This is a genomic window from Alphaproteobacteria bacterium (assembly GCA_024244705.1).
GTDB lineage: Bacteria > Pseudomonadota > Alphaproteobacteria > JAAEOK01 > JAAEOK01 > JAAEOK01.
The window spans coordinates 56,970-112,997 of record JAAEOK010000050.1 but is presented as its reverse complement, the minus strand read 5'-3'; the positions used below and the strand labels follow the sequence as shown (position 1 = coordinate 112,997).

60 protein-coding genes (2 of these 60 running past the window's edge) are annotated in these 56,028 nt (G+C 63.9%); 22 read left to right on the top strand and 38 right to left on the bottom strand.

Annotation, left to right across the window (positions count from 1 at the left end):
• The 7 genes from GY791_08365 to GY791_08335 all read right to left on the bottom strand — a co-directional run.
• Positions 1 to 330, bottom strand: partial view of a hypothetical protein gene (locus GY791_08365; protein MCP4328435.1) — the start only. 375 nt of this gene lie to the left of the window's left edge; only the first 330 of its 705 coding nucleotides appear in the window; the start codon lies at positions 328 to 330; the stop codon falls past the left edge of the window.
• A complete protein-coding gene (locus tag GY791_08360) occupies positions 323 to 1,588 on the bottom strand; it encodes a hypothetical protein (protein MCP4328434.1) in 1,266 nt (421 codons plus the stop codon). The genes GY791_08365 and GY791_08360 overlap by 8 nt, the downstream gene beginning before the upstream one ends.
• A gap of 69 nt (positions 1,589 to 1,657) precedes the next feature.
• On the bottom strand, positions 1,658 to 2,029 hold the full coding sequence (locus GY791_08355) for a hypothetical protein (GenBank protein ID MCP4328433.1): 372 nt from the start codon (positions 2,027 to 2,029) through the stop codon (positions 1,658 to 1,660).
• A 57-nt stretch (positions 2,030 to 2,086) separates the two neighbouring features.
• Positions 2,087 to 2,518, bottom strand: coding sequence for a hypothetical protein (locus GY791_08350; GenBank protein ID MCP4328432.1), 432 nt, complete (start codon positions 2,516 to 2,518; stop codon positions 2,087 to 2,089).
• Positions 2,515 to 4,572: a hypothetical protein gene (locus GY791_08345; GenBank protein MCP4328431.1), complete on the bottom strand. Its 2,058-nt coding sequence runs from the start codon at positions 4,570 to 4,572 to the stop codon at positions 2,515 to 2,517. Before GY791_08345 ends, GY791_08350 begins: the two co-directional genes overlap by 4 nt.
• Positions 4,572 to 5,138: a hypothetical protein gene (locus GY791_08340; GenBank protein MCP4328430.1), complete on the bottom strand. Its 567-nt coding sequence runs from the start codon at positions 5,136 to 5,138 to the stop codon at positions 4,572 to 4,574. The genes GY791_08345 and GY791_08340 overlap by 1 nt, the downstream gene beginning before the upstream one ends.
• A 3-nt stretch (positions 5,139 to 5,141) precedes the next feature.
• Positions 5,142 to 5,333, bottom strand: a complete 192-nt coding sequence (locus tag GY791_08335) for a hypothetical protein (GenBank protein MCP4328429.1) — start codon at positions 5,331 to 5,333, stop codon at positions 5,142 to 5,144.
• A 247-nt stretch (positions 5,334 to 5,580) separates the two neighbouring features.
• Between GY791_08335 and GY791_08330 the strand changes: the two genes are divergently transcribed.
• Positions 5,581 to 6,411: a methyltransferase domain-containing protein gene (locus GY791_08330; GenBank protein ID MCP4328428.1), complete on the top strand. Its 831-nt coding sequence runs from the start codon at positions 5,581 to 5,583 to the stop codon at positions 6,409 to 6,411.
• Positions 6,412 to 6,497: 86 nt separating this feature from the next.
• Here the strand turns inward: GY791_08330 and GY791_08325 are convergent, their stop codons facing one another.
• Complete coding sequence (locus GY791_08325) at positions 6,498 to 6,992, bottom strand: hypothetical protein (GenBank protein MCP4328427.1); 495 nt, start codon at positions 6,990 to 6,992, stop codon at positions 6,498 to 6,500.
• Between the two features lie 12 nt (positions 6,993 to 7,004).
• Entirely contained in the window at positions 7,005 to 7,889 is an 885-nt protein-coding gene (locus GY791_08320) for a hypothetical protein (protein ID MCP4328426.1), read from the bottom strand.
• Positions 7,890 to 8,276: 387 nt separating this feature from the next.
• Between GY791_08320 and GY791_08315 the strand changes: the two genes are divergently transcribed.
• The 4 genes from GY791_08315 (at position 8,277) to GY791_08300 (ending at position 12,433) form a co-directional block, all read left to right on the top strand.
• Complete coding sequence (locus GY791_08315) at positions 8,277 to 9,491, top strand: hypothetical protein (protein MCP4328425.1); 1,215 nt, start codon at positions 8,277 to 8,279, stop codon at positions 9,489 to 9,491.
• A gap of 15 nt (positions 9,492 to 9,506) precedes the next feature.
• Positions 9,507 to 10,424 carry a cation transporter gene (locus tag GY791_08310; GenBank protein ID MCP4328424.1) on the top strand — a complete coding sequence of 306 codons (918 nt, stop codon included), beginning with the start codon at positions 9,507 to 9,509 and terminating at the stop codon, positions 10,422 to 10,424.
• Positions 10,425 to 10,598: 174 nt separating this feature from the next.
• The gene (locus GY791_08305; protein MCP4328423.1) at positions 10,599 to 11,672 is read left to right on the top strand and encodes a hypothetical protein; all 1,074 of its coding nucleotides are present in this window, start codon (positions 10,599 to 10,601) and stop codon (positions 11,670 to 11,672) included.
• Between the two features lie 35 nt (positions 11,673 to 11,707).
• Positions 11,708 to 12,433 carry a hypothetical protein gene (locus GY791_08300; GenBank protein MCP4328422.1) on the top strand — a complete coding sequence of 242 codons (726 nt, stop codon included), beginning with the start codon at positions 11,708 to 11,710 and terminating at the stop codon, positions 12,431 to 12,433.
• Between the two features lie 56 nt (positions 12,434 to 12,489).
• Here the strand turns inward: GY791_08300 and GY791_08295 are convergent, their stop codons facing one another.
• The 14 genes from GY791_08295 to GY791_08230 all read right to left on the bottom strand — a co-directional run bounded on the left by GY791_08295 (position 12,490) and on the right by GY791_08230 (position 23,086).
• Positions 12,490 to 12,690, bottom strand: a complete 201-nt coding sequence (locus tag GY791_08295; protein MCP4328421.1) for a Flp family type IVb pilin — start codon at positions 12,688 to 12,690, stop codon at positions 12,490 to 12,492.
• Between the two features lie 120 nt (positions 12,691 to 12,810).
• On the bottom strand, positions 12,811 to 13,659 hold the full coding sequence (locus GY791_08290) for a hypothetical protein (GenBank protein MCP4328420.1): 849 nt from the start codon (positions 13,657 to 13,659) through the stop codon (positions 12,811 to 12,813).
• On the bottom strand, positions 13,656 to 13,934 hold the full coding sequence (locus GY791_08285) for a hypothetical protein (protein ID MCP4328419.1): 279 nt from the start codon (positions 13,932 to 13,934) through the stop codon (positions 13,656 to 13,658). Before GY791_08285 ends, GY791_08290 begins: the two co-directional genes overlap by 4 nt.
• On the bottom strand, positions 13,918 to 15,540 hold the full coding sequence (locus GY791_08280; GenBank protein MCP4328418.1) for a phage head-tail adapter protein: 1,623 nt from the start codon (positions 15,538 to 15,540) through the stop codon (positions 13,918 to 13,920). Before GY791_08280 ends, GY791_08285 begins: the two co-directional genes overlap by 17 nt.
• A gap of 65 nt (positions 15,541 to 15,605) precedes the next feature.
• Positions 15,606 to 16,925: a hypothetical protein gene (locus GY791_08275; GenBank protein ID MCP4328417.1), complete on the bottom strand. Its 1,320-nt coding sequence runs from the start codon at positions 16,923 to 16,925 to the stop codon at positions 15,606 to 15,608.
• A gap of 17 nt (positions 16,926 to 16,942) precedes the next feature.
• Entirely contained in the window at positions 16,943 to 17,746 is an 804-nt protein-coding gene (locus GY791_08270) for a DUF115 domain-containing protein (protein ID MCP4328416.1), read from the bottom strand.
• A 154-nt stretch (positions 17,747 to 17,900) separates the two neighbouring features.
• Positions 17,901 to 18,524, bottom strand: coding sequence for a hypothetical protein (locus tag GY791_08265; protein MCP4328415.1), 624 nt, complete (start codon positions 18,522 to 18,524; stop codon positions 17,901 to 17,903).
• A 219-nt stretch (positions 18,525 to 18,743) separates the two neighbouring features.
• On the bottom strand, positions 18,744 to 19,457 hold the full coding sequence (locus GY791_08260) for a sulfotransferase domain-containing protein (GenBank protein MCP4328414.1): 714 nt from the start codon (positions 19,455 to 19,457) through the stop codon (positions 18,744 to 18,746).
• 93 nt (positions 19,458 to 19,550) lie between these two features.
• The gene (locus GY791_08255; protein ID MCP4328413.1) at positions 19,551 to 20,333 is read right to left on the bottom strand and encodes a hypothetical protein; all 783 of its coding nucleotides are present in this window, start codon (positions 20,331 to 20,333) and stop codon (positions 19,551 to 19,553) included.
• On the bottom strand, positions 20,333 to 20,638 hold the full coding sequence (locus GY791_08250) for a hypothetical protein (GenBank protein MCP4328412.1): 306 nt from the start codon (positions 20,636 to 20,638) through the stop codon (positions 20,333 to 20,335). Before GY791_08250 ends, GY791_08255 begins: the two co-directional genes overlap by 1 nt.
• Before the next feature lies 1 nt (position 20,639).
• Complete coding sequence (locus tag GY791_08245; GenBank protein ID MCP4328411.1) at positions 20,640 to 20,825, bottom strand: hypothetical protein; 186 nt, start codon at positions 20,823 to 20,825, stop codon at positions 20,640 to 20,642.
• Between the two features lie 54 nt (positions 20,826 to 20,879).
• Positions 20,880 to 22,349, bottom strand: a complete 1,470-nt coding sequence (locus GY791_08240) for a terminase B (GenBank protein MCP4328410.1) — start codon at positions 22,347 to 22,349, stop codon at positions 20,880 to 20,882.
• Positions 22,350 to 22,368: 19 nt separating this feature from the next.
• Positions 22,369 to 22,638: a hypothetical protein gene (locus tag GY791_08235; protein ID MCP4328409.1), complete on the bottom strand. Its 270-nt coding sequence runs from the start codon at positions 22,636 to 22,638 to the stop codon at positions 22,369 to 22,371.
• Positions 22,639 to 22,696: 58 nt separating this feature from the next.
• A complete protein-coding gene (locus GY791_08230) occupies positions 22,697 to 23,086 on the bottom strand; it encodes a lysozyme inhibitor (protein MCP4328408.1) in 390 nt (129 codons plus the stop codon).
• 341 nt (positions 23,087 to 23,427) lie between these two features.
• On the opposite strand from GY791_08230, the gene GY791_08225 reads away from it, so the two are divergent.
• The 6 genes from GY791_08225 (at position 23,428) to GY791_08200 (ending at position 29,713) form a co-directional block, all read left to right on the top strand.
• A complete protein-coding gene (locus GY791_08225) occupies positions 23,428 to 23,865 on the top strand; it encodes an META domain-containing protein (GenBank protein ID MCP4328407.1) in 438 nt (145 codons plus the stop codon).
• Between the two features lie 98 nt (positions 23,866 to 23,963).
• Positions 23,964 to 24,893, top strand: a complete 930-nt coding sequence (locus GY791_08220; protein MCP4328406.1) for a J domain-containing protein — start codon at positions 23,964 to 23,966, stop codon at positions 24,891 to 24,893.
• A complete protein-coding gene (locus tag GY791_08215) occupies positions 24,890 to 25,225 on the top strand; it encodes a MerR family transcriptional regulator (GenBank protein MCP4328405.1) in 336 nt (111 codons plus the stop codon). Before GY791_08220 ends, GY791_08215 begins: the two co-directional genes overlap by 4 nt.
• Positions 25,226 to 25,241: 16 nt before the next feature.
• Positions 25,242 to 26,957, top strand: a complete 1,716-nt coding sequence (locus tag GY791_08210; GenBank protein ID MCP4328404.1) for a HEAT repeat domain-containing protein — start codon at positions 25,242 to 25,244, stop codon at positions 26,955 to 26,957.
• Positions 26,958 to 27,001: 44 nt separating this feature from the next.
• Positions 27,002 to 27,766 carry a DUF1194 domain-containing protein gene (locus GY791_08205; GenBank protein ID MCP4328403.1) on the top strand — a complete coding sequence of 255 codons (765 nt, stop codon included), beginning with the start codon at positions 27,002 to 27,004 and terminating at the stop codon, positions 27,764 to 27,766.
• 213 nt (positions 27,767 to 27,979) lie between these two features.
• The gene (locus GY791_08200) at positions 27,980 to 29,713 is read left to right on the top strand and encodes a type II and III secretion system protein (GenBank protein ID MCP4328402.1); all 1,734 of its coding nucleotides are present in this window, start codon (positions 27,980 to 27,982) and stop codon (positions 29,711 to 29,713) included.
• Between the two features lie 199 nt (positions 29,714 to 29,912).
• On the opposite strand, the gene GY791_08195 is transcribed toward GY791_08200, so the two are convergent.
• Positions 29,913 to 30,095, bottom strand: coding sequence for a hypothetical protein (locus GY791_08195; protein ID MCP4328401.1), 183 nt, complete (start codon positions 30,093 to 30,095; stop codon positions 29,913 to 29,915).
• A gap of 231 nt (positions 30,096 to 30,326) precedes the next feature.
• Between GY791_08195 and GY791_08190 the strand changes: the two genes are divergently transcribed.
• From GY791_08190 to GY791_08180, 3 genes are all read left to right on the top strand, one after another.
• The gene (locus tag GY791_08190) at positions 30,327 to 32,981 is read left to right on the top strand and encodes a molybdopterin-dependent oxidoreductase (protein ID MCP4328400.1); all 2,655 of its coding nucleotides are present in this window, start codon (positions 30,327 to 30,329) and stop codon (positions 32,979 to 32,981) included.
• 200 nt (positions 32,982 to 33,181) lie between these two features.
• Positions 33,182 to 34,087: an ABC transporter substrate-binding protein gene (locus GY791_08185; protein MCP4328399.1), complete on the top strand. Its 906-nt coding sequence runs from the start codon at positions 33,182 to 33,184 to the stop codon at positions 34,085 to 34,087.
• Between the two features lie 179 nt (positions 34,088 to 34,266).
• A complete protein-coding gene (locus GY791_08180) occupies positions 34,267 to 35,271 on the top strand; it encodes an NUDIX domain-containing protein (GenBank protein MCP4328398.1) in 1,005 nt (334 codons plus the stop codon).
• A 416-nt stretch (positions 35,272 to 35,687) separates the two neighbouring features.
• Here the strand turns inward: GY791_08180 and GY791_08175 are convergent, their stop codons facing one another.
• Entirely contained in the window at positions 35,688 to 36,389 is a 702-nt protein-coding gene (locus tag GY791_08175) for a class I SAM-dependent methyltransferase (protein ID MCP4328397.1), read from the bottom strand.
• Between the two features lie 286 nt (positions 36,390 to 36,675).
• Between GY791_08175 and GY791_08170 the strand changes: the two genes are divergently transcribed.
• From GY791_08170 to GY791_08160, 3 genes are all read left to right on the top strand, one after another.
• Entirely contained in the window at positions 36,676 to 37,314 is a 639-nt protein-coding gene (locus GY791_08170) for a glutathione S-transferase family protein (protein MCP4328396.1), read from the top strand.
• 255 nt (positions 37,315 to 37,569) lie between these two features.
• A complete protein-coding gene (locus tag GY791_08165; GenBank protein MCP4328395.1) occupies positions 37,570 to 38,016 on the top strand; it encodes an ATPase in 447 nt (148 codons plus the stop codon).
• A gap of 265 nt (positions 38,017 to 38,281) precedes the next feature.
• The gene (locus tag GY791_08160; GenBank protein ID MCP4328394.1) at positions 38,282 to 39,562 is read left to right on the top strand and encodes an aspartate aminotransferase family protein; all 1,281 of its coding nucleotides are present in this window, start codon (positions 38,282 to 38,284) and stop codon (positions 39,560 to 39,562) included.
• Positions 39,563 to 39,905: 343 nt separating this feature from the next.
• Here GY791_08160 and GY791_08155 read toward each other — a convergent pair whose 3' ends face one another.
• From GY791_08155 to GY791_08135, 5 genes are all read right to left on the bottom strand, one after another.
• Entirely contained in the window at positions 39,906 to 41,162 is a 1,257-nt protein-coding gene (locus GY791_08155) for an RNA polymerase sigma factor (protein MCP4328393.1), read from the bottom strand.
• Between the two features lie 56 nt (positions 41,163 to 41,218).
• On the bottom strand, positions 41,219 to 41,569 hold the full coding sequence (locus tag GY791_08150; protein MCP4328392.1) for a YciI family protein: 351 nt from the start codon (positions 41,567 to 41,569) through the stop codon (positions 41,219 to 41,221).
• A gap of 135 nt (positions 41,570 to 41,704) precedes the next feature.
• Positions 41,705 to 42,949 carry an RNA polymerase subunit sigma-70 gene (locus GY791_08145; protein MCP4328391.1) on the bottom strand — a complete coding sequence of 415 codons (1,245 nt, stop codon included), beginning with the start codon at positions 42,947 to 42,949 and terminating at the stop codon, positions 41,705 to 41,707.
• A gap of 46 nt (positions 42,950 to 42,995) precedes the next feature.
• Positions 42,996 to 43,349: a YciI family protein gene (locus GY791_08140; protein ID MCP4328390.1), complete on the bottom strand. Its 354-nt coding sequence runs from the start codon at positions 43,347 to 43,349 to the stop codon at positions 42,996 to 42,998.
• A gap of 118 nt (positions 43,350 to 43,467) precedes the next feature.
• Positions 43,468 to 44,430, bottom strand: coding sequence for a hypothetical protein (locus tag GY791_08135; protein MCP4328389.1), 963 nt, complete (start codon positions 44,428 to 44,430; stop codon positions 43,468 to 43,470).
• 223 nt (positions 44,431 to 44,653) lie between these two features.
• Between GY791_08135 and GY791_08130 the strand changes: the two genes are divergently transcribed.
• Complete coding sequence (locus GY791_08130) at positions 44,654 to 45,355, top strand: hypothetical protein (GenBank protein MCP4328388.1); 702 nt, start codon at positions 44,654 to 44,656, stop codon at positions 45,353 to 45,355.
• Between the two features lie 54 nt (positions 45,356 to 45,409).
• Here the strand turns inward: GY791_08130 and GY791_08125 are convergent, their stop codons facing one another.
• The 3 genes from GY791_08125 to GY791_08115 form a co-directional block, all read right to left on the bottom strand.
• Positions 45,410 to 45,805 carry a DUF1761 domain-containing protein gene (locus GY791_08125; GenBank protein MCP4328387.1) on the bottom strand — a complete coding sequence of 132 codons (396 nt, stop codon included), beginning with the start codon at positions 45,803 to 45,805 and terminating at the stop codon, positions 45,410 to 45,412.
• Positions 45,806 to 46,029: 224 nt separating this feature from the next.
• On the bottom strand, positions 46,030 to 46,428 hold the full coding sequence (locus tag GY791_08120; GenBank protein ID MCP4328386.1) for a hypothetical protein: 399 nt from the start codon (positions 46,426 to 46,428) through the stop codon (positions 46,030 to 46,032).
• Entirely contained in the window at positions 46,425 to 46,670 is a 246-nt protein-coding gene (locus tag GY791_08115; protein ID MCP4328385.1) for a hypothetical protein, read from the bottom strand. The genes GY791_08120 and GY791_08115 overlap by 4 nt, the downstream gene beginning before the upstream one ends.
• A 472-nt stretch (positions 46,671 to 47,142) precedes the next feature.
• Between GY791_08115 and GY791_08110 the strand changes: the two genes are divergently transcribed.
• Together GY791_08110 and GY791_08105 are read left to right on the top strand one after the other, a co-directional pair.
• Positions 47,143 to 47,742 (top strand): helix-turn-helix domain-containing protein, encoded by a 600-nt coding sequence (locus GY791_08110; protein ID MCP4328384.1) that lies wholly within the window; start codon positions 47,143 to 47,145, stop codon positions 47,740 to 47,742.
• 189 nt (positions 47,743 to 47,931) lie between these two features.
• Positions 47,932 to 48,345 carry a hypothetical protein gene (locus GY791_08105; protein ID MCP4328383.1) on the top strand — a complete coding sequence of 138 codons (414 nt, stop codon included), beginning with the start codon at positions 47,932 to 47,934 and terminating at the stop codon, positions 48,343 to 48,345.
• On the opposite strand, the gene GY791_08100 is transcribed toward GY791_08105, so the two are convergent.
• Positions 48,290 to 48,664 (bottom strand): glyoxalase, encoded by a 375-nt coding sequence (locus GY791_08100; protein MCP4328382.1) that lies wholly within the window; start codon positions 48,662 to 48,664, stop codon positions 48,290 to 48,292. The two genes, GY791_08105 and GY791_08100, sit on opposite strands and share 56 nt — an antisense overlap.
• Before the next feature lie 91 nt (positions 48,665 to 48,755).
• Positions 48,756 to 49,583, bottom strand: a complete 828-nt coding sequence (locus GY791_08095; protein ID MCP4328381.1) for a class II glutamine amidotransferase — start codon at positions 49,581 to 49,583, stop codon at positions 48,756 to 48,758.
• Positions 49,584 to 49,773: 190 nt separating this feature from the next.
• On the opposite strand from GY791_08095, the gene GY791_08090 reads away from it, so the two are divergent.
• Both GY791_08090 and GY791_08085 read left to right on the top strand, forming a co-directional pair.
• On the top strand, positions 49,774 to 50,556 hold the full coding sequence (locus GY791_08090; protein MCP4328380.1) for a cyclic nucleotide-binding domain-containing protein: 783 nt from the start codon (positions 49,774 to 49,776) through the stop codon (positions 50,554 to 50,556).
• 117 nt (positions 50,557 to 50,673) lie between these two features.
• A complete protein-coding gene (locus GY791_08085; protein MCP4328379.1) occupies positions 50,674 to 51,114 on the top strand; it encodes a hypothetical protein in 441 nt (146 codons plus the stop codon).
• A gap of 26 nt (positions 51,115 to 51,140) precedes the next feature.
• Here the strand turns inward: GY791_08085 and GY791_08080 are convergent, their stop codons facing one another.
• The 3 genes from GY791_08080 to GY791_08070 all read right to left on the bottom strand — a co-directional run.
• A complete protein-coding gene (locus tag GY791_08080) occupies positions 51,141 to 52,259 on the bottom strand; it encodes an NmrA family NAD(P)-binding protein (GenBank protein ID MCP4328378.1) in 1,119 nt (372 codons plus the stop codon).
• A gap of 70 nt (positions 52,260 to 52,329) precedes the next feature.
• Positions 52,330 to 52,779, bottom strand: coding sequence for a winged helix-turn-helix transcriptional regulator (locus tag GY791_08075; GenBank protein ID MCP4328377.1), 450 nt, complete (start codon positions 52,777 to 52,779; stop codon positions 52,330 to 52,332).
• A gap of 202 nt (positions 52,780 to 52,981) precedes the next feature.
• On the bottom strand, positions 52,982 to 56,028 hold the 3' portion of the coding sequence (locus GY791_08070; protein ID MCP4328376.1) for an efflux RND transporter permease subunit. It continues 127 nt past the right edge of the window; 3,047 of the gene's 3,174 nt are visible here — the last part of the coding sequence; its start codon lies off the right edge, out of view — the gene reads right to left on this strand; the stop codon is at positions 52,982 to 52,984.

Here is a 56,028-nt window from a genome sequence, read left to right as displayed (position 1 = left end):
CTCGGTGCCCGCCACGCCGCCGCCGCGATTGTCGTAAGTCCACAGCGAGACGCTCGGCGGCATGCCCGAAATGCCGCCGGCGAAGACGCGCCGGGTCGCGGCCAGGGCGCTCCCGGCGGGATCGATGGTGACGCTGTTGGGCGGCGAGCTGGACGGCGTGAAGTCCAAATTTCCGACCGCAAAGAAAGCGATCCCCGGTTGGAAGGCGACCGTGTAGTCGTGCGTCCCGGTCGCTCCCGGGTCGCTGTCGAGCTCGCTGGCCGCGATGATCGGTGCCGCCGCCGCGCCGCCGCCGGCGCCGAAGCCGACCAGCCGATTGACCCTAAGCATCGTTGGCCGCGTCGATGGTGTAGATCGCCTCGACGCCGAGCAGGGTCGCGTCGATGGCCAGCGTATCCGCCGCATCGTTGGCGTCCCGCCGCACCTCGAAGATGACGTAGTCGCCCTCGCCCGGCGTGCCGCCGATGGTCACCGCGCCGGTCGCCGGCGAGATATAGACATCGTTGGTCGTGCCGCCGGTATCGGCGACGTCGACCCGGGTACCGAAGGCCTGGTCGAGGGCGTCGCCGTCGCCATAGGCGCGCGCCCGGATACCCCAATCGACGGCGAAATTCGAGGCCGTACTGCCGTGGCGCCAGACGAACCGCGCGGTGACCGTGCCCTCGTCCCATCCCTTCGGCATCTTGACCTGGAACTGGACCATTTCGTCGGCCGCCGCGTCGAAGTCGTAGCCGACGACCATGACGTCGTTGCTCGCCAGCTCGGTCGTGTTCGCCGCCGCGCCGTTGGTCGCCACGGCGGACATCGCCGCCGCCGGGACCCAGATCGTCTGCGCGCCGGTCGCGATCAGCGCATCGGCCAGCTTGGTGGCGTCGACGGCATCGTTGGCCAGCTTGGCGGTGGTGATCGCGCCGTCGGCGATGGTAATCGTCACGTCGTTGGTGTCGGTGTTGACGGTCAGCACCGGCACCCAATCGACACCGTCCGACTGCCGCCAGATCTGCTTGCTCGCGGTGCCGGTATCGATCCAGATCAAGCCGGTCTGGTGGGCCGGCGCCGCCGAATCGACGACGACCAGCGCCGAGCTGTCGGCGACCGGCCCGTCGCCGAGGGCGAAGCCATCCCCGGCCCCGTTGATGACCAGGTATTTTCCGGTCGTCAGCACCAGCGGCAGCGTGAGGTCGAAGTTCGACAGGTCGGCCGTTTCTTTGGCCGATACTTGGCGCCCGATCAGCGTGCTCAATTGCTGCGCCAGCATGGTCAGCCGGTCCAACGCCCGTTCGTGGGTCTCGGCCGGAAACTTGTCGCCCGCAGTATAGTCGACCGCCTGGGTGAACGCCATCTCGCGGCTGATGACGAGCGTTTCTCCGCTGGCCGGCGCAACCGCCATGGTGATCGTGCCCGACGATCCGGAACCGCCGGACACGGTGTAGTCCGTGGTCAGGGTCTGGATCGTCTCCCCGCCCGCCGCATCGCGCAGGACCACCCGCAGGTCGCCGGCGTCGAAAAAGGGAAACGTCGTGGCGAAGGCCAGGGTGCTCCCGTTGCCCGCATAGCTGACGCGGGACTCGCTGGTCGAAACAGTCATCGGATCTCCAAGGAAAGGCCCCGCCGGAGCGGGCTCGCTGCGGGACGCGGATCGTCGCGCTGGCGGGTGTTAGGAAAAATCGCTGGTCAGCAAGGTCTTGCCGGCGCTGCTGATGCCGCGGAACAGCGCCCCGCGGCCCTCGTTGCGGCGCGCGTTGGCCTGAACCGCGCCACGAAAAATGGCATCCTGGGCGGCGAGTTCGATCTCCGCCGCGGTGTCGGCCAGCACCTCCAATGGTGCCCCTTCGAGGCCGAGGCCGGAGGCACCGGCGCGCGCCCGCCGCAACCCCAACTGCCGGCGCCCATCGCGGCGTTCGCGGTCGGCCGTTGACTGCGCGGTGAGCTCGGCCGCCCGCGCGCTCTGCTCGGCGGTCGCTGCCTGTTGAATGCCGCCGAGCAGACCGAGCGCGGCGAGACCGATGGGAACGATGGGACCGGACATGGGGGACCTCTTCGCGTTTAGAGAAAAATGGCGGCGCCCGAGCGCCGCGGGAACGGTTCAACCGTCGCGCAGCCGGACGTAGACGTCGTAGTCGTTGCCGCCCGGGTCGAACCGGCACAGCGGGCCGCATTCGAAGCGGAAGCCCAGGGCGCGGGCCCAGCGATGGCCGTGCTCGTGATCGCTGCGCACATAGATCTCGATCCGTCGCGTCGACGCAGCATCGAGATGTCGGCGCACCGTACGGTGAATGGAATGGAAACGCGCGGGACCCGCGTCCGACAGCAACGCCCAGCCGATCGCGCGATGCTGCCAGACCGGGATCAGCCCGGCACAGCCGACGACATGGCCATCGGCGATCGCCGAATAGGCCGGCCCCGCCGTCTCGAGGAAGCGCCCGTGACCGCTCGTCAGGTAGGGCATGGTGAAGCGCTGGGCGGCCTGAAGATCGAGGCGGTCGAAGTGGGCGGCGCGGAAGGGAACGATTCTCATCGGTCCTGGGTCACCAGCTGGGGCATGACCGCGACGATTGTGCACGGCAGCGGCTCCGCCGTTTCCAGGATCACGTGACCGGCGCGCTCATAGCCGCCGGGCCAGGCGATTTCGGCGTCCCCCGTGAACAGTGGGTCGGGCGCGTCCATCGGCGTCGACGAATCGCGGAAGCGCAGATCGGGAACAGGGTCGAGCCTGTCGGCAACGGCACCGCCGCGCACGCCCAGAGAACGATAGAACCGGACGGCGACGCGATGGATACGCTTGGTCTTGCCTTGGGCGGTGCCGTCGGCGGCCCCGGCCTCGATACGCAGGGTTCGCAGACGCGAGGTGTAGGGCAAGCCCACATGGACGCGGCTGGCGGCGACCTCCAAATCGACTTGACTGCCGGTCACGGTGCGGTTCGGGGCCACCGCACCGTCGGCCAGCACGGCCACCGTGTCGCCTTCGAGATGGTCGAGGCCGGAAAAACTTGTCGCCGGTGCGCCGTCGTAGCTGAGGCCGGAATCGACGAAGAAGGCATCCGCCGGATCGCCGTCGTCCCACGCGCCATCGAGGTATTCGATCGCGCGGACGTCATCTCCGTTGACGTGGCGCCGCACGACCATCCACAACTCATCCCGCGACCCGTCGGCGGCGGGAATGGCCGCGACGCTTTCGCAAATCGCGGGTTCGCTCTTTGTCGCGTCGCTGTATCCGCCCAGAACGTGGCGCGACCAGCCGACCACGTCCTGCTCGCGCTCGAATGTCAGCCCCAGCAACGCGCCGTCCGCGCGCACGCACCACAACACTCGGTCGGGTTCCTGCTGGTAGGCCATGGCGACGATGCCGCCCCCGGTGACATGTTCGGCCAGGAGGGTCATATCGGGACTGCGGAACCCATCGTCCTCGAACACGAAGGCGAGTTCGCGCAGCTTACGCCCGGCGCGCTGGAGGAAGAGCGTCGACCGCCCGATCCGCTGCGGCATGAGGTCGGCACTGCCGTAATTGCTCGACCGTTTCGCCGTCGCGTTTTCGGGTGTCAGTGCGTCCGTCGAAGAGGCGGCGCCGATGATCCATTCGCCGCCGACGGTGCCGCACTGCAGGCCCTTCTCGTCGTCGAGCAGCCAGCGTATGACATTGACGTTATTGGCGTTGAGGGTCAGCGCCAGGGCATGATCCCCGACCACCGTGCCGTCGAAATCCGACGGCGCGAAGTTCTCGAAATCGCCGCTGCGGCTCATGTCCATGCGCTGGGGATTGTCGGTCGGCCCGCCGAAGCACAGCCGCTCTTCGAAGAAGGTGACGGTCGCCGGCCAGCCGCTGGTATCGGACCACGCGCCGAACCGCCAGTCGGTGTCGGCGGTGGTCCCGCCCAGGGTTGCCTGCACCACAGCGGTCACCACCGTATCGCTGGTAAAGTCGGTGATCTTGATCCATCCCCAATCGGCCGAACCGATCTTGAGGCGCATCACGCGTCCGACATCGGTGCCGGTGAAGATCGCGCCCGACGCGGTCAGGGTGATGGTGCCGGTGGTGGCCGACGGTGTGATCGTCGTCGCCGACGTATTGGTCGGTAGGTAGGGCCCGTCGAGAAATTCGATCTCGGTCAAAGTCCACGCCGTGTGGCTCGTCCGCGATAATTTGCGCGGCCCGTGCGACGGGTGGACGAGGAACAGGACATCCGCCGATTGGGCGAATTTCAGCCGCAGCCGCCCCGCCGCGTCGAACAGGTTGGATTCGGTATAGGGGGTCACGATCTCGACCGGATTGCCGCCGCTTTCGATGCGCCCGTTGTCCCGGTAGAAGCGGAAATACTGGTCCCCGACCTCGATGACATAGGCCTGGGTGACGGAGAACTCGAACGGGATGAGAGCGGTGCGCCGCAGACTGTCCTTGGCTTTGGCCACATGGCGCGTACCCGGACGGCGCTTCGCCGGTCCTTGGACCGTGCTGACGAAGTTGCGCAGCTCACCGCAGGCGTTGAAATACTTCGACAGATCGACCCGCCCATCGAGCTGCGGCGACCATTCACCGGCAGTGAAATTGGTCTGGATCGGCGACGCTTTTGTCATCAGGCCCGGGCCACGATCCACGCGTCCTCGGGCAGCGATTCCGGCGTGCCCTCTTGGGCATCGGCACGCGTCGCGCCGGCGAGCAAGGCGCCGAGTTCGTCCCGCAGGATCTGTTTCTTGGTGTTCGATTGGCTGATCGGCTCGGCCAGCTCAATCGCCAGCAAATGGGCGCAGACTTCCCTGAATTGGCTGTCGAACAGGGCGGTGTCGGCGATGTCTGCGACGTAGAGCACATTCAGCGGGCCGCCGCCGTCGCTCAGCACCCTGTGGCCCTCGACCCGCCATTCCGCACCCGTCCCATCGCCGTCGACCCGCAGGATGCGCAGCGCATCAGCCGGCCACGGAAACTGATGGGCATAACCCCAGGCCGGCGCCACCGATAGCGAGGCCACGCTGGCGCGGGCGAGGGCGAAGTTCCATGGATGCAGGCGTAGCGCCGCCCGCCGCACCGGATCGTAGGCGCGGCCGCATTCGCGGGCCTCCTTGGTATCGTCGTCGAGGCTGGTGATGCGCGCCTCGGCGCCGATCTTCTGCAGTGCCCGGTTGCAGATTTCGACGTCCGACATTGTCTAGGCCGGCGGCCAGACGGCCTCGAGGACGTGCATCCTGATCTTGTCGATCAGCAGCACCGCCTCGTCGCGGTCGGCGATTTGTGCCAGGTCGATGGTGACGCGGACGGCGTCGGTGATCGCCCCGCCCGCCTGTTCGCCGACCTCGAAATGAGACTCGGCACGGGCGATATCGTATTGCCGTGTGGCCATGAAGAACCTCCGTAATTGGGTCAAGTAACATGGGGATGGTCGAATCGACTTCCCGCACCACGCGGTCTAGGTGCCGATCGGCGGGTCGTGACCGGCGAAAACTCCGATCGCTTGGAATGGCTGGACTTGACCGATTCTTGGCCGCTATCCGCGGTCGACTCGAAAGCCCGTTTTGGGCCCGCTGTGGTCCAATGATCGGCTAACGTGGTGTATTCTCGTGCCGGCTCCAGTCACCAGAGGGGACACGATGGCAAACCACCAGGACGTCGCGGATCACTACACCCATGGTAAATTGGTCGAGGCGATCGAAGCGGCGGTCGCCGAACTTGGAATGTCAGTGGACACGGTCGGCGTCGATGATCTCGCGCCGGTGGACGAGTTCCATGTCGGCGGTCGACGCGCGACCGAAGACTTTCTGACGCAACTCTCTTTGTCCGCCGATACGCATGTCCTCGACATAGGTTGCGGACTGGGCGGCGCGGCGCGTTTCGCCGCCGATCGGTTCGGCTGCCGTGTCACGGGCATCGACCTGACCGACGAGTACGTCGAAGCAGGAAAGGTTCTGTTGGGCTGGGTGGGTCTGGAGGACCGCGTTTCCCTCGAACAGGGAAGCGCCCTCGACATGCCCTTCGACGATGACCGGTTCGATGCCGCCTATATGCTGCACGTCGGCATGAACATCGCGGACAAGGCAAGACTATTTACCGAAGTCGGCCGCGTCGTGCGGCCGGGTGCGGTGTTCGGGATCTACGATGTTATGCGCACCAGCGACGACGCGCTGACCTATCCCGTCCCCTGGGCGACGACGTCGGCAACGAGCGCGGTCTCCGAACCCGATCACTACAAGGAGCTGTTGGAGGCCGCGGGTTTCGAAGTGACCGCCGAGCGCAATCGACGCGATTTCGCCCTCGACTTCTTCGATCAAATGCGCGCCAGGATGGAGGCGGCCGGCGGCCCGCCACCGCTCGGCACGCACATTCTCATGGGTCGGAATACCCCCGAAAAAGTTCAGAACATGATCGCGAATATCTCGGCCGGGCGCATCGCCCCCGTCGAGGTGATTGCGCGCAAATCCTGACGGCACGAATCGCCGGCCCACCGGGAGTGATCGAGCGAAGCCCGATCACCCTCTCCCGGGTTCGTCCCGGGCCGGTGGTTATTCGATCAATCCCCGGTGTATTCGAGGATCGCCGTAATCGTGCCGGCGGCGGTGCCGACGGTGTCGCCGGTCAGGCACAGATCGTAGGACGTCTTGCCGTCCGCCGCCGCGCCCGCGTCCTGCCACACCTTGTTCTCGGCATCATCGATGTTGCGCGCCTCGAACGCGACCTCGGCGCCGGATACGTTCGCCGACGACAGGTCGACAGCCGAGGCATAGGCGTCGTCGTCGACCGCGGCCCCGTCGTCGCTCCCGTAGAGACCGACATCGAAGGCTGTGCCGCCGGTGATCGCGTCGTTTAGAATCCGGATCGAGTGGATGTGCCATCCCGAATGGACCCGAAACAGTCGGTAGACGGAGCCGTCGTCGTCGGCTGCCGCGACCTCGATCGTGGCGACCTTCTTGCGCACGCGGCCGCCGGCAAGCAGCCGGTCGTTGGCGACCGGCGGGCTGGCCTCGAGGTTGGCGATTTCGGTGCTCTTGGTATTAGCGATTGCCATGATCCGGCCTCCTTACGCTTCGGCGCATTTGATTTCGACGACCTTGCCCTCCTCCAAGCGCGTTGCGCCGAAGGTACCCTGGACCAGGACTTGAATGTTGTTGGACTTGTCCGGCCGCGGATAGACCTGGGCATCGATCTCGTCGAAGACGCCGATATGCATGCCGGAGTGGGCCCAGGCGGCGACCCTGCGATAGGCGTTGCCGTCCGCCTCCAAGAGCTCGGTATGGATGAAGTCGAAGCCGAGGAAGCGGCTGATCAACCCATCGACGAGCACCGGCTGAGTGTTGAAATCCTGGCTCGTGACCTGGATTTCGTTGAGCAGGTTCTCGTGCTGCTGGGCGGTGACCGCGCAATAGAGGCGGTCGTTGGCGACGTCGACGTTGTTTTCCATCAGAATGCGCCGCGCGACCTTGAGTTTCTTGATGTTGAGCCCGGTGGCCGCGGCCGCGCCCTCGGTCACGGCGACGATTTGGGCCGACGGGAAGGTGGTAGTGTCGGTGCCGTTCTCGCCGGTTTTGGCGTCGCCGAAGAAGGCGTCGACGATTTCGTCGTCTATGGCTCTGCCGAGCGCACTCGAACCGTTGGTCACATAGGCGCCAGTCGGATCCACGATCATGCGAACGCGGTCCTGGCGGTCGACCATGTCGCCCCATTCGTAGTCGGTGGGAAAGACCCAGCGCTTGTCGGCCGGGGTGTCGATGATCGGCGTGTCGGCGTGACGCGACGTGCGCTTGCGCGCATTGACTGCGCCGACCTGCTCGACGGCGACCGCGGCCTTACCGACGTGACCGCCGACCATGACCGCGTTGCGCAGGCGCGAGCCCTGCTGCTGCAGCTTGAGCTGCACCAGGCTGGTATATTCCTGCGCGAAGTGGGTAGGAACGTTCAGGGACATTCTGTCCTCCAACAATTGGGGGTTGCCGATTGCCGGAGGGGTTGCCCGAGGCCAGAGGTCAGGAATCAGGTATCAGAGGTCAGATCGGTTGCCGTTGCCACGACGAGCCGGTTTCTGATCCCTGATCCCTGATCCCCGATCCCTGGTTCGGACCCGATCCTTGCGTTTAACGGTCGCTCACCGTCGTGCTTTCACGATGTCAGCGGGGGCGCGGTGTCGGGAGAGCCCCGGTTGCCGCGCTTGTCCCGGCTTGAGTTAAATTTTTGCCCGCTTTCGGTCCCGCGCCGAGTCGCGACACCCGTTGGGCCGGTCCACCGACAGTATCTGGACTTGACGCGGGCGCTTCGCCATTGTTGGCGGGGTTATGACGGCGTGGCGCGGTGAAACATGAAAACCGGCAAGAGATGGGTCTATACCGCATCCGCCTTGACCTTTGTGGTCTATGTGGCCTGGCTGCTGGGTCCGTATCTGCGTTCGACGGTCGTTCGTGATTCGGCGGTTACGACGTGGTCGCGGGTGGCGGTTGCGCCGATCGCCGGGCGGATCGTGACCGAACTGCCGGCCGTCGGCGATCTCGTGAGCGGCGACGGTTGGATCGCGACGATCCAGAACGACTTGTTGCTGCAGGACGTCGCCATGGTCGAGGCGACTCGCGACCGCATGATGCTGGCCGAGGCACGCATAGCGGGGGCCGAGGACTACCTTGCCGATCTTGAGGCACTCGATCGTGCGCGTATCGCCGCCAGGGGCCGTCAAGCCGAATTGTTCCACGCCCAACTCGAGACGGAAATCGCCAATCTGCGCCGCGAAATGGAGGCCAATGGCGACCAGATCGATGTCTTGCAACGGATCGTCGACCGTCTCCAATCGCTCGTCAAGCGAGGCTCGGTGTCGGCCGCGCAGCTTGACGAGGATTTGCTGCGGCTGTCGGCCCTGAAGACGCGCCAGGTGCAGCTCGAGGCCGCATTGAATTTTGCCCTATTGCGCGACAAGGCAACCGAGGACGGTATCTATATTTTGGCCGACGGGTCGGCACCGGACTGGGTGCGATATTCCGAGCTCGAGCTGCGCCTCGAACAGAATCGGGCCCACTACGATATTCATGAAACGCGGGCCGCGCATATCGAAGCGCAAAAGGATTTCGAAGCGGAGCAAAGAATGCTCGCGACCCTATCTGAAGCAAGCGTGACCGCGCCTGTCGGCAGTTTTGTGTTTAGCGTCGTGGCGCCGCCGCTGGGCACCGTGGCCGTCGGCGATCGCATCATCGAATGGATCGATTGTGCAAACCTGATGGTCGACGTACCGGTGTCCGACGCGGAATTGCCCTTGATCCCCATTGGCGCGCCGGCTGAGGTCGTGTTGGAGGGCGATTCGCGCGTTCGTTCGGCGACCGTATTGTTGACCCGCGGTTCGGCCGCGGCGCTCGGCCGAACCGATCTCGCCGCGATCGCCAAGGGGCGCGTCCAGGGTGTCGCCCAGGCGTTGCTGACGTTCGAAGTCGATGCCTCCGAATTCGACCGTTGTCCCGTCGGCCATGCGGCCTATGTGGAATTCCCCGACGTCGGATTGCTCGACATCATCACTGCCCGCCTTCGGCTCTGACCGCCGGAATAGCCGATGCCTGAGATAACCAACGAAAATCGGGCGAAGGAATCCGCCTTCCTCTACACGGCGATTGCCGATACGGGAATGGCGGCGCTGCTCATCCTTGTCGCCGTCCTTTCCGGGTCGCTGACGATTCTCGGCGAGGCGGCGCGCAGCACGCTCATGCTCGTGATCGGATTCTACACTTACTGGCTGTTGATATCCGTTCATCGCGGACGTCTCACGCGGTTCGAGTTTGGCGTCGCCAAGATCGAGCAGTTCGTCTGGCTAATCGTCGGCCTCGGCCTCGTCGTCGGCGGGCTGTGGATTGCACAGAACGTCGTCGACACGATCTTTTCGGGGAGACCCGCCGCGAGTCCCCTGGGGTTGACTTTGGCCGCGGTGACCAACGCCGTCAATTCGCTGATCAATGTGGTCGGCTGGTACGCGATGGTCTCGGCGTCGCGCGACGATGATTCCGAAGTCTACCGGGCGGAGCTCCGCGCCCGCGTCACGATGATGACGTCGTCGCTGTTCCTACAGGTGACCTTGACCGTTGCCGCCCTCGCCAAGGACGATGTCATCGCGCTCTTTCTTGATGCCGCGGGCGCCACCTTTGTCACCTACATCATGCTGTTCAACGGATTTTCGATGATCGCCAAGGCCGTGCCCCATCTGCTCGATGCCCCCGCCTCCGCCGACCTACGCGAACTGATCCGCCGTAGCGTGGCCGAAGTCGCAGGCGAGAATAACATCGTTTCGATTCGGACCCGGCGGGCGGGCGGCACGACCTTTGCCGAAGTCGCGGTCCTGGCGACCGCGTTACCGTCGATCGCGGCCCTCACGGACACCGCCGCTGCCGTCGAGGCGGCGCTCGCGCGTGAAGGCGTCGCGGTCGATCTTGCTATCGTCCCGGCCCGGACGGACGCCGCCGGCCAAGGTGCAACATGAACCAGACCCGGCCTTTCGACGATCGGTCGCCCGTTGCCTTGCCGGCACTCGGAACACGGGACCGGCGCTGTCGGCATCGTCGTGATCACCCGTCCATCGTATTCTTCCCGGCGGCCACGAGAGTCCCGGTAACGAGAGGTTGCGGAAACGATGGCTGTCCAAGGTAACGGTTGAATGGTGCGTCCGCCACGGGCCTGGATGAGCTTGTGCTCGGCCATCCTCGGGCTGTGCCTATATGCTTACGCCGCCCCCGCATGGTCGGCGGATCGGACGCTGAAGTTCGGCTACGTGGTGATGCCGGGGTCTGCTTACGAAAGATCGATTGGCGCCATTCCCGATATTGTGCGGGCAGCCACCGACGGCGCCCTGAGTATTGAGTTGGTGCCGCTCGAAAATTCGCGCGAGGCGGTTGATCGCCTGGCCGGCGATTCGATTCAGATCGCCGCACTGTTTCCCGCCTCGAGCGAGCTTCGCGGCCTCGACCTCGCCGCGGTGCCCGGCGTTCTCGACGATCTCGACGCCTATCGATTGGCCATGCAGGAACTCCTCCGCCCGGTCTTCGAGCTGTCGGCCGATAAATTAGGACTCCGCTTCTTGGCGACGGGCGCCCTATCAGGGTTGGCGATCTTTACCGACGCATCGGTTAGCGCCAAGGGCGGGCTGAACGGATCGCGCATCGGCGTCGGCTCTCCGGCATACGCCGCGATGATCGCCGCCGTGAACACCCAGGTCGTGATTCTCCGGACCCGGGAAATGTTCACCGCTCTGCAGACCAGATCGCTTGACGGCGCCTTGATACGGACTTGGCGGGCCGAACGGCTCCGTATTCCGGAGATCGCCAAGACGGCGGTGGATTGGCCCTATGGGCGCCTGACGCCATGGGTCGTCGTCGCGGACGCGGCGCGTTGGGCTGAACTGGCCCGGCCCCAGCGCGAGGCCGCCGAGAAAGCGCTCCAGGAGTTGGAGGCGGCGGCGTTCGCCGCCGCGCGCGAGGAGGAATTCTCGGTGCGCGCACAATTGCGCGATCAAGGCATTGCGTTCGCCGGATTGAGCGTCGACCAACTGCGCGGCGAACCCGTTCTCGTTGCGCTGCGGTCGGTCCAGGACGCCTGGATCAAGCGGACCCCCGACCCGGAGATGTACAAAGCGCTGATCGTCGAGGCCTCCGTCTACGGCACCGGCGGCGGCGGATGTCCCGACCATTTCGAACGCTGCGGCGACCGCGGCTGTCAGGTCACATGCGAATAACATCAAGGATCGCCGGCGAAAGGTGAGCACTCGAGATGTTCCCCGATAGCAATAAGAAAGCGGCCGCTTTCGTTGTCCTGCTGATACCGGGTTTCATCTCCCTCGGGCTCGCCCATTATGTGAGCAGCCTTTCCCTCGGCGAATACGTCTTTACCTACGTCGCCCTGGCGATCTCGTTGCTGAACGGCGTGTTGGCCTGTTCCCTGGTCTTTCTCTTTCGCACGGCGCGCGGCGATGTCTATTCGTTCTCCGAAACGGCGCGGGACGTAACCGAATCGCCGACGGCAGGGTATCTGCTCGTGCTGCTGGTCATTTCGGTCCTCGTCGGACTGGTCGCCGCCAAGGCTTACGAAAAGGACTGGATCATATCGGCGATCAAGGTGCTGCCGTGGACCGACGACATCGCGAAAATCAGCGAGCGTCCACCGATCCGCTACGCGCTCGATCACAACGATGGCGGCGGGATCTCCGCCCTCGACGGGCGGCCGCCGAAGCATCGGCCCGATGCGGAGGGCTACAAGTCCTGGCTCGTGGTTACCTTGTCGTCGGGGGCCACGTTCGAGGGCTGGCCCGCCTACTACTCGATCGGCGGCGATGAGTTCGAGGTCCTGCTGTCTCCCGCCTGCCGTGTCGAGGGTGACGCGACAATCGAACCGATCGAAGGGGTCGGCGCCGGGATCCGGGATAACGACATATCGACGCTCGTCTTCTTGGATGAATCCAAGAGTCGCTGCTATCGGCTGTTCTTTGGCGCGCCATAATCGACCCGGCGCGGCCGCTTTCATCGAGTGCGTCGCGACGATCGTTCGGGGATTCCTTACTGGCCCTGGCCGCGCTCAATGCCGCCCATAATCGCCGCGGTCAGTTCCCGCTCGGCGTAGTTGTAGAGATCCTGCAGAGACCCGCCCAAGGCCGTCACGCCGGACACCATGGCCAGAAAGACAAGCGCCACGATGAGCGCATAGTCCACCGCCGTCGTTCCGTCCTCATCGCGGATAAGCCTCGAAATGGTCGACATTTAGCATCTCTCGGCGACAGTCCCTCGCCATCCGCCAGAATCCCTCAGAAGGACTAAGCGATCGTAAACCATAGCGGGTATTTGAAACAATTTGCTGGACTTCCGCACCCGCCCGCGTGATTAACCATGCGCCGCCTCGTGGAGGCGATCCCATTTCGCCCGCGCTTCGACGGGACCGGGGTGGCTCGCCGAGAGCAGCGCCCTCTGAAAAGCCTCATCGAGCTTGAGCGCGGCGATATTCCGTCTGGCCGCATCGCTGGTGTGGCCGAATTCGCCCTCGCCTTCGCCCGCCAGCTTGTCTTCGATCAGGTTCTCGCCGAGCCACGCAAACAGGCGAAACACGCCTGCCCGACCGGGTGCTCCATCGCTTTCGATCGCATCGAGAGCGGCGGCGACGTCGGCGACCGCCCCCGGTACCGCCCGCGCCGCCCGCTTGGCCAGCGCCATCTTGGCGTCGTAACGGTCTCCCCATTCTTGGCGCAGCACGTTGTCGTCCCGGTTGACCGCCAACGTCCGGTTCCGCGCCTCCGCTTCGAGCCGCTCCGCCATCATCTCGTTCCATGCCGTCACCACGGTGTCGAACTGGCCTTGGCTAAGCCCCGCCGTATGGAGCGTCCGCCGGCCCCAGTCGGCGAGCTCGGCATCGACGGTCGCGTCCCGCACCACCGCATCGGGCATCAGATAATCCTCGGCCGACTCGGGCCGGCCGATGCGATCGTAGAACGCGTCGAATGCTTCCGGGGCGTCGCCCTCCTTGGGCGGGATCACGGTCCGTCCGCTGCGGTCGGCGCCCATCAGTTTTTCCAGGTTGATATAGGATTGAACTACATCGCCCGGCGCGCTCCAGCCCTTGGCCGCGACCAGCTCCCGGGCGCCGCCGTCGAGGCTCTCGACCCACTGCGGTGGATCCGCCGCCGGCGTGGTCGCGGTCTCGGTCGTGACGGGCGCGGTGTCGGTGGGCTCGGTCATCGGGCGGTCTCCTCTTCGATGATGCGGTCGATCTCGTCGTCGCTGATGTCGCCATGGGACAGGATGCGCAGCAGCACTTCGCGGCGGCCTTCGAGGTGGCGCATCGCCTCCGGTGGGTCGTCGGGGCTGTAGGTGCTCTCGCGGTAGCGGCAGAATCGCGCCAGGTCGGCGAGTACGACGCGCCCGTCCGGCGATTGGGTGAAGGCGGCATAGGCCGCGCGGCGGCGGTGGAATACGCGGCGCAGCCGCCGCCACAGCTCATCGCCCGCCGGCAATGGTGGCCTCCGCTTGGGCGATGTCTTTCACCGCGCCGGCGACACTCGGCGCCGCCGCGGCGAGCTGCTCAAGCCCCTGCGCCGCCTGTCGCCGTGTCCGCGCCGCCTCGACTTGGTCGCGGCCGCGCAGAATGCGGCGGGCGCCGTTGATCTCGGCCAGGGCACGCATCGCCGTGTCGCCGTCGATGTTGTCGAGCACCCCCGGATCGGCTTGGGCCAGCGGCGCCGCCGCCTCCAGGGTACGGACGATGCCGACCGCCTCTTCCGCCCGTTGGGCTCGGCTCAGCGGGCTGCTGTATTCGATTTCGAACCCGTCGCCGGCGTCGGCCAGTACCGGCGGCAACGGCGGCAGCCGTCCCGCGCGGCCGAGGATCGCGATCTCGCGGGCGATCATCGGACCGAGCGCTTCCGATTGCTGCCGTCCCACTGTGGGCGCCAGCAGCACGCCCTTTTCCTGGGCCCGGATCAAGGCTTCGGTCGCGGTCTGGCTCGGCTGCTCGACCAGGATCTGGAACAGGGTGACGAGGAAGGCGTCGTTGATCACCTGGCGGCGTTGGTTCTCCATCTCCAGGCCGAGCGGCACGTTGGCTGCCGTCTGCAGGGGCTGAACCAGCGCCTGTCCGCGATTGTTGATGCCGCCGAAATTGAGCGCGTTGGGCCGTGTGTTGATCCGGCTCATGACGCCGTCGTCGGCGACCAGCAATGGCGGGTCGACCGCCTTGTGCGCGGCGCGCAGGGTGGTCTTCGCCATCTCGTTGAGCATCTTGATGTCGGCCAGCACCTGCATCGCCGGCGATCGGCCGTAGACCTCGCGCGGTGCCGTCACATAGCGCGAGATGGCGTAGGGGAATTCCTCGAAGCCGCCCTCCTCGATCACCCGCCGCCCTTCGATGGCGATGTAGAGGCTGGCGAACGGCATGTTCAGGCGGTCGCGCCGGCCGGCCTTGCGCTCACCGCGCGGAAACACGCAATGGAGGAACTCGAACTCCTTGTCGGGCTCGCGGTCCACCGCGTCGCGGATTGCTCGCGGCAGCGCTTGGGCGCCCCAGTGCTGCGCCGCCTGGCGCGCCGACAGGCGAAATTTGCGGTAATTGGTGTCGATGCGGCCGTGGCTGTCTTCGGCGAAGAAGCACTCGGCGAGATGGATTGCGCGATAGCGCAGGCCGCGCCCGGTTATCTCGTCGAGGAACAGAACGCCGGAGCCGAACGCGCCCAGGCTCATATAGACCTCGTGCTGCTGGCTGGCATAGTTGGCGTCCGGGCTGTAGCGACGGGCGAACAGGATGTCCTCGGCGCGCTCGAACCACACCCGCACGGCGTCGATCTCGTTCAGGCGCGGGTCGGATGCGCGCAGGTGATGCCAACGCTGGCCGCGCGGCGTCAGCATCCCTTCCATCGCCGCGGCAAATCGCTCGAGGGCGAGCGGCGCCGTCGAATCGAAGATCTTCTCCGTGCGCTTGGCGCCGGGCGTCCGGTCGGCGACGAACGCGGCTTGGCGCGGCAGCACGCGGTCGGCGATTTCCTGCCAGTGGGATTCCCAAGTTGCGCGTTTCGCGGCAAGTTGTCCCTGCCGCTTGATCGCGTCATCGGCGCGTTGATCGGTCATGAATCCATCCACTTGGTGATCGACGGGCGACCGTGCCCGATGGCCTGATTCGGGAGTGCGGTCGATTAGGCTGGGTCGGCGTCGGGCGCTACGGCCGGATCGAGATGAAGGAACAGGTTCGGCGATTCGTAGGTGTTGCGGCCAACCAGATGCAGCCTCCCGACTTGCCACTCTCGGAGCAGCGACACGAACATCGACGGCCCCGACGCGGCGAGGCCGACGAAGTGCTCGGCATGAAGTGCGAGATAGGTATCGACCATGACCTCTTCGCCGAGGCGAACCGGGTCCGCGGTCTTGGCGAAATGCAGCCCGATATCCCCGCCGGCCCGTGCGCTGGCGGTCGAAACCACGCGCGCGCCGTAGCGGTCGTTCGCGCGTTCGAGCAACCGAACGTCGTCGGTCATGACGAAAAGCCCGAACGGCCGGCGCGACATCAAATCGTCGATGACCGCGAACATCACCGCCGTCGCTTGGCTCAAGTCATTGAATTCCTTGATCTTGTCGGTTCCACGCAGGTGAACCGCGACGAAGGGTTTGTCGAGATGTTCGCGGCGAAACCTTTCGACCGCGTCGATGACCTGACGGCGCGGCCTGAGGTTGCGGCGTATCAACGCGCGCAGGGCGGCATCGGCGCCCATTCCCGAATATGGGTGCGACGCCGGCAGCCACGGCAAGAGCTCGGCAACACTGATGTAGAAATCGCTGACCGCGACCTGCTCGGCGCGGTTCAGGAGATAAATACCCGCCATTCGGGATCCGGGCCCCGTCAGTCGATTGACGTCGCCTTTGCGAATGGTCTCCGCCGTCCACTTGGCCGGGAAGTAGGGCCGCTTGGTTTTGCGTAGGACGTCATCCAGGCTCGTCGGCGATGGGCGCTCGAAGAATTTGCCGAAGCCGTCAACATCCGGTCGGTCGCTGTACCGGCACCCGTCACCCCAATCAACAACCGGCACGCGACCGGTCATCTCACAGAGAAGAAGGTTTCCCAGGACGTTGGCGACATCCGACCAGAACCCGTGGCCCCAGGATTTGATGACGAGGTATTTGGTCTTCTCGCCGATGACGTGTCCATGTTGGGTACGCGTGGCACGCCGAGCGCGAACCGCTTCCAGGTCGCGGGCGGTCGAAGGAGCGTCCGCGCCAAGCGCGAGCGCGCGCTCGTAGTAGGACACCGCTTTTTCCAGTGCCCCCACGTCTCGCGCCACCGTCCCGAGGAGCGCGTATGCCGCGCCGTTCTCGGGCGCCAATTCTATGGCCCGCCGGCACAGCATGTCGGCGGCTGCCAGATTCCCCTTGTCGAAGAGAAGCTTCGCCGACTGCCACGCTTCGTCGGCGTTCTCGTAGTTCCGGACGCGGTAACGGATGGTGACGGGCTGCGGCGGCATGATCGAATCGCAGCCTGTCAATGGCTCTCGCGATGGCGCTCGAGCAGCGCGGCCAGCAGGCCGCCGCCGTGGATGGTGATGTCGATGGTGTCGCCGTGCGCTTGCAACAACTCGACGAAATCGAGGGCTTGCTGCCTCATCCACCGTGAGACGATGAAATCCCGCCCGCCCACGGTCACGGTCATGCGCTCTTCGGCCGCGTCGGACCGCAGACTCTGGTCATAGGCATGAGACGCCCCGTCCTCGCTGATACAGCCGTCGAGCCCATAGAGGTGAAACCTTCTGAAGCCCAACGCCATGCCGACGTAGATCGCACGGGTGCCGACCGTCGTGCCGCCGGCGACCAGGCACCACTTGCCGTCCGGCCCATAGATGTCGCGCAGAAGGTCTTCCCCGTCGGCCGCCACCCGCGCATGCCACAGCACCACGTTCCGGCCCGCCAGGGCCTCGAAGACGCCGCCGTGGCATTGAGAGGCGATGAAATAGACGATGTTGTCGCGCGGTTTCTCGACGAATTTTTTCACGTCCGCCCGCGGGTCGTAGACGAGCAGGCCCCACGGCACGATGCCGCGGCCGATCAGAAAGTCATGGGCGCCGTTGAGCGCCAGGATGCGGGCCGGCCGCATCTTGAGGTCGCTCAATATGTCGGTTTGTCTGAGCGACGGACCGCCGCCGACGATCGCCATCGTGTCGCCGTGCGCCGGCTGCAACCCGATCTGCGGCAAGTCGCGCGCCGCCGCCGCGCGCACCTGGGCGTGAAGGGTCTCCGTGGCTACCGGGTTGCGCGCCACTGCCGGGGCGCCGGGTTCGAACGTCGTCATCACCCGAGCTTATAGGCCGAGCGTGGGACCGGAAAGGGGGCGGCGGGCAGTTCCGCCGTGGCGCGTCGGTGCCGCCGATGGTCGCGTCGGGCTCAGACCTTGTAGCCGAACCGCTTCTTTCGGCGGCTCCCACCTCGCTCGGTTCGAGAGTGGATTATGACCGAGTCCAAATATTCGTGGAAATTGACGCTCGCACTGCTGCCTCATTCCAATCCAATCCAGGGATCGAACAGACTATCGTCTCAAGAGCAGTCAGGTTGCCTGTCGCTATTTCATCCGCATTGGCACCGAGGTACGGCACCCCGCATCGCTCAAGGGCCGCGATCCTGGACAGACACGCCCCCACGAATTTCGTCCAGTCCTCATGACCGAAACCATATTGCTTAAGGAATTCAGATCTTGCGCAAGAACGAATCACCGCTTCGCTAGGTCTCTTAACAATGACCCACAATGCGTCGGGGAACGCCTCGCGCCAGATAGGCCATATCAAAGACATTTTCGGGTCCTTGAAGCCCCACACCTCGCCCTTGTAGCCGTCGCCCTCAATTGATTCCTGGCAACGTGCTTTCAATTCACCGATTTGTGCGTATCGAGCTTCTTGGCCTTTGAGGGCCGGCATGCTGCGGACGCCGAGCCGATGAGTCCCAAGCGCCGCCAAGATTTCCTTGTTGATCTCCCTGAGCGACTCATTCTCGAAAAAGCCCAGTCGATTGTCGGGCGTGGCCGGCGCGACCCGCCCGAGCCATAGTCCACACGCCTGTAGCGCTCTCGCCACCATCGACGTTCCCGACCTTGGCACGCCAACGATAAATACCGGCCTATCGAAATTGGAAAGTCTCTCAACCAACGCCAAGCCGTCCTCACGAATTGATCGGACTAACCGCTAGGGGATGTTGCGGCATCGGTTAACTTACCGATTTCCGTGAGTGTAGAGCTAGTTCCCTCGATTGGGCATCACCCGCGATTTCGCTATCCTGATTTACCCGTGGCGCGGGCTTTAAACCTCGTAGCCGAACCGAGCCATTTGAGCGCCATACTTGTCGCGGATAGTCGCGCGCTGTTCGTCGGTCACATGGTCGCGCCAGTCCGCGCCGCCACCAACAAACTTAAGCTGCGTGTCTTCTGCGCGACCTCTGGTAAATATTCCTCTCGCTCCGAGTTCTGTTTCTCGGTCTTCAATCTTAGACATTTTCTCAGCCGAACAATCGACGATAGCATGATCGATCCTATCGGGTGAGACGGCCACCCTCATGAACTGGCATACCGATTCCACGACTTTCGCCGTGTCGTTTCGTAGATCCTCGTAGCGGATTACTCGGGTCGGAAACTGAGATTGGTCAAGCCACGTTGTTGGATGCTCCGCCCATGAACCAAAGCCTTGCCATTCAGGCCCAGAATATGGCGTTCCGCTTTCGACAAAGGACCGCAAGAATTTGGTTTCATAATGCGAAAGCTCGCCGCCGCTTCGTCTGCAAAACAAGCGAGCGGTGGACATCACAACGTCAAGCGGGTGCCTAACCAACACGACAGCCCGTTCCGTGCAACCCAACAGCGGCATTGAGGCAGAAAGCCTGAAATGCGACTTGACTAAGTTGGGGCGACTCTTCGAAAGGGCCACATCCCGTACCAAGTGGATATCCGGTATCGCTTGCTCAACGTGAGACGACGGTTCGGCCTTGCCCGTCAAAATATGGCACAGCAAGAACCTCAACCATGTGTTCCCCGATCGAGGAAACGACGCCAGCCATGTGATCTTGGGGTTCTCCACCGGCAGAGATTACAGCTAGAGCCTCCAAGCCAAAAGCTAGAACGTCACCCCCCAATTGTCGCTGAGATATGTCCGCACGTTGGTCAGGTCGTCACCAGCCAAGACCTCGTTGAACAAGAGTGCCGCGCCAAAATCGCCTTCGAAATCAAAAGTTCCGGTGTAATGCTCTCCTAGTCGAAAATCTTTTGTGTTCGAGGCTGTTAGATTGCCGGTATTCCCCGTGTCCGACGCCAACAATGATCCATTGTGGTTCATCAGCATGGTCCCGCCGTCACGGTAGCCCTCCCAGGCTATCCATGCATCATTCCAACCGGACCCTGGAATGGCGGTGGATAAACGAGCGGCAAAGGCGGAGCCATAATCGAAATAGATGGTCCCGCCGTCGCCAGGAGAGATGAAAATGCGGTCTGTACTCGAACTCCCCCATACGATGAGGTTTTGATTGAACTGAACGCTCAGCTTCTTGATGACAATGAAGAAGTGGAAGGTGTTGGCATTGAATATGCCCGTACCTGTCACGGATGCTTTCTTGAGGTGGTCCCCAAGACCATCAAACCTCAAACCTGGCCGGCCATTCTGCACGTCACTAACGATAAGCGGCCGATCGGCATCCACCGTCTGAACAAGATTTCCGATCCCACTCGTACTTTCGTCACTTATCTCGGAGCACTTGCCGCCGCCGGCATCGGTCAGCGTCGAAACGCCGCTCTCATACCAGCCTACCAGTGAAGCGATATTGTCTGGGTTAAAGGCCGACCCACCCCCTCCACTCCCACCACCTTTCGCACCAAGCAGCCCCAAACATCGGCCGCCGATCATCAGCTTGTGCCGTCGTAGGCCGCGACCTTGTGGCCGGGCACGACGCCGAAATACTCGGCTTCGTTGGCCTTGACCAGGAGCCCGTCGGCCACCGCTGCGGTCGGGCTGGCGCCGAAATCGAGATAGGCGTCGGCGTCGGCGATGATCCGGATGAACCGCGTATCGGCCTGGAACGCGGCCGACTGGCTGCTCGTCGTGAACGATACCGATTGCCCGGCTTGGGCCGGTTCGGAACCGATCTGCGCCAGGCCGCCGTTCTCGTCCCGGGCCAGATAGGCGTATTCGCGAATATAGAGGTTTGCCATCTCATTCTCCCAATAGGCGCTTGGCCGCGCTTGGCGCGGCGCCGGTGACGCCCTGGCCGCCGGTCAGGCGGGTGCTTGCGCGCCCGGCGGCGAGCAGCCGGCGGCGGCGTTCCTTCAATGCGGCGTCCTGGACCTCGACATCGTCCTTCGCGGGCGGCGGCGGCGGTTTCGGAAACAGAAATCCCATTCTGGTCTCTCCTGTCGGGTGATCGCGGCGCGGCCTCTGGCAGCCGGACGCCGGTCAGAAATCGTCGGCGGCGGGCGGGCCGTCGAACGGGTCGTAGGCGGCGTCGGCATAGGCCGGCGTCGCCGCCAACCGGGCGTTGCCGCCGCCGGCAAAGGTCAGCACGAAGGCGTCGGCGAGGTCCGGCGACGCCATCCCGCGCCGCTTCATCTCGTCCTTGCTTTCGACCTTGATGCGGCCGCTCGAGGTGATCGCGTATCGGACCCGGCTGAGCTCGCCGATCAGCGCCGGGTCGGCGGCCAATCGGCACTCGCGGCGCTGGAACCAGTCGCGGGCGCGGAACCACAGTTCGTCGCGCAGCCGCTGGTAGCGTTCGCCCTCCGCCGCCGCTTCGGCGACGTTCAACGCCACCGCCGGCAGGCCAAGTTCGCGCAACCGGTCGGCGACCCCGGCGCCGAGCCCGATGGCGTCGACGACGATGCGCGCCGGCCGTTCCGCCGGCCGTGTCTCACGGAACTCCGCGGCCACCAGCCCGGCGACCTGCATCGTATCCTTCTGCCGCCAGGCGCGGATCGGGTCCGGCACTTGGTTGCCGTGACGCTTGCACAAGGCACTGCGGTCGCTGCCGAAGCGGGCCACGTCGAGGCCCCAGGCGACGGGGCCGAAGCCCTCGACGTCGCGTTTCACCGCCTCTTCGACCAGATGCAGCGGGATCACGACATCGTCCTCCGAGCGCGGAAACTCGCCCAACACGCGCACTCGGTAGACATTGCTCTCGGCGCCGTACTTGTCGGCGACCTCGGCGATATAGGCCGGGTCGACCAGGCGCGAATCGGCGCAGCCCACCTTCATCGTCACCCACAAATGGCGCAGGCCGTGGAAGGCGTCGTGGAAGTAGCCGCTGTTCCGCGTCGGGTTGCCGGCCATCACCGTCTTGGCGCCGGCGGTTGACATCGCCCCCTGCCCGGCCTCGAAGATCGGATCGGCAACGCCCGACGCCTCGTCGACGACGAACAGCAGGTGATCGGCATGGAAGCCCTGGAACGCCTCGGGATGTTCCTTGCGCGCGGTGCGGGCGACGGCAAAAGACTGGCCGCCATCGGCGAGGTCGACGCGGTCGCGCTTGATGTCGAAATGGGCGCGCAACGGTTCCGGCATGCGGCGAGCCCAGCATCCGATCTCGCCCCACAGCACGTCCTGGAGCTGGTGGCCGCTCGGCGCCGTGCACGGCACCTTGGCCGGATAGCGCGTCGTCAGCCACCACAACACCAGCCATGCCAGCAGCGCCGACTTGCCGACCCCGTGCCCGGACCGGATGGCGAGGCGGTCGTGGTCGGCGATCGCGGTGAGCGCCGCCAACTGCCATGGCTCTGGCGCGACGTCGAAGACCTCGGTCACGAAGCGCGCCGGCTCCCGGCGCCACCGCCGCAATGTCTGCCGCGCCAGCGCGGCGCTCAACGGAGCCGCGGGCATGGGGATGGCTGGGTCGGCCTTGCCCGCGGCTCGTTCGCGGAGATCGTCCCTCATTCTGACCTATCCAAAATCGTCACGCCCCGGACACGTGCCCGCCAGGCTTGTCGTTCTCCGCGGCCATCGCCGCCAGCAGGTCGACCAGCGACAAGCCGACGTCGAGCCGCAGTTCCTTGGTCATCGCCGCGACCACGACCCGCACATAGGTCGAAGGGTCCTTCTCGCGCAGGGCGCGCACGGCGGCGACACCGTGGTCGCGGAAGTCCTCGTGGAGCGCGCGAACGAAATCGTCGGCCAGCCACTCGCCGGGTCGTCCCGGCCGGTCGTTCGGTAAACGCCGGGTCATGGTGCTCTGAAAGTTTTGGGTGCCGCGCCGAGACGGCGCGCGGCGAAATCCGTCGCGGTTATTCCGCTACCGAGCAGTTGGTGGCGACGGCACCGCCTTGGGTTTCGTAAAGCGCGTCCCTGCCCTTGATCCAGAACGTCGTCTGCTCGTCGCTGTAGCGCGCGCCCGATCCCGAGATCGTTTGCGGCAGTACGGTCTGCCGTCCCGCCGATTCGAGGACCAGGCGGCTCGGATCCTTGTGGAAGGTCACCGTCAGTTGCGAATTGTCGAGGCAGGTGTAGGTGAAGGTATCGCCGCCGGCGGTCTCCGACCCGTCGCCACCGTCGGTGGTCTTGGTCGGCGCCGGCGCGCCGCCGCAGGCTGGCAGCGACGCCATCACGATGGCGAGACTTCCAGCGATCATTCCCAACCGTGCCGTCATGGCGCCCGCGCTCCGTTTCGTGTCCATCGAGACCCGCCGTCGGCAACTATGCGCCGCCGGAAGGACGCCGTCCAGCAGGCCGGGGTATGGACCCCGCGCCGGCCGGTGAACGCGCCCACGAAAAAGCCCGCCGCGAAGTTGGCGGGCGGGCGCGAATGCAGGATCGTCACCATGCCCGTGTTTATACGCTCAAATCGGCAAAAAGGGAAGGAATTTTTTTCCTGGACCTGCGCCCGGATTTGTGCGCTTTTTCGCCTCCTTGCGTTTCAGTTGGTGAGGTTCGGGGTGTTATGGCATGCTGACCGGCGGACCGGTTCGTTGGCAACGGCCGGGCCGCGTTTCGAAGCCGCCGAGGGAGGTTCGCTTACATGCGCCGACCGCACCGCCTGGCCGTTCTCGGATTGACCGTTGTGCTCGCTGCCGCCTGTCAGGGCCAGGCGCCGCCGAGCGTCGCCGAAACGAACGGTGCCGATCTCATCGGTACTTCGTGGACGGCCGAATTCATCGACGGCCAGCCGGTCCTCGCCGATGTCGAAACCTTCGTTCGGTTCGAGGACGAGAAGCGGCTGACCGGCAATGGTGGCTGCAACGCCTTCTTCGGGACTTATGAGACCGACGGCGACCGCCTGATGATCGGGCCGGTCGGCATTACCAAGCGCGCCTGCGCGGCGCCCATAAACGATCAGGAACGGCGTTTCGTTGCGTCGCTGGCGACCGCCGAGCGCTTCGAATTCGAGGACGACCTGCTGCTGCTGTTTTCAGATGGCGCGCAGGCGGCGACGCGCATGGTGGAGAAAACGGATTAGGATTTTCCCGCCCCGGCCGGTCGGCTATCCTGGATCCCGACCGCATCGTCGGACGCAACATGACCCTATTCGAACGGTAACCACGGCATCGGCACGGCATGGCGAAAGACCTCTATGAAATCCTCGGTGTCGGCCGCGATGCGACCGAGGACGATATCCGCAAGGCCTATCGCGAGCTGGCCAAGTCGCTGCATCCGGACCTGAACCCCGGCGACGCCGAAGCCGAGGAGCGGTTCAAGGCGGTGTCCGCCGCCTATGGCTTGCTCAAGGATGCGGAAAAGCGCGCCCAGTACGACCGCGGCGAGATCGACGAAACCGGCGCCGAGCGTCCCGAGCACCGCTACTACCGCGATTACGCCGACGCCGGCCACGCACGCCAGTATTATTCGTCGTCGGGCTTTGACGATCTCGGCGCCGCCGGCGGCATCTTCGACGACCTGTTCGGCGGCCGGCGGGGCGGTGCGGATGGGTCGATCAAACTCCGCGGCGGCGACGCCTACTATCAGCTCCGGGTCGACTTCCTCGAGGCGGTCAACGGCGCCAAGAAACGAATCGCCATGCCCGACGGCGGTTCCCTCGACCTGACCATCCCGGCCGGCGTCGAGCCCGGCCAGGTGCTGCGGCTCAAGGGCAAGGGCATGCCCGGAATCGGCGGCGGTCCGCCGGGCGATGCGTTGGTCGAGGTCGCGGTCGGAACCCATCCGGTGTTCAAGCGCGACGGCGACGACATCCGTGTCGAGATGCCGATTACGATCGACGAGGCGGTGCTCGGCGGCAAGATCGATGTGCCGACGATCGCCGGACGAGTCAGTATGACCGTGCCAAAAGCAGCAAGCAGCGGTCAGGTCTTGCGGCTCAAGGGCAAAGGCGTGAAGCACCGCAAGTCGGATCGTCGCGGCGACCAATTGGTGGCGCTCAAAATCGTCCTGCCCGGGAAGGTCGATGCCGAACTCGAGGCGTTCTTCGAATCGTGGCGCGAGTCCCATCGCTACGATCCCAGGGCCGGCCTCCGGGAGGGCAGCGGATGATGAAGGAGTATGAGGTTGTCGCGGTGATCGACGGCCTGACCGTGCGCCGCCTGCGAACCTGGGTCCGCCAAGGGTGGGTGCGGCCGGCGCAACGAGACGGCGACGTGGTGTTTTCGGACGTCGACGCGGCGCGCCTCAGGTTGATCTGCCAGTTGCGTCACGAAATGAATGTCGGCGCCGAGGCCATGCCGATCATTCTTTCCCTGATCGACCAGCTCTATGGCGTGCGTCACGAATTCAAATGCGTGATGGAGGCGTTGGAATCGCAGTCCTCGGCGGTACGCGAGGAGATCATTCGGCACGCCCGCCGCACCCGCGAACCATCGGACTAGGAGGGCTATTGTCCTGATGCACCGCCAAACGATCCAAACGGAACCGATTCGCTTGGCCATCGCGTTGGGCGCATGGGCCGTCTTGCTGCCGGTGTTCATCTGCCACCTCTGGATCGCCTCGGCGGCGGCGCAGAATCTCGGCGGCGGCACAGCCACCGAGGCCGATGTGAACGCGCTCGTCGCTCAACTGGAAGACCTCGATCCCCGGGTCCGCAGCCAGGCCATCGTTGCGCTCGAGCGGCTCGGCTCGACGGCGGCGGTCGCGGTCCCGCGGCTCATCGCGGTGCTCGAAGATCCCGACGATGAGGTCCGCTGGACCGCCGCTGGCGCGCTCGGCTCCATGGGCGTAAAGGCGCATCCCGCAATTCCGCTCTTGATTGCCGCACTGCGCGACGATCATCCTCACGTTCGCGCCTCGGCGGCGGCGGCCCTGGCACGATTGGGATCGGCGTCGGTCGACCCGGTTCGGATCCTCCTCGATGACGAAAACCCCGAGATTCGCCTGACCGCGGCACGGATTCTCGGCGGTGTCGGGCCACGCGCCCTGCCTGCGGTCCCCGCCCTGGTGTACATCCTTGGCGATCCCGACGACCGGGTCCGCGTGGCCGCGGCGGCGGCCCTGCGAAGCATCGGGTCCGGTGCGGATTCCGCGGTCGCCGCCTTGGTGCGCCGCCTCGATGACCCGGCGCCCGAAGTGCGGCGGGGTGCCGCCGGCGCGCTCGGCGCCATCCACGGGCACGCCGAGATCGCCGTCCCCGCATTGATCGATGTGTTGGAGGAACCCGACGCGGATCTGCGCTGGATCGCGGCCGCGGCGCTCGGGCATTTCGGCGCCGACGCGGTGCCGGCGCTGCCCGCCCTGCTCGATTTGCTGACCGGGCTCGATGGCAATGCGCGGTGGGCAGCGGCTCGGTCCCTGGTGCGGATTCGCGGCCCGGCGGTACCCGGGCTGATGGAGGCGATGCGCAGTGAGAACGCCGAAGTGCGGCGCGTGGCGGTCGATGCCGTGGCCGAGATTGGCTATGCCGCCCACGCGGCGGCGCCACTCTTGGTCGGACTCCTCATCGACGACGACATCGGTGTGCGCCGTGCCGCGGCGGCGGCGATCGGGGCCGTCGGGAACGTTTCGGCCGAATCGTCCCAGGCCTTGGTTTCCACGACCGAAGACGTCGATGTCGTGGTCCGTCAGGCGGCCGCTCATTCGCTCGGCCGTACCCTGACGCCAACCCCGGAGGTGCTGAACGCGTTGGTCGCTCTGCTCCACGATGGCGAGCCCGCGGTACGCGCCACCGCCGCCGGCGCGCTGGCGCAGATCGGCGAAGACGCCCGCCCCTTCGCCGTCGCCGACCTGCTCGGGTTGTTCGATGACACGCTGCCCTTCGTCCGCCGCGCCGCCGCCGAGGCGGTCGCGACCCTCGGTCCGCGCGACCCGTCCGCATTGGATGTTCTCGCCGCCGCGCTCGGCGACCGCGATGTCGGCGTGCGTCGGGCGGCGGCGGTCGCGCTGAAGGATTACGGCCCCCAGGCCGCTCCCGCCGTACCCGACTTGATCGTCGCCATGGACGATCCGGATTCCGAAGTCTTGCGGCGTGTCGCCTGGGCGCTGGGGTCGATCGGTCCGGCGGCCCATGCGGCCGAGGCCGCGTTGTCGACGGCGGTCGACAACCCGGAATGGAAGGTCAGCATTACCGCGACCTGGGCGCTTCGCGCCATTCAACCGGACGCCGATTGAAATTTTCGCTCCATGGCGATAGAGCGACGCCGTATACTCGGTCGATGCGGGGATTATTTCGACTGGCGGCCGGGCTCGCCGCGGTTCAAATCGCGGTCGCGATGGGGTGGTTTCTGGCGCCCTCGTCGGCGGCCCAGGACGTTCGTCCGGTCGACCTCGAACTGGTGCTCGCCGTCGATATCTCATCCAGCGTCGATCGCGAGGAATTCGACCTGCAGATGCGCGGTATCGCCGAGGCCTTTCGCCAGTCCGCGGTCGTCGCCGCCATCGAGGCCGCCGGCCAGTTGGGAATCGCCGTCGCCGTCGTACAGTGGTCCGATCGCCACGAGCAGGTGCTGGCGGTCGACTGGACACATGTCGACGACGAAGCCAGCGCATTGGCCATAGCCAACCGGATTGGCACCACGCGGCGCACGCTGAGCGGCAGCCAAACGGCGATCAGCGGGGCGCTGGAATATTCGCTGCAGGAGCTTGAGAGCAACGGCTACGAAGGCGTCCGCCGGGTCATCGACATATCCGGCGACGGCCGTGCCAATGCCGGGTCCCACCCGATGGCGATGCGCGATCTGGCCGTGGCGAACGGGGTCGTCGTTAACGGGCTCGCGATCCTCAATGAGGAGCCGTTCGTCGACAGTTATTATCGCTATAGCGTGATCGGCGGCGAGGGTGCGTTCCTGAAGACGGCAATCGATTACGAGGATTTCGCCATCGCGATGCTCGAAAAGCTCATCCGCGAGATCGAGCTGCCGCCGGTCAGCGACTCTGTGCCGTTCGAGGACACGCCAACGACGCTCCACGCCCGCCGGTGAATGCCGCGGATTTCCGCCGTTGCGCTCCCGACCCCGTATTAATGATTTTGAAGTCGCGCCGAAATCGGTCACTATTCCCTTCGGAACCCCTTCGGCGCGTTCGCTCAGGCCGCCGCATCTAGGGGGAATGGCTTACGGCGTCGCTTTTGGGGGTTTCGGCCGTGCCGCGTCTATCTGCGCGGATGGGGGAAACTGGACCGAAGCGAGGCCGAAATGGGACGATCGCCCGCATTTTTTGCCGTATTGCTGCTGCCGTCACTGATTGCCGCCGACATCGCCGAGGCCGCGGTGGCGGAACCTCGGCAGGTGATGATCGAAACGCAATTCGTCGAAACCCAGCGATCGACCCTGCGCGAACTCGGCTTTAATCTGCAACCTCTGACGCCGACCATTGGTGCGCCGACCATCGGCGCCATTCAATCCTATCAGCTCGGCGATATTCTGAATTCGATCCAGGCCAACGAAGCCGGGCAAATCCTGGCCGCGCCCAGGCTGGTCGTCTTGGAGGATCAGGCAGCGACATTCTCCGCCGGCGGCTTCTTGACGGCACCGTCGAAAGTTCCCGGCGTCGAAGTGACGTTCGAGGATTTCGGCATCGAACTGACCGTCATCCCGCAGGTCACTCCCGACGGCAAGATCGTCCTCGACATCAAGACCGCCAGCGACGAGATCAACTCCGGGCCGACGACGCCGATTGTCAATACGCGGCGGGCGAGCACCGCGTTGAGCCTGCAGAACGATCAGACCCTGGCCATCGGCGGCTTGGTCTCCGACGAGTTGAAGGCCGAGGCCGACCGCATTCCCGGCCTCGGCGATCTCCCCATACTCGGTCCGCTGTTCAAGGGCGGATCGCAGGCCGCCCAGACCATGGAGCTGATCATATTCTTGACGCCGCGGATCAGTGGGATGACGAGCGGATCCTCTTCCGGGACCACGCCTCCGGCGTCGGGCGGCGGCACGACCACGACCACGGCAGCGCCGAGCACCGGCAGTTCCGTCTCGACGACGAGTTCGAGTTCGCGCCGCGGCGGCAGGATGCCGTTCTTCGAAGTGGCACCTGGTCAGTTCTTCATCGATGTCGGTGCCAATGCGGTCTACGATTACATGCCGAATTTCAACTGGCTACGTCTCGAAGACGGCATAAACATCATCGAGCAGCCGTTCCTGTCGGAGAAGACCGACATCATCGCACCGGAAATCGTCATTGGTGGCGGTGTCGGGCTCGATTGGAGTCTCTTATTCGGCGGCAAATCCCGTCTTCGTTTCGGGTTTAGTTATTTGGATGGCGACACCGACAGCTTCGAGGAGTTCGTCTCGACCGGCGGCGAAGGCCTCGGTGTGAACCTACCCGACGGCAACGCCATTTTCGTGCCCGGCGGCATGGCCGATCTCCAGGATGTCAACTTCAACCTGTCCTACAAGGCGGTCAATTTCGACATTCAGCTGTTCGAGGAAATCCCGCTCGGCAACAAGGCGCTGACGGTCGGCGGCGGTGTCGATTTCCGCTACGCCAAGTCTAAGACCTCATTGTCGTTCCTGACCGACAATTTTTCGACCCAGTTCGAGCGCTCCGACAAGATCAAGAACTATTCGGCGGGCCCGGTGATCAGCGCCACGCTCAGCCACAATTACGGGCTGCTGACCTCCTATGGCGGCCTGTCGGTGCGCGCCATGGCCAGCTTCGCCGACGGCTGGACGGGGGTCGATCAGGACGGCTTCTCGCAGGGCGAGTTCGACCCGTCGAAGACCGAGTTCACGTACGAGACCGAGGCCACGGCCGGCCTCCGCTTCAACCTCGATCCAATCAAGCTCGACCTCCGCGGGAGCTTCGGCTACGGCAACAACAATCCAATCCTGATCTATCCCGAATTCCAGGAAGCCGAAATCGATTTCAAGAACGACATGAACTGGACCGCCGGCGCCGAGGTCACCTACACCTTCGACTAGGCCGTGTGCTCGTAAACGCGACCCATTGGGGCCACTCGGGAAAATGTCCGGTTAGCACCCAACTCGAGACGTTTTCAAGCGGGCCGCGGCACGGGGATTATGTGCCATGAGCCGTCGTTCGAAGAGGCGCTTAGGACCCTTCTCAAATGACCGAGATCGACCCGAAGTGGTCGTTGACACCAACCACCGCACGTGTCAGCTATCGGATCGCTAAGCGGTCGTCCAACAGCATTGATCCGTTGGGCAGGAACGTGCCACGACCTGTCAAAGCCAGGTGCGGGTGTATGGCCGAAAGGCGGATGAAGCGGAAATTCGGTTGCAGCAGTGCAAATGGCGGATCAAGACCCTGAACGGTATTCCAGTTCAGCAGGATCTGCGACATACAGCAAGCTCAGGCCGCTCCATAGTAAGGGTCGTGTCCCGGGGAGTGGTGTAAGAGCGGCGAGCGCCTGACGGTATGCGGCGGGTTGCGCCGGCTCATTCAAGCGGCCGCGGGCGGTAGCTTACTCTTGTCGCCCTAATTGATCGGTGTCAATGCGATCAGGCGTAGTCGCTCCCAAAATCTTGAGATACTCGTCGCTCTCGAGCAATACCGGCCATGGAGGGGACAGTCGTGAGCGTCAACCGGCGCCAATTCCTCAAGATCTCGGCGGCCACCGCCGCCGCATCTGCCACAACCCTGACACTGTTCAGCCCTGACATAGTCTTCGGGGATGACACGGTGCTTGTCCCCCATGCCTCCCACTACGGCCCGTTCAAGGCGGTTGTGAAGGACGGCCGGCTGATCGGCGTGCAGCCCGTGAAGGATGTCGACGCCATGCCGACCAAGATGCTGACCGAGGGCATCCTCAGCCGGACCTACCATCGCACCCGGGTCATGTACCCCATGGTGCGGAAATCCTATCTGGAGAATTTCGGCGGCTTCACCCATCCCGACCGGCGCGGCAAAGAACCTTTCGTGCGGGTCACTTGGGATGAGGCGCTCGGCTTAGCGGCCGGGGCCATCCTCGACACCATTGAGCAATACGACAACGAGGCGGTTTTCAGCAGCTCCTATGGCGGCTGGAGCCACGCCGGCGTTCTGCGGCCGAATGTACTGCAGGGCCGATTGTTCGGACTGATCGGCGGCTGCACGACAACCACCGGCGACTACTCCGGCGGCGCCTCCCAGATCAGTCTCCCGCACGTGATCGGGGACATGGAGGTCTACTCCGCACAGACCTCCTGGGAGGAGATCCGCGACAACACGGAAGTCTTCGTGCTGGTCGGCTGCGATCCGTTCAAGAACAACCGGATCGAGTACCGCGTTGCCGACCATCAGATGTATCCACGTTGGATGAAGGTGAAAGAGGCCGGCGTCCGGTTCATCTCGATCAATCCCCAGTACACCTTGACCGACGACGCGCTGGGGTCGGAGTGGGTCAAGATCATACCGAACACGGACGTCGCGCTGTTCCTGGCGATGGCCTATCACATCGTGAACAGCGGCAAGCACGACCAAGAGTATCTCGACATATACACGGTCGGTTTCGACAAGTTCCAAAAGTACCTCATGGGGAAAGACGAGGACGGCAGCCCGCCGAAGACGCCCGAGTGGGCGGCGAAGATCACGGGCATCCCGGCGGAGAAGATCGTCGAGCTGGCCGAGCTCTTCGCCGGCAAGCGCACGCAATTCGCCGGGGCCTGGTCGCTGCAACGGGCGGACCACGGCGAAATGACCCACTGGGCCATCATCAACTTCGCCGCCATCATCGGCAAGATCGGCAAACCGGGAGGGGGCGTCGGTTTCAGCTGGCACTACGGCAACGGCGGCATGCCGGTGTCGGGAGCGACCATGCCGGTTGGCCTGCCGCAGGGGCGAAACCCGGTCAAGACCCGGTGTCCGGCCTCGCGCATCACCGAGATGCTCATGAACCCCGGCGCGCCGTTCCAGCGCGACGGCCATTTGTATACCTATCCGCGGGTGAGGATGATCTACAACGCGGGCGTCAACTACCTGAGCCACCAGCAGGACACCAACGAGCTGATCTGGGCTTTGCGCAAGAAGGTCGACACCATCGTCTGCCAGGATCCGTGGTGGACGGCCTCCATGCAGTACGCCGATATCGCGTTGCCGGCTACGAGCACACTGGAGCGTAACGACATCACCTCCGGCGGGACCTACAGCAACAACAAGGTCTATGCCATGCGCCAGGTCATCGAGCCGGTGGGCGAGAGCCTCGACGACTTCGAGATCTTCCGCAGGCTGGGGGAGATCTTCGGGGTCGAAATCCAATTCACTGAAGACCTGGAGGTGATGGACGTCCTCAAGAGGGCCTACGAGAACTGCTCCGCCGAGATGCCGTTCGAGGAGTTCTGGGAACAAGGCGTCGCGCCCATCAAGATCCCGGAAGCAGCAAACACGTGGGTCCGCCACGGGGATTTCTACAAAGATCCCGAGCAGCACCCGCTGCACACGGCCTCGGGCAAGATCGAGATCTACTGCGACACGATCGCCGGGTTCGATATTCCCGACTGCCCGCCCATGCCGAAGTGGATGGAACCCTTCGAGTACCTCGGCAACGCGAAGCCGGGACAGGTGCACGTGGTGAGTCCCCATCCCAGAATGCGCCTGCACTCGCAGATGGCCAATGCGACCATCCGTGACATCGACAACATCAAGGGACGCGAGTTCATCTTCATCAGCCCCGAAGACGCCGAGGAGCGGGGCATCGAGGACGGCGACCTGATCGAGGTCTACAACGACCGCGGCTCCCTGATCGGCGGTGCCCGGGTGTGGGACAAGATCATGAAGGGCGTGATCAGCGTCCAAGAGGGCGTTTGGTTATCTCTCGACAGCAAGGGCCGCTGCAACAGCGGGGCGATCAACACCCTCACCTCGAGCAGGGCCTGTAGCCAGTTGAGCCAGGCCACCAGCGCCAACACCTGCCTCGCGTGGGTCAAGAAGTGCACGGACCCCGAGGGAGAGAACTTGGCGTACTACCCGCCCGAGGTCTTGATGCCCACCGCGAGGTTCGACCTCGCCAGGCTCGACATCGACAACCGGGCGTTCGACGTTCAGGAGACCGCGACGGCGGACATGAGCCCAGGTGAGAAGCTCTTCTACGAGCGCTGCACCTTGTGTCACGTGCCACGCGAGCCCGGCGACTACAGCCAGAAGCAGTGGCTCGGAATCACCGAGAGCATGTTTCCAAGAGCAGGCCTCGAAGAGGCAGAGCAGAAGACGGTTCTGGAGTTCCTGTTCGCGAACGCCAAGGACGCCCCGTGAGGACGGCACTTCAGGCGGCTTGATGGAATGTCCGCATCCTTGTTCGAGTGGTCGGCCGGCTGTGTGAAGAAAGGCGAGAGCGGCGGCAACGCGAGGCGACCACGCGCGGAAATGAGAAGGAAGTCATCATGAGGACGAGCATCAGATTGAAAGCGCCCAAGCTGGCAGCGATCGTCGGTGGCATCGCGTTGTCGGTCTCCATGGCGACGGCGGCGGTCCCGGAATCAGAGGGGCCGATCAAGATCGTGCTCAACAACTGGCCCAGCCAACAGGTGCTGGCCCATGTGAGTGGCGAGCTGCTGAAGAAGATCGGCTATGACGTCGAATACGACCCCGCCGACGCGCAACTCCAGTACCCGGCCATCGGCAACGGCGACCTGCATTTCCAGGTGGAGGTCTGGGAAGGAACCATGAAAGTGCCCTTCGAACAACAGGTCGCCAGGGAACGCATGATCGACGCCGGCGCCCACGAGGCGGTGACCCGGGAAGAGTGGTGGTATCCTGACTACGTTGAAGAGCTCTGCCCCGGACTACCCGACTGGAAGGCCCTGAACGAGTGCGCGCAGGAATTTGCGACATCGGAAACCGCGCCCATGGGGCGCTATCTGGCCGGTCCGGTGGACTGGGAAAGACCGGATCGAGAACGGGTCGAGGCGCTGGGCATGAAGTTCGAAATCGCAAACGCGCCCCAGGCGTTGACCTTGTGGGCAGAGCTTGAAGGGGCGTCGCGACGGAAAGAGCCGATCGTTCTCTTCAACTGGACCCCGAACTGGGTGGAGGCCAAATATGCCGGCAGATTCGTTGAATTTCCGGCCTACCATGCGGACTGTGAAAACGATGCGAGCTGGGGCGTCAATCCCAACCTCACCTACGACTGCGGCAATCCGGAGAGCGGATGGCTCAAGAAAGGCGTCTGGGCCGGATTCCCCGAGACGTGGCCCTGCGCGTTCGAGCTGATCAAGAACATCAGCTTCACCAACGCGCAGATCGCGGCGGCGGCGGCGTACGCGGAAGTGGAAGAGATGAGCCCGGAGGAAGCCGCCCGCAGGTGGATCGAGGAAAACAAGGAAGCTTGGGAGAAATGGATTCCCGCTTGCGCCGGCTAGGCGCGGAGGTGCCACCAAGAATGATGAAACAACCCCATGCCCCGAAATGTCAAGCCTTCAATTGTGGCAGGCGGGCGGCGCACAGCGGCGCGACTAGAGCAGATCGCGGTTGTCGACTTCACGGCATCCCCGAGCCTCGATAAACTCATTGTATGTCCGTATGAAGAGCCGAGGTTCTGGTGAGCACAAGAAAGATTCAGCTCCCGGACTGGATATACCGACAGTCTGCCGTGCTGCCCTATAGACAGGGTGCCAAAGGCCTGGAGGTGCTGCTCGTGACCTCGCGCAAGGGCTCCTGCTGGGTTCTTCCCAAGGGAATAGTGGAGCCCGGCCTGACGGCGGCCGAATCGGCCGTCAAGGAAGCCCGGGAAGAAGCGGGCGTCGATGGCCCCGTCGGGACGGAGGACTTCGGCAGGTACCGCTACAAGAAGTGGGGCGGGACGTGCACGGTCGAGGTCTTTCCCATGGAAGTGCGTTCGGAGATGGATGACTGGCCCGAATCGGATATGAGGCAGCGGGAATGGATGACCGTCTCCGAAGCGGCGAGGCGGGTCGACAAGAAGAAGCTGCGCAAGATCATTCGCCGTTTGCCCGATGCGGTCGACGCGAACGGTGTCCCAAAACCTGGAACGGCCGCGCCATCTCACCGCCACCCAGTCGCCACAGGCAAGCCGAGGCGACTGATCTATCTCTTCCGGCACGCCAAGTCGAGCTGGGCCGACCCGAACCTCAGGGATTTCGAGCGTCCGTTGGCGCCGCGCGGCGAGCGAGCGCTCAAGAAGATGCAGTACTACATGGCGCTCGCCGACGCGGAGCCGGAGCTTGTCCTGTGTTCGCCCGCGGCACGCACGCGCCAGACTCTCGCGGGTATCCTGCCGGCCCTCGGCGAGGACGTGCCGGTGACGTTCGACCGCGGGCTTTACATGCTCGGCATGCGCGGCTTGCTCAACCGGCTTCGGCGGGTGCCTGACGACATGGCCGCGGTCATGCTGATCGGGCACAATCCCGGCATGCACGCGCTCGCACTAGAACTGGTCGGCGGCGGCGACAAGACCCTGGCGCAGATGCAGGCAAACTTTCCCACCGGGGCGCTCGCGACGCTCATCTGGCGGGGCCGCAAGTGGTCGGAGATCGGGCCCGCGACCTGCGAGCTGCACAGTTTCGTCGTCCCGAGACAGCTCTGAGGAGGCGCCCACGGTCGCCCGACACTCGCGCGGTCGTCCGCAGCCGGCCGGTAATCATGAGACTCGCCGAAACGGCAAGGACCAAGCCAGACTCTGCTGAGAGACATGGCGCCATGCTAACGTGCGCTTCTCGGCCGTGATGTCGTAAACGGGTCAATTTTCACCGTTCCCACGCAGATCGTCGAGTGTCGGCTCTCCGATCCGAAACCCGACGTTGCAAACGGCTCTGAAGAATGACCCTTCCTGGCCGAAGGCTGCCTTTTATCGCTCAAGATGCTCAAGGACTGGTTAGGGTCACGTCCGGACAAAATGCAATTCGCATGCAATGTCGGTTGATCATGCGGAAGCGGTCATTGCGCGGGCCGGATCGTCAGGCCGGAATGTGCCATGAGCCGACATTCCGCCTCGGCGCAAAATCAACGCACAGCAACAAGACACGCATAGTTTTGGGCGGTCGTCGGAGTGTCGATATTGGGCTCGAGATGCGCCAGGGATCTGGGCCCGGAAAACCCCACCTCACGTAAGAGTTCGATATGCCGACTAATCTCGAAGCGACCCGGCTCGTAGTCCCAGGTGGTGCCGTCAGGCTTGATGAAGTCGCCGTTGACGAGCACACCGCCCTCGGGAAGGGTCTCGTAACAGCGGGCGTAAACATCCGCCACCGCCTCTTGGCTGCCGAGATCGTGTAGCGCCCAGGTGGAGATGATGGCACCCGGTGTTCGGGTGAGTTTTCGGGGCCAGCGCTGGTCCATGAGGTCGGCCCTGGTGAGAGTGACCCGATGCATCAGGTCGCCGACCGTTTCCTTTGCGATCTCGAAGAACACTTCCGAAAAATCGACTCCTTCGTAACTGATCGTCCCATTCCGCTCCAGGATGTGACGGGCCATGTAGCCGGGTCCGATACCGAGTTCCACAACGTGGCTGTTGGGAATATCGGACCGAGCGATCCGATCCAGAATCATATCGAAGAGCCGGATGCGGGGTTCGGTCGGGACAAATCGGTCTGCCCAGCCACGAACAAACTCCGCATCGTGAAATTCATGCTTGGCTCCGACGTACCCGCTCAATGGTGTTTCTCCCGCGCATAATGCTGATTTCTGCTTCTTGTAGCCCAACATGCGAGCGCAAACCAGGACGGCTCCGGGTCAAATCGGGACGAAAACCCAATGCGCGCGTCGTGCCGACCAGTCGCACGGAAGCGGCCGTCATGTGGACCGGATCGTTAGACCCCGAACGCGCCAGGAGAGGTAATGACGCACACCGGTTCCTCGGCGCACGCACCTCCTCGACCGACTTTGCCGTCTGCCGAATTTCCTGAATTAGATCGCAAGAATCGGAGTGCATAAGTAGCCCCGGTTCCTATGGTCGGCCGAGACCATTTCTTAGCCGAAGGAATCTTGGCCCATGTTGACGCTTTACGACTATCTCCCGTCACAGAACGCTTACAAAGTAAGGCTGCTGCTGAACCAACTGAACCGACCCTACCGAACAAAGATGATCAGCATTTTCGAAGGCGAAGGGCAGACCGAAGAATTTCGCAAAATCAGCCCGGCCGGTGCCGTTCCCGCGATCGAACTCGAAAACGGAAGCGCCTTGGCGGAGTCCAATGCGATCCTGATCTTTCTGGCGGAAGGGTCAGCTTACCTTCCCGACGATGCTTTCAATCGGGCAAAGGTGTTGCAGTGGTTGTTTTTCGAGGGTGAGACAGTTCAGGGCGGCGTCGCGACGCTGCGGCACTGGGTGCAGACGGGCAAGGACAAGAAACGCTCGCCAGAACTCATCGCCATGAAACGCGACCTCTCACTGAAGTCGTTGCGTATTCTCGATCGCGAATTGAGCCGGAACGACTTCCTCGGCGGCAACCGGTACACCGTGGCCGACATGTCGGTATTCGCCTATGTGCACCTCGCCGGCGAGGCGAATCTTCCCCTCGAAGACTATGGACATGTCGTCCGGTGGATCGAGCGGGTGCGTTCGCAAGCCGGATTCTTAGCGGAAACACATCCCTATTCGATCGACCCATATTCCGTGCGGGAACTCTGACCAAATGGCGCACCGTTCGCGTTATGGCACGGCGCTTCGAGGCGTGACCGACGATCCCCATTTAGAAATCAGTCGTATCCGCCGCGGGTCAACACCGGTAATAGAGGCTCGACGTGCAAAGGGCCGAGCCACCGAGGGCCGCAACGAGAGGTCCGGACGAAGCCGGCGGTCGTCGTTTGCGAAGGCCCTCATCCCGTGCGAGCATATATCCCGCCCGGCCGCCGCCTCTTGGACGCCGACGTAGGTCACGAATTCATGGCTGTAGATGTATCGTCACGGATCGACATTGCCGTGCCGCGCGAACAGGCGGCGGCGTATGCCACGGATCCCGATAACGCGCCCCATTGGTACGTCAATATCAAGTCGGTCGAATGGAAGACCCCGCCGCCGCTCGGCGTTGGCTCGCAGATCGAATTCGTCGCGCATTTCCTCGGCCGGCGGATGGCCTACACCTACGAGGTCGTCGAATATGTTCCGGGCGAGAGCCTGACCATGCGCGCGTCCGAAGGACCGTTTCCGATGGAAACCAGCTATCGATGGGAAACGGTCGACCAAGGGAGTACCCGCATGACGCTGCGCAATCGCGGCGCACCCACCGGCTTTTCCCGATTGGTCGCACCCGTCATGGCGATGGCCATGCGTCGCGCAAATCGCAAAGACCTCCTCCGCCTGAAACAGGTTCTCGAAGAGGGCGCCGTATAAAGGCGGCCTTTCAAGGAAACCTGATCAAAGGCTGATCTACGGAAGAAGCTGGGGAATATCGGCCTAGTTGTTTCATTCCGGAATGTGGTGGCGCCGGTTATCGTGATCTATCAACACTGGAGGTGTGTCTGGATGACAAAAGTCGGGCCAAATGGGTTGTCGGTCTGGCTCATTCGCCTATCATCGTGGCCGGCAAGAGGAGACATCTGAGTAATATCGGGTGGAGACGCGCCGGGCGTGTTTTGATTGTGACGGACAACGGGCGATGAGCAACTGCGGGCGTAGCCGGGTCTTCCGTTATGGCGGCGACTTTGCCGATCAGCGAATCGTGCGGGCCAAGGGCTCTTATATCTACGACGTCGATGGCCGCGAAATTCTCGATTTCACCTCGGGCCAGATGAGCGGAATTCTCGGTCATGGTCATCCCGAGATCGTCGCCGTTGTCCAGGAAATGGCCGCCAATCTGGATCATCTTCATAGCGGCTTTCTGTCCGATCCGGTGATCGAATTTGCCGACGCGCTCGCCGATATGCTTCCCGATGGTCTCGACCGGGTGCTACCGCTTTCGACAGGAGGTGAATCGAACGAGGCGGCGCTCCGGATTGCCAAGACCTATACCGGTGACTTCGAGGTCGTTGCCTTCGACCGCTCGTGGCACGGGGTGACGGGCGGGGCGGCCGCCACAACCTATTCCGGTGGCCGCCGCGGCCATGGTCCAACCCTTCCGGGGGTTTTGACCCTGCCGACACCCCACGCGTACCGCTCGCCTTTCAATCGCGATGGCGACTATGACTGGCAGGCAGAGTTCGAGTTCGGCTGGGACATGATCGACCGCCAGAGCACCGGCCAGTTGGCAGCGGTCATTGTCGAGCCGATCCTGAGTTCGGGGGGCATCATCGAACTGCCGGACGGCTACTTGGCCGCCTTGCAGGAAAAAGCACACGAGCGCGACATGCTGTTGATCCTCGACGAGGCCCAAACCGGAATGGGACGGACCGGCACCAATTTTGCCTTCGAACGCGACGGCGTCGTGCCGGATATCCTCAACCTTTCGAAGACCTTGGGCGCCGGTTTGCCGCTGTCGGCGACGATCACCACAACCGCGATCGAACAGGATTGCCATGACAAGGACTTCCTTTTCTACACCACCCACGCTGCCGATCCGCTACCGGCGGCGGTCGGACGCAAGGTGGTGGAGATCGTCATTCGGGACCAATTGGCAGACCGCGCCCGCGAACTTGGGGCATACCTGAAATCCCAGCTTTGCGACCTCCAGCAACGCCACCCAACCATCGGCGATATCCGAGGGCGCGGCCTGCTGCTTGGCGTCGAACTGGTGACCGATCGCGTGACCAAGGCACCGGCGCCGGACGTTGGGATGGCCGTTAGCCAGCGCTGCCTCGAACTGGGGGCGTGCCTTAACATCGGCCGGCGCTCAATGGCCGGCGTATTCCGACTAGCACCGCCCTTGACCATAAGCCGTGACGAAATCGACAGGGCCGTGGCGATATTCGATCAGGCCCTGAGCGAATGCGTGACGGTTTGATCCGCTCCGTCCGGGTCCTTGATTTCGGGTAATACCTCGCGGGTCCATTGGTTGGCATGATGCTGGCTGATATGGGGCCGAGGTGATCCGGATCGACCCACCGGGCGGTCCTCGGTTCAAATCACCAGCCACCGATATGCTGTCTCGGGGCAAATCGTCTCTGGCTCTGGACCTGAAAAGCCAAGGAGGGCGGGAGAGAAATGGCGGCGACCAGATTGAAGTCCCTCTTGCATCGGCCGTTCATGGCCGAACTCTGGCGTTCGCCACGTGCCGCCGATTAGGCCCGCTAGGCCCCGAACCCGATCCCACGAGCGACCGTCACGAGGGCTTGGAGTGGCAGGTTCTAACCCAGCAATTCGGCCAAGCGGGCCTCGAGGAAGCGCCGCTCGGCGGCGTTCCGGGTCCGCGTCAGGGCTTGGCGATAGGCCTCGGCGGCCGCGCTCTTGCGGCCGGCGCGGCGCAGCGTGTCGGCGCGGGCGGCGTGGAACGGCTGGTAGTCGGCCAAAACGCCCTCGCGCTCCAATTCGGCCAGCGCCGGCAGCGCCGCTTCGGCGCCCTCGGCGAAGGACAGCGCCACGGCGCCATTGAGCCGGACCACCGGCGACGGCTGGAGGGCATAGAGCGCACCGTAGAGCAGCGTGATTTCGTGCCAGTCGGTTGCCGCATGATCCGGTGCCCCGGCGTGGAGCGCGCTGATTGCCGCCTGGATCTGATAGGGACCCGAGTTGCCCTGCGCGAGCGCGTCCTTGAGCACCCGGATCCCGGCCGCGATCCGCTCCCGGTCCCAGCGCGTGCGGTCCTGGTGTTCCAAGGTGATCAGGTTGCCTTCGGAATCGCTGCGTGTACCGCGCCGGGAATCGTGCAGCAGCATCAGCGCCAGCAGGCCGGCCGCCTCCGGTTCCCCCGGCACCTGCCGGGTCAGCAGCCAGCCGAGGCGGATCGCCTCCCGGCACAAATCGCTCCGGGTCGGCGCGTCGCCGGAGGTCGCGGCGTAGCCCTCATTGAAGATCAGGTAGATGACCGCGAGCACCGAGCCGAGGCGCTCGGGCCAAAGGTCCGGCGCAGGCACCTCATAGGGTATTCCGGCGGCCTTGATCTTGTGCTTGGCGCGGGTCAGGCGCTGGGCCATCGTCGCCTCCGGCACCAGGAAGGCGCGGGCGATCTCCTCCGTCGCCAGGCCGCCCAGCGTGCGCAGGGTCAACGCGACCCGCGCCGCCTCGGCCAGCGCCGGGTGGCAGCAGGTGAAGATCAACCGCAGCCGTTCGTCGGCGATGGTCTCGTCCACGTCATCCTGCCTGGTCTGGCGGTCGAGTTCGCGGAGCACGGCAAACTCGGCACGCTTGGCTCGAAAATTGGTGTCGCGGCGCAGCCTGTCGATCGCCTTGCGACGGGCGGTTTGCAACAGCCAGGCGCGCGGCCGTTCGGGGACACCGTCCCTCGGCCAGTGCCCGAGCGCGGCGACGACCGCATCCTGGAGCGCGTCCTCGGCCAGGGCAAAATCGCGCAGCTGCCCGACCAGCGCCGCCAAGACGCGGCCCCATTCCTCGCGGACGAGCTCATTGACGGCGGCCCGGGTCTGGTCGAGCGACGCCGCCGTCAATCAGCCTCCGTCGCCGGAGCCGCCGTCCGAGCGGCTCCGTGATGTTGGCCCCGGCCTCAATCGAAGACCATGATCGGCCGCACCTCGATCGACCCGAACGCCGCGGTCGGGATTCGCGCGGCATAGGCGATCGCCTCGTCGAGATCCTTGCAGTCGAGGATGTAATACCCGCCGAGCTGTTCCTTGGTCTCGGCGAAGGGGCCATCGGTGGTTTCGGTACGGCCGCCGCGCACCCGAACCGTGGTCGCGGTGGCGATCGGCTCCAGCGGATCGCCGGCGACCATCACGTTCTTCTCCCGGATGTCCTTGGTGAAGGCCATATAGCCCTCCATCAACTGGCCCATTTCCGGTGTATTCGGTTGCGGGTGATTGGCTTCATCGCCGTAGATCAGGCACATATATTTCATCTGACACCTCTTTCGATTGCCGCCCCGCCACCGGGGCTTCCTCTTGTAGACGAACAGGGGCCGCCGGAATCGACATCGCGCCGAAAAAAATAGCCCCCAAGCGCGGTACTTGCCAGCTGCGACTGGCGCCGATCGTCACCGCTCGATTGTCGACATCTTGGTCAACAGAAACGCGCGCACGGCGCGGTCCTCGGTCAAGCCGATGGCGCGCTCGTAGGCGGCATCGGCGCCGTCCGTCCGATCCAATCTGGCCAACAGCGCACCGCGCACCGCCCAGTAGGGCTGGTAGGATCGGGCGCGATCCATATCGATCGCCTCGAGTGCCGCCAAGCCGGCCGCCGCGCCGCGCTCCTCGGCCAATGCCGCGGCGCGTCCGATGAGCGCGCCGATGGTCGGCGACATTTCGGCCAAGGCATCGTAGAGCGCGACGATCGACGCCCAATTGATATCGCCGCCGGTGAGACGCATGGCGTGCTGGGATTGGATGGCGGCCTCGAGCTGAAAGCGCCCCAGACGGTGTTGCGCCGCCGCCGTGGCGAGCGCCCGTTTCGCCTCTTCGATCATCGGCCGGCGCCACAACTGCACGTCCTGCTCGGACAGCGGCATGTAGGCCCCGGCCTCGGTCCGCCGCGCCGGGCGGCGGGCCTCGCAGTAGAGCATCAGTGCCAGCAGGCCGTGGGCCTCGGCCGCATCCGGCAGCAGCTCGACGGCGAGACGCGCCAGCCAGACCGCCTCGTCGGCCAATCCGCGGCGGCGGGAATCGGTGCCGGCCGTATCGTCCCACCCGGTGCCGTAGGCGGCATAGATCGCATCGAGTACGGCGTCGAGCCGTTCCGGCAATTGGTGATACTCGGGGACATCGAACGAGATCCGGGCATCGCGGATCTTGGCCTTGGCGCGAACCAGGCGCTGGCCCATCGCCGCCGGCGAGACCAGGAACGCCGATGCGATGCGGCCGGCATCGATGCCGAGAACGGTTTGCAGCATCAGCGGCGTTCGGGCCGCTATGTCGATCGCCGGGTGGGCACAGATGAACAACAATTTCAGCCGTTCATCGGGAAACGCCGGCGCTACTGCCGCGCGGTCGGCGGCCTCCTCAGTCAACAGCCGCAACGTGGCCGCGGCCTGCGCCTGGACCGCCCGGTGCCTGGACATATCGGTCAACCGATGCCGGGCGGCGGCGAGCAGCCATGCTTCGGGCTTGTCGGGCACGCCGCGGTCCGGCCAGGTTTCCAGGGCGGCACGAAAGGCATCGGACAACGCGTCTTCCGCCGCCGCGACATCGCCCGCGGCGGCGGCGAGGTAGGCGACAAGCCGACTATAGGATGCCCTCGCCGCCAGCAGCGCCGCGCGGCCCGCGTCCTCGCCTCCATCCGCCATATCGCGATCAGCGGTTCACGGTCATTCGCCGGCCGCGCCCCCGCCCCTACTCCATTTTGTGGATCGGCCGGATTTCGACGGCACCGTATTCGGCGGCCGGACAGCGCGCGGCCCAGTCCAGCGCGGTGTCGAGATCCGGCACTTCGAAGATCATATAGCCGCCAAGCTGTTCCTTGGTATCGGCATAGGGGCCGTCCTGCACTTGACGGTCGCCGTCGCGGAGGGGCAGCGTGGTGCCGGTGTGACCGGGTTCCAGCGACGATCCGCCGGTGATCACGCCGGCCTCGACCAGCGCCTGATGATAGGCTCCCCAAGCACTCCAATAAGCCTCCCGCTTCGCTTCGTCCGATCGGGACGCCAAAGCCTCCTCGGTTTCGTAAATCAGCATCGCATACGCCATGATCGTCTCCTCAATGGGGTAAGAAGGCAGGCCTTCGCGCCTTCAGACCTATGACGAGCCAGGACCGGCGATTTCGACAGGACCGGCAAAAAAATAATCCCGGACTGACCGATGCGGCCTATTCGCTGCCGATCCAAATCGCCTCGACGAATTCGTAGGCGGTCGATCCCTTCTTGGTAACGCGGGGCACGATGAAGTCGGTTGCCGGGTCGAAGCCGAGCTGGGTACGCGGCAAGGGTTGGATCTTGCCGCCGGCGACGGTGAACTTGAAATCGCGCAACGGGGCGTCGTCCGAGGCCCGGGTCACGGCGAGGCGGTACTCGCCGTCGACCAGCAGTTCCGTCATCGTCAAGGGCACCGCATTGGGCGACTGTTTCTCGTCGTGGGGTTGATAAAGCGTGACTTCCCGGGGCTCGAAATGGCCGTTGCCGAAGTTGCTGGTCTGCCGCTTGGAATGGGCCACCAGTGCGCCGTCGCGGGTGAGCGTGGCCATGAAAAAGTCCTGAAACGTATCCGGGGCGGCCATGTCGGGGCCGCCGAGCCAGATCGTAACCAGCGGGATCGACTCGTCCTTGTAGGTGCCCGTGGTGATATGAGCCAGCGTTCGCCAGTAACCGTCGAAAGCATAGGTCTTCGTGGGGTTGTAGGGGTCGGCCCCGTCCCCGGTCTGTTTCAGGAGGAAGGGGAAACGGCTGATCGGCTTGCCGTCGAAAACGAAGACCAAGGTGTAGAGGCCGGGCTCGGTCAGTTGAATATCGGCCGGGCCTACGACCTGCATGCGCGCGAACACGCCCTCGCGCAGCTTGTAGTCGGGATAGACCGGAAACTGAGCCAGCACATCGCCGTTCGCGTTGACCAGGCCGACCAGCGCCTTGGCCGGGCCGTCCGGCGCGAAAGCGAGATCATAGGTCCCGAGGCTGACATAGCCGTCGTCGTCGCCGAAGTAACTGTCCATCAGGCTCTCGAAAATAACCGCCGGCGCATTCTGCTGCGCGGCGGCCGGCGGCGCGGACAGACCGGCGGCAAAGCCGCCGACGGCGATCACGGCGGCGACCAAGGCGGCGCGTGTCGGATTGATCATGTGTGCGTTCCCTTTGATTTCGAAGCCCGGCCCTGAATGGCCGCGGATGGTGCCATCGCCGGCGGCTGCGAATCAAGACGCCGCGCGGCGAGGCGAAATTGAAACGGGGCACCGATGGCGCCCGCGATGATGTCATCCCGTACCCGCTCCGCACGCATATCGCCGGCGCCGACCTGGATGCTATAACGCAGGAACTTCCACGCCGAGTTGAATCTCGCCGGTCATGTTCGAGCTCTTGACGATCCTTACGCCGATTGGCTTGCTGGACAGCACGTCGATGGTCCCGCTCTGCATCGTCATACTAATGGTGCTGCTCGCCGGACCGAGCCCAGTGTTCCGGTCGTCCGCTCTGATCCTTGGAATCTTCGTTGTCAGTTTCGCCTGTGGCGTGCTCATTCTACTGGGTCTGCAAAGCGCGCTCGACGAGATCCACACCTATTTGGAGAGGCTCTGGAAGGACCCGGAGACCGAGGAAGTGCTTATTCAGATCGTCCTCGGGGCCGTCCTCTGTGCGTTCGGATTGCGCATGACCACCGGCAGCAAGAAGCGAGCCGACAAGACGGTGGCATCCGGCATGACTGCATTTCAGGCACTGCTTGCCGGCGGCGGCCTGGCGATCGTCGGCTTACCGGGTGCGGTACCCTATTTCGCCGCCATCGACCTGACGCTGAGGGAAGACCTTGCCTTGGCGCAACAGTTGTTCGTGCTTGGCTACTACAACATCGTGTTTGTCTCGCCGCTCATTGTCATCGTGGTACTCGGGTCGGCACTCGGCGAACGAAGCCAAGGTGCTCTCGACGGTGTGAAACGGTTCTTCGACCGATGGGGTCAGAAGGTCATCGCGGTTCTGCTCGTGACTTTGGGAGCCATCTTGATCGTCGACGGCTTCGGATGGCTCTTCGGCCATCCGCTGATTCCGGTTTAGGTCGCAAATCGACGACAGGGGTCCGAACACGCGCGGCGCGGTCCTCGCTCGCGGCTACATGCCGCGGAAAATTCCCTGGCAGATAATCATGACGGCCAGACAGGCAATCCAATATCCCGCTTCGACATTCCGCGCGGTGCGCGATTTCTTCGTGAACAGGCCGCCCGAATAGGCCAAAACCGTAAACGCCACGGTGCCGAGAATGACCGTGAGAAGCGCACTCGAAACCGCCGTCACCCCGACGAACCAGCTCATCAACAGCAAGCCGACAAATTGGGTCACCATGGCGCCGACCGGCATGTTGTCGGCGGATCCCATTTCCACGCCCACGCCGTCGGCCCATTTCGGTCCGAAGAGTTTCGGCGAAAACCACAGCCAGCCGAGCAGAAAAGAAGCGACGGCTCCGGCGACGACGCCCAGCCAGCTAACGCCCGTTATCAACTCCGCCAATGTTTCACTCCCTTGTCTTGATTTCGAGCGGCGCAATGCCGCGACCGTCATTCCACCTTGCCGGCACAACGACATGTCCCATTCGACGGGGGCTTTCTGGGAGTTCGACTGTCGAATTGCAAGGGCCGCGATCAAGACGCGGGAAAATTGTTATCGGATTCAGGCTCCCATAGATGGCGTTCTTTGTCCTCTTCCACGGAAATCGGATGTGTCGCGGCTCCGCCCTATCCCCGCCTCCGCCGCTCGATCGCGAGCACGATGTCGGCGATACCCTTGTCGTGAAGCTGGCGCAGGCGGCGGATCGACAGCATGCCGAAGCGCGGGCGCAGCGCGGCCCAGCGCACGCGAAACGCTCGCGCCAGAACGAGCCGCCTTTGGTCCCGGTCCTCGATCAATGGCAGCCAGCCGAACGCCTCATCCATGCGGTCGATTTCGCGCGGCGACGGGATTGCCGGGCGCGATTCCGCCCGGTCGTAGCCATAGGATTCGACGGCGTCGCGGACATAGTCGGGCATCGAACTGCGGTAGCCGGCGGGGCGCAGGTTGGGGCCGGCACGCAGGCGGGCGATGGTCTCCGCCGCTTCCCGCAACCGGACGACGACCTCCCGGCTTCCGGGGCTCATGGCCCGCTCTCCGTGTTGCTGTCGTCCCCGTCGTCGCCGTCCTTGGTGCGCGGGCCATAGAGCTTGTCGCCGATATTGCGGAGATGCTGCCGATCGGGCCAGGACACGCCGGCAACGGTTTCGACGTCGACGACGAGGATGCCGCTGTCCCGCCATGCCCGCCGCTTGATGTCGTCGTAGTCGATGCGCGTCGGCTGCAGGCGCCCGAGCGGAGACCGTGGGGTGATGATTTTCGAAAGCAATAGTCGGTGACGATCACGATGCCCGCGGCGGAGGTCTCGGCTTCGGTACCGCCGACGGCCGACGCACCGCCGTCGTCCGTGCTAGGCCGGCCGCGACGGCGGCGCTGAAAGAGATGACCGAGGCCACGTTTCGCGGCGTCGTGGAAGAACGCCGCCACCGCGTTGAGATCGGGACTCGTCCGCCGATCGCTGGCGAGATTGGCCGCCGTCCGCCAATAGACGATGTCCGACCCGGGCGGCAGACTGGGGACAACGCCTGCGCCTGCTTCCGGGTGAGCGTACCGGTCATCGTCGGCTCAGGCGCGGTCGAAAAGGGCGCCGAATTCGTCGATAGGACATCGATCAACCTCCTCCTGTTGCCGGACCCCGTGTCCCGGCCAAAGCATGTGGCGTCAGATATAGAGAATTTATTTCCTTATTACAAGGAATAATTTTCCCTAGTCGATCCCTCATTGTCGGTCATGATGAAGGCATGAAGGGCTGGCACGAAAGACTGCGCACGGCGCTCGACCGCAAGGGCTGGTCCCAGGCCGAACTGTCGCGGCGGTCCGGCATCGGAATCGAAAAGATCCGCAAGTACTACCAGGGCAAGGTCGACCAGCCGCGCGGCGATATCGTGGCGCGCCTCGCCGATACGCTCGATGTGGAGGAACTGTGGCTCCGCGACGGCCGCGGCCGGGAGATGTCGATCATACCGCTGATCGGCTATGTCGGCGCCGGCGAATCGTTCTATCCGGTCGATGATCTGGCCCAGGGCGGCGCCCTCGACGGCGTCGAATTCGAGCTCGACGGCGCCGACCCGATCGCCATTGAAGTCCGCGGTTCCTCTGTGTCTCCGGTCTACCGCCCCGGCGACCGCTTGCTCTGCTCACGCCTGCGCGGGGTCGACATCGAGACCTGCGTCGGCAAGGATTGCATCGTGCGATTGAGCACCGGCGAGGGCTATATCAAGAAGCTCGCCCGGGGCAGCCGTCCCGACTCCTACACCCTGCTCTCCTACAACGCCGAACCGATCTACGACGCCGATCTCGAGTGGTGCGCGCCGGTCATCTGGGTCCGCCGCGCGCCCTGACGGCCGACCGGTTCGGGCGCCCAACAACCCGCCGCGCCGGGGCCCCTCCCTGATCGGTGCGTAATCGGCGCGGGCGGCCACTGCCGTTGGGCCGCGACCCCGGGCCCATCCCTTCAATTCAAGAATTTTTTTCTTCGGTAAGGAGATTTTATTTCTTGAATTTCTCGATTAGGGAATTAAATTCCCTATATGAGCTCGTCGATTTCGAACCCCTTATCGCCGCCCTGGGCCTATGACCCGCATCGGCTGGCGATCGTGGAGCGGCGCTATGATGGCCTCATACCGGCCCCGCTCCTCGAACAGGCACGGCACGACCCGGCGGCGATGCAGATCGCGCGCCTGAGCGGGCAGGCGCACACCTTCCGCTGGCTGGCGGGGACGATGATCGCCGCGCTCCGCCGCCATCCCGGCAATACGGCGTGCCGACGACATCTCCACCACTATTTCGTCGCGTTTCGAACCTGGAACGGCGCCGCTTGGTCGTTGCGGCGGCACCAGAAAGCCCCCCTGCCACGGGGTCGCGACGAGTACGAATCCGCGCTGCGGGCTACGCTGTCCCTGGAAAGCTCAGCTCGACCAGCACCCCATCCGGGTCGCGAATGAACAATTGACGCAGCTCGAGGTCGGGAACGACCCGCTCTTCGTAGGCGATGCCGCCGGCGTCGCAACGGGCGATCATGGTGTCCGCATCGTCGGCGACCAGCGCGAAATGATCGAACGCGCCGGTCGAACCGGCCTCGTAGGCTTCGCCGCCGACCAAATGGACGATCGCCACATCGCCGGCGTAGAGCCACGCTCCGGGAAATGGGAACGGCGGCCGGTCGCCGTCGCGAAGGCCGATGACCTCGGTGTAGAACCGGCGCGACGCGTCGAGATCGCGAACACGCACCGTGACATGTTCCAGTTTCTCGATTTCGCTCATCGCCTAATCTCGCCGCGTGGGTTGCGTAGCCGCCTGTCGATCATGCCGATTTTCGGCCTGTCGGCAAGGCCGGGCAGACGGTGGTGTAACGTCATAGCGTCGACGCCCGCGCCACCTCGGTGCCGCGGTCGACGGCGATCGCGCAGCCCTCCGGCAAAGGTTCCCAACCGTCGGCGTCGAGCGGTACGCTGGCGAAGAGCACCGCGGTTCTTTGGGGTCTGCCGATTTTCAACCCCTTGCACTCCCAGTCGCCTTGCGGCCCGTCATGCGCCCAATTGCGCAGGCTCAAGCCCGGTGGGTGCGGCTCCGACAGGTGGCCGCCCTCCTCCTCGTAGACGCGCTTGTCGGCATGGACGAACAGGACTTCGCCGTCGGAATAGAGAAAATTCGACGATCCCATGCGGCGCATCTCGGCGGCGAATTCGGCGAAGATCTCGAACCGGCTTTCCACCGTCGGTGCGTCGCCGATATGCCGCCATCCCGGCCGCAGGCGCTGCAGCAGGATACAGAACGCGAGCTCGGAATCGGTCTCGCCGACGGGACGGTCATCGAGGTCTTCCGCATCGTATTCGTCGTGAATTCCGTTCAAGGTCCCGTTGTGGGCGAAGACATGATAGCGGCCGCCCAAGGCCCGCCGAAAGGGATGCGTGTTGTGGAGCGTGGGCTTGCCCACCGACGCCATGCGGACATGGGCGATGACGCAGAAGCTTGCCAGATACTGCTCGGCGATGAATTTCACCCACGGGCTGTCGGCGGCGGGCGACGGTTCCCGGATCAACAACGCGTCGCGGTCCTGGAAATAGGCGATGCCCCAGCCCGATTTGTTGTTGTGGGTCAAGCCGCCGTGCTTGGCGAACTCCGGCAGCGAATAGTTCACCGTCGACCGGTGCTCGCTCGACATCGCGAACAATTCACACATATGCACCCTCCCGCTCGCTCGGCGCCGCACCGCGCCCCAACCCGGCCGGCGCGAATTCGAGATACCGCCAACGCCGACATTCTAAATCGGTCGCCGAAGATTTCCGCGTCCGAACTTGCGGTTCGCTTTTCGATCGGTGCCGAAAGGTCTACCATGACCGCCACCGGCAACGGTACACGGACCTTGGACAATGGCCAAGCAGCAGCGCTTTGAAGAGGGATCGGTCCTGTTCCATCAGGGCGATGCCAGCGACTGCGTGTTCCAAATCAAGTCGGGCGCGGTTTCGGTCATCAAGGAGCTGAATGGCGAGCAGATCGTTCTTGGCCGCCTCGAGGCCGGCGAGTTCCTCGGCGAAATGGGCGTCCTGGAAGACCTCGATCGCAGCGCGACCGCCATCGCGGTCCTCGCGGTCGATGCGGAGATTTACGAAAAGAACGAGTTTCTCGAGCTCGTCGCCGGCGACAGCGCGCTGGCGCTGAACCTGCTGCGCCGCTTGAGCGCGCGGCTGCGCGACATGAACAACCTGCTGGCATCGGCGAGTGGTCATTCGGCGGCGGCGGGAACGGTACAGCCCGCCACCGTCGCGGACGACGCCGAGCTCGAGATCACCCTGCGCGGCGCGACCTACGCGCTGCAATTCTATATCGGCGCCGAGCCGATCGTCATATCGCGATTTCCTTATTCGGTGGGCCGGTTTCGCGACCTGAACGAAGGGCTCGCCCATCCCGAGCCCGATCTGCTGATCGACGACCCCCAGCCCTACCGGCTGTCGCCGATTCACTTCGTCATCGAGCGCGAGCACGGCAATGTGATGGTCAGGGACTGCAACACCGAGCTCGGTACGATCGTCAACGGCCGCAGTCTGGGCCGGGACTTCCCGGTCGAAAGCCTCGCCCTCAATCCCGGCGACAACGAAATCGTCGCCGGCGGCGAGAGTTCGCCCTATCACTTCACCGCCACGATCACGAACTGACGGCGTCGGGTCGGCGGGATCGGTGTAGTCATCATCCGGGCGCGCGGCTCTTAGTCCCCGCGGCCCCGGTCGGTTACGCACCCGAACCTGCAATGAAGCCATATGAAGGAGATCAAGATGACCCTTGGCAACCCCACCAAGCTGACCGCTTTGGCGTTCGTGCTGACCCTACTCGCCGTGTCGGCGCCCGCCTTGTTGTCCCCGGTTCACGCCGTGACTGAGGCTCAACAGGCCAAAATGAAGGCGATGAACGCCCTGGACGGGCGGACATTCGACTACGAAGTGGCGGGCTACAGGATCAGGGTCGAATTCCTCGCCGAAGACAAGCTGCGCTGGACCTATCTCGAGGCGCCCGACGGCCAGCAGGGCAAGACCGCCGAAGAGGCGCTCGACCGGCGCGACATTCACTATGGGATCGTGCTCCTGTCGTGGACCGAAGACGATGGCACCAGCGTCATCGATATCTTCGACCTACAGACCATGACCCTGCACGCCAACGCGGTGCTTCTGGACGGCCAGCGGTTATTCACCAAGGCGGCGATGACCGAGGTCAAATGAAGTTGACCGTCGGCGCGCGCTCTCACTTAGACGGCCAATTCCAGTTTCGGTGTCGCGGATGGCGCTACGGGCCGAAGGTTGAGCTGTTGCCGTTCGGCGGTCGCGCGCCATTCGGCGCTGTCCTGGGACAGAACCGGGTTGCTCAACAGCGGGTAGCCGCGGTCTCGTTCCCAGCTATCCAGGTCCGGCGCCTTGGTCGCCAGCATTCTCACGAGAAAGCCAACCGCCTCCGTTTTTGATCCGATCTTGACGGCGGGATGAATAAGAGACGGATCGTTGATGTACCTGCGCGCGATGGTTTCGAAATCCTCCGGCTCCTGGCCGCTGACCGCCAGGACGTGGTCGGTTGGCCCGCCGACGGCGAAGGCGCCGTTCTTTATGTCTTCGGCGTAGTGGCGCATATGGGCGATTTCCGTCAGCGAGAAACCCTGGGCGACGGCTGCCTTGCTGAAGGTCTTGAACGGGACATCCTTGTAGCCGACTTTGCGGCCCAGGACCTTGCCGAGGATGCCGGCGATATCTTGCGGCGATACCAGCTCGGGGCCGGTCGGCCGGTAGCTCTTGCCAATATGGTTGGCGGGATCGGCGAGCACGCCGGTGGCGACACGGGCAATGTCGTCGTTCGATGGCGGCGCATTGAGGCCGTCTCCGAACGGCGCCATCAACATGCCGAAATGTGCGGCCGCCGGCAGGCCGAGCAAATACATGAACGCGAAGATACCCGGATTGATATGGACAACGTCGACCGACGGCATCCAGCGATAGACTTGGTTCGAAAGCCAGTGCTCGCGGGTGATGACCGAGGAATGGGAAGGCTGCGGGGTCCATTGACTCATCAGTGCGACGACTTCGAGCCTGGCCTCTTCTGCCGCGACGGCGAACAGCATTGTGTTGTGCAGGAGATTGAGGCCGAAGGGCGGACAATGATAGGCGCGTTGGACGCCAACCATCGACGCCCTGAGATCTCGATAATCGAAAACATCGCCGATGAATAACTCAGCGCCCGCTTGTTCGAGTGCGGTTGCTCGGTCGTCCCTGCGCCGGACGAAGGCGCGCACGGGAAAACCCATTTGGAGTAACTGGTGAACGGCAGCGGTTCCGGTATGGCCTGCGGCCGCGGTGACGAGGATCTTCGGCCTATTCATGATCGTTCTCCTTAGATCGGTTAATATCGATATCTGTATATACAGTTATCATTGCGAATTTTTTGTGCGGTCAGGCGCAAGCCTGCTCAATCTTATCGAGTTCGGCCCGCATTTCAGCCCAGCGTTTCGATCCAATGGCATCGAGCATGTGCTTTTGTGCCCCGCGCCACAGGGGCAGCGCCGCAAGGTACGTCTTTTTGCCCAGCTCGGTGACCCGGATGACATGGACGCGGGCGTCGTCAGCCGCAACACTCTCGATCAAGCCCCTACCAACCAGGACCTTCAGATTGCGCGTCAATGTCGTTGCATCGGTGGCCAGCTTCTCGGACAACTCGCCGATGCTCGACTCGCCAAGCTTGTTGAGCGTTCCCAGCAATGCAAACTGCGTATTGCGTAGACCGGTCGGCTTCAACGCACCGTCATAGGTCTTGGCAGCCAATCGCGCGGCGCGGCGAAGCCGGTAGCACAAACAGTCCACTGTCTGCAGTTCGCTGTCGGATGTGCGGGTCTCGATACTCATCGCCCCTCTCTTGATTCGCGTTATTATATGTATATACAGATAATAACGCGCGTTCGAGCATTGTCAAGGATGCATTTGAGTCAGCGGGGACGCCGCCGCCGATGGGGCGGGAGGATGTCTGTTTCGCCACCCCGCCAACGGCGGTCGTACCGGTCATGAAATTACGAGATTTCGCCGGCGGCGGCGTCAGCCGTGGGCGCGCTTAGACAAGGTGTTTGGCTTCGTCGGGCCGATCGCGGAACAGATCGTCGAGTGGCATCGCCGGCGTCCCGTACCGGGCATATAGCAATGGCACGACAGTCAAATTGAGCAACGTCGATGTGATCAGTCCGCCGAGAATGACAACGGCCATCGGATGTTCAATCTCATGACCGGGAACCTCGCCGCTGATCGCCACAGGCAAGAGCGCCAAGGCGGTTGTCGTGGCGGTCATAAGAATCGGCGCCAAGCGCTCACGGGCTCCGCGAATCACCAACTCCGGGCCAAAGGTTTGGCCCTCCTCCCGTTGGAGATGCTGGTAGTGATCGAGCAGGAGTATGCCATTTCGAGCCACAATACCAAGCACCGCCAGGAATCCGACCAGGGAGCCGAGCGAAATGACACCACCGGTGACGAATGCCGCAATACTGCCGCCGACCAAAGCGGCGGGAAGGGTAATGTAAGCGAGGATAGTCAACCGCCAGCTCCGCAGCGACGCCTGCAGAATAAGAAGGATCCCGACCGCGGCGATTATGCTGGCGAACAGGAGCCGGCTCTGCGCGGCTTGGCGTTCGGTATATTCACCAAGCAGCTCGACGTGATAGCCGAGCGGGAATGTCATTCCGTCGAGCCGGGACAGGACTTCTTGCGCGACGGCGCCAAGATCGCGGTCGTTTACGTTGGCCTGAACGTCGATGCGTCGTGAGCTATCGTCCCGCCTGATGACATTTGGCGACGGAACGATCTTGACATCGGCGACATCGCTCATGCGCACGTAGTCGCCGTCGGGGGTATGGATCAAGGCGTCTTCGACATCCGTGAGGCTGTCCCGGAATTCCGGTTTCGACCAGACGATAACGTCATAAACTTGATTATCGAAATGCATGTCGCTGACTTCCTTGCCAGCGAAGATGAGTGACGCCGTCCGTTGGATGTCGCCGGGAACCAATCCTGCCTCGGCCGTCGCACCTTGGTCCGCGGTGACCTGAATCAAGGGCACGTCATCCTGCAATTCGACATGCAGGTCGACGAGGCCCTCGATGTCCCGCAGAGCTTCGGCGACTTTCCGTCCCTCGGCCCGCAACTGCCGGATATCCTCACCATAGATGCGCACCACGATGGCCTCTCCTGACCCGGTCAAAACCTCTCGGATCCGCTCCTTCAGGTAGGTCTGAACATCTCGATAGATCCCCGGATAGCCGTCCACCGTTTGCTGTATCCTGGCCAAGGTCTCATCGTAGTCAGCGGACGGGTCGACGCTGATCCAGTTTTCCGTGAAATAGATGCCGACGACTTCATCGGCGGCGATCGCGCGGCCAATGTGGGCGCCAAAATTACGGACGCCGGGTATCGCCCGCAGTTCGATGCTGGGCGGGACCGTGATCCGGTACATCTCCGGATGCGAGGTGCCGGGTTTGGTTAGCCAGTGCATCAGAAAATCGCGTTCCATGAACGACGGCAGGAGCGACTGACCGAGCATCGGCCAGATCGCGATTCCCGCTATCACGATGACACTGGCGGCCGCGAAGACACGACGTGGCACCTGGAGCATGCGGCGCAGTGCACGCTCATACCTTCGCTGCAGGAAGACGATCAGCGGTGACTCCCGCCGCTCGAGCGGAACACCGTCGAGCAGAATAAGCGCCAATGCCGGCGTTACCGTCATCGCCACCACCATCGAGGCCAGCAAGGCCAGCACATAGGATGTCGCCAGCGGGCCGAAAAACGACCCCGACAATCCGCCCATGAAAAACACCGGGATGACTGCGAACACGATGATCAGTGTCGCGAAAACGATGGCGCTGCGCACTTCGAGCGACGCCTCCAGAACGACCCGCGCGGTCGATACCGGACTCCCGGCACGCCTGTGCTGGCGCAGGCGGCGCACGATGTTCTCGATATCGACAATCGCATCGTCGACCACCGCGCCAAGCGCGACGACGAAACCGGCGAGAACCATCGTGTTGAGCGTTGCACCACTGAGGTAGAGAACGATCCCGGCAGCGACCAGCGACAACGGTATAGCCAGGGTGCTGATCAAGGCGACACGCCATTCGTAGAGAAAGGCGCCAAGCACAAGAACGACAAGTGCGGCACCAATCATGAGCGCCACGGTGAGGTTCTCGATCGACAGCTCGATAAAGGTCGCCGGACGGAAGATCTCGGTATCGATTTCCAGACCGGCCAAGGCGGGCGCCAACTCTTCGAGGGCCGCCTCGACGCCGAGAGTCACATCGAGCGTGTTGGACCAGGAGAATTTTTCGACGATGACCATCAGGCCCGGACCGTCGTTGATCACTGCGTCACCGATCAATTGCGGGGGCGCCCAAAGTACGTCGCCGATATCGCTCAACCGAAGAATATCGTCGCCGTCGTTGCCGCGGGCAGCGCGATTTTTGGTGCCGACGGGCAATCGGCCGAAATGTTCGGGCGTGAAGACCGGGGTCCTGAATTCTATGTCGAAGCGCTGGTTTGCCGAATCGACAAATCCTTCGACCTGCGTCGTCTTGGAGCTCGAGTATGGAAGCAACCCAACATCCAGGGCTTCCGACGTTTCCTTCAACACGTCGGGCAGATTGACCTCATGAATGCGCATGAGGTCAGGGTCGAGTTGCAGTTGCAACGCCTTCAGCCGCTCGCCGTAGAGCGCGACATTGGCGACACCGGGGACTTGCAGGAGGCGAAATCGCATCTTCCAATATGCGATCATCGACAGGTCCATGAGCGACATGTCCGGAGATGTCAGGCCGATCTTCATGACCCGGCTGGTCGCCGAAAGCGGCTGGAGCATGCGCGGCAAACTGGCCGACGGGGGCAGGTCGGCGGCCGCCAATTGCAGCCGCTCGTTGACCAGCTGGCGCGCATGGAGGATGTCGGTGCCACGCTCGAACAACATTTGGATCGAAGACAAACCGACCACCGACTTGGAACGCATGGAATCAAGCTCCGGCGTCCCGCGCAGGATCTGTTCGAGTGGAACGGTAATCAATTCCTCCACCTCGACAGTCGACATGCCGGGTCCCTCGGTCTGGATTTCGACCAAGGGCGGAG

Coding starts and splice junctions, on each gene's coding strand:
- GY791_08360 (MCP4328434.1), bottom strand. CDS start 1,588: ATGACTGTTTCGACCAGCGAGTCCCGCGTCAGCTATGCGGGCAACGGG.
- GY791_08355 (MCP4328433.1), bottom strand. CDS start 2,029: ATGTCCGGTCCCATCGTTCCCATCGGTCTCGCCGCGCTCGGTCTGCTC.
- GY791_08350 (MCP4328432.1), bottom strand. CDS start 2,518: ATGAGAATCGTTCCCTTCCGCGCCGCCCACTTCGACCGCCTCGATCTT.
- GY791_08345 (MCP4328431.1), bottom strand. CDS start 4,572: ATGACAAAAGCGTCGCCGATCCAGACCAATTTCACTGCCGGTGAATGG.
- GY791_08340 (MCP4328430.1), bottom strand. CDS start 5,138: ATGTCGGACGTCGAAATCTGCAACCGGGCACTGCAGAAGATCGGCGCC.
- GY791_08335 (MCP4328429.1), bottom strand. CDS start 5,333: ATGGCCACACGGCAATACGATATCGCCCGTGCCGAGTCTCATTTCGAG.
- GY791_08330 (MCP4328428.1), top strand. CDS start 5,581: ATGGCAAACCACCAGGACGTCGCGGATCACTACACCCATGGTAAATTG.
- GY791_08325 (MCP4328427.1), bottom strand. CDS start 6,992: ATGGCAATCGCTAATACCAAGAGCACCGAAATCGCCAACCTCGAGGCC.
- GY791_08320 (MCP4328426.1), bottom strand. CDS start 7,889: ATGTCCCTGAACGTTCCTACCCACTTCGCGCAGGAATATACCAGCCTG.
- GY791_08315 (MCP4328425.1), top strand. CDS start 8,277: ATGAAAACCGGCAAGAGATGGGTCTATACCGCATCCGCCTTGACCTTT.
- GY791_08310 (MCP4328424.1), top strand. CDS start 9,507: ATGCCTGAGATAACCAACGAAAATCGGGCGAAGGAATCCGCCTTCCTC.
- GY791_08305 (MCP4328423.1), top strand. CDS start 10,599: ATGGTGCGTCCGCCACGGGCCTGGATGAGCTTGTGCTCGGCCATCCTC.
- GY791_08300 (MCP4328422.1), top strand. CDS start 11,708: ATGTTCCCCGATAGCAATAAGAAAGCGGCCGCTTTCGTTGTCCTGCTG.
- GY791_08295 (MCP4328421.1), bottom strand. CDS start 12,690: ATGTCGACCATTTCGAGGCTTATCCGCGATGAGGACGGAACGACGGCG.
- GY791_08290 (MCP4328420.1), bottom strand. CDS start 13,659: ATGACCGAGCCCACCGACACCGCGCCCGTCACGACCGAGACCGCGACC.
- GY791_08280 (MCP4328418.1), bottom strand. CDS start 15,540: ATGACCGATCAACGCGCCGATGACGCGATCAAGCGGCAGGGACAACTT.
- GY791_08275 (MCP4328417.1), bottom strand. CDS start 16,925: ATGCCGCCGCAGCCCGTCACCATCCGTTACCGCGTCCGGAACTACGAG.
- GY791_08270 (MCP4328416.1), bottom strand. CDS start 17,746: ATGACGACGTTCGAACCCGGCGCCCCGGCAGTGGCGCGCAACCCGGTA.
- GY791_08265 (MCP4328415.1), bottom strand. CDS start 18,524: ATGGTGGCGAGAGCGCTACAGGCGTGTGGACTATGGCTCGGGCGGGTC.
- GY791_08255 (MCP4328413.1), bottom strand. CDS start 20,333: ATGATCGGCGGCCGATGTTTGGGGCTGCTTGGTGCGAAAGGTGGTGGG.
- GY791_08250 (MCP4328412.1), bottom strand. CDS start 20,638: ATGGCAAACCTCTATATTCGCGAATACGCCTATCTGGCCCGGGACGAG.
- GY791_08245 (MCP4328411.1), bottom strand. CDS start 20,825: ATGGGATTTCTGTTTCCGAAACCGCCGCCGCCGCCCGCGAAGGACGAT.
- GY791_08240 (MCP4328410.1), bottom strand. CDS start 22,349: ATGAGGGACGATCTCCGCGAACGAGCCGCGGGCAAGGCCGACCCAGCC.
- GY791_08235 (MCP4328409.1), bottom strand. CDS start 22,638: ATGACCCGGCGTTTACCGAACGACCGGCCGGGACGACCCGGCGAGTGG.
- GY791_08230 (MCP4328408.1), bottom strand. CDS start 23,086: ATGGACACGAAACGGAGCGCGGGCGCCATGACGGCACGGTTGGGAATG.
- GY791_08225 (MCP4328407.1), top strand. CDS start 23,428: ATGCGCCGACCGCACCGCCTGGCCGTTCTCGGATTGACCGTTGTGCTC.
- GY791_08220 (MCP4328406.1), top strand. CDS start 23,964: ATGGCGAAAGACCTCTATGAAATCCTCGGTGTCGGCCGCGATGCGACC.
- GY791_08215 (MCP4328405.1), top strand. CDS start 24,890: ATGATGAAGGAGTATGAGGTTGTCGCGGTGATCGACGGCCTGACCGTG.
- GY791_08210 (MCP4328404.1), top strand. CDS start 25,242: ATGCACCGCCAAACGATCCAAACGGAACCGATTCGCTTGGCCATCGCG.
- GY791_08205 (MCP4328403.1), top strand. CDS start 27,002: ATGCGGGGATTATTTCGACTGGCGGCCGGGCTCGCCGCGGTTCAAATC.
- GY791_08200 (MCP4328402.1), top strand. CDS start 27,980: ATGGGACGATCGCCCGCATTTTTTGCCGTATTGCTGCTGCCGTCACTG.
- GY791_08195 (MCP4328401.1), bottom strand. CDS start 30,095: ATGTCGCAGATCCTGCTGAACTGGAATACCGTTCAGGGTCTTGATCCG.
- GY791_08185 (MCP4328399.1), top strand. CDS start 33,182: ATGGCGACGGCGGCGGTCCCGGAATCAGAGGGGCCGATCAAGATCGTG.
- GY791_08175 (MCP4328397.1), bottom strand. CDS start 36,389: ATGTTGGGCTACAAGAAGCAGAAATCAGCATTATGCGCGGGAGAAACA.
- GY791_08170 (MCP4328396.1), top strand. CDS start 36,676: ATGTTGACGCTTTACGACTATCTCCCGTCACAGAACGCTTACAAAGTA.
- GY791_08165 (MCP4328395.1), top strand. CDS start 37,570: ATGGCTGTAGATGTATCGTCACGGATCGACATTGCCGTGCCGCGCGAA.
- GY791_08160 (MCP4328394.1), top strand. CDS start 38,282: ATGAGCAACTGCGGGCGTAGCCGGGTCTTCCGTTATGGCGGCGACTTT.
- GY791_08150 (MCP4328392.1), bottom strand. CDS start 41,569: ATGAAATATATGTGCCTGATCTACGGCGATGAAGCCAATCACCCGCAA.
- GY791_08145 (MCP4328391.1), bottom strand. CDS start 42,949: ATGGCGGATGGAGGCGAGGACGCGGGCCGCGCGGCGCTGCTGGCGGCG.
- GY791_08140 (MCP4328390.1), bottom strand. CDS start 43,349: ATGGCGTATGCGATGCTGATTTACGAAACCGAGGAGGCTTTGGCGTCC.
- GY791_08135 (MCP4328389.1), bottom strand. CDS start 44,430: ATGATCAATCCGACACGCGCCGCCTTGGTCGCCGCCGTGATCGCCGTC.
- GY791_08130 (MCP4328388.1), top strand. CDS start 44,654: ATGTTCGAGCTCTTGACGATCCTTACGCCGATTGGCTTGCTGGACAGC.
- GY791_08120 (MCP4328386.1), bottom strand. CDS start 46,428: ATGAGCCCCGGAAGCCGGGAGGTCGTCGTCCGGTTGCGGGAAGCGGCG.
- GY791_08110 (MCP4328384.1), top strand. CDS start 47,143: ATGAAGGGCTGGCACGAAAGACTGCGCACGGCGCTCGACCGCAAGGGC.
- GY791_08105 (MCP4328383.1), top strand. CDS start 47,932: ATGAGCTCGTCGATTTCGAACCCCTTATCGCCGCCCTGGGCCTATGAC.
- GY791_08100 (MCP4328382.1), bottom strand. CDS start 48,664: ATGAGCGAAATCGAGAAACTGGAACATGTCACGGTGCGTGTTCGCGAT.
- GY791_08095 (MCP4328381.1), bottom strand. CDS start 49,583: ATGTGTGAATTGTTCGCGATGTCGAGCGAGCACCGGTCGACGGTGAAC.
- GY791_08090 (MCP4328380.1), top strand. CDS start 49,774: ATGGCCAAGCAGCAGCGCTTTGAAGAGGGATCGGTCCTGTTCCATCAG.
- GY791_08085 (MCP4328379.1), top strand. CDS start 50,674: ATGACCCTTGGCAACCCCACCAAGCTGACCGCTTTGGCGTTCGTGCTG.
- GY791_08080 (MCP4328378.1), bottom strand. CDS start 52,259: ATGAATAGGCCGAAGATCCTCGTCACCGCGGCCGCAGGCCATACCGGA.
- GY791_08075 (MCP4328377.1), bottom strand. CDS start 52,779: ATGAGTATCGAGACCCGCACATCCGACAGCGAACTGCAGACAGTGGAC.